Source organism: Pantoea sp. GM01, assembly GCF_000282675.1.
Lineage (GTDB): Bacteria > Pseudomonadota > Gammaproteobacteria > Enterobacterales > Enterobacteriaceae > Pantoea > Pantoea nemavictus.
Genome location: NZ_AKIU01000060.1, coordinates 1 through 55,772, shown reverse-complemented (window position 1 = coordinate 55,772; position 55,772 = coordinate 1). Strand labels below are relative to the sequence as shown.

Here is a 55,772-nt window from a genome sequence, read left to right as displayed (position 1 = left end):
CGCCTGCTTCACACATTCTGAAACTGCCATAGGCTTAGCGGGCGGAACCCCCACGGAGCCAGTGCGCTGCTTAACTGACGAGCATTACGCCATTCATGGCGACCTTAACGTTGACGGCGACGAATTAACTCGATTTGACGCGATTAGCAAAACTCTTACGCAGCTTCTGCAGTTTCGGTGGAATCACCGCCATGCAATAGCCGTTGCGCTGTCCGGCGCCTTCCCAATAATCCTGGTGATAACCTTCCGCCGCATACCACTCTTTCAGCGGCTCGATGGTGGTCACAACCGGATCGCTAAGGCCTTCCTGCGCGCGTGCAATGGCAGCAATCGCTTCAGCTTCCTGCTCAGGATTGGCCGGGAAAATCGCCGAACGATACTGGGTCCCAATATCGTTGCCCTGGCGGTTCAGCTGGGTAGGATCGTGGGTGGCAAAGCTGATGTCCAGCAGATCGCCGTAGCTCACCTGTGCCGGATCGAAACCGACGCGAATCGCTTCTGCATGCCCAGTGGCACCGCTGCACACCTGCTCGTAAGTCGGATTCGGACGTGCGCCGCCGGTATATCCGCTCTCGACTGACTCCACGCCAATCACATCTTTAAACACTGCTTCGGTACACCAGAAACAGCCACCGGCGATCACCGCATATTCGGTTGCCATTGTATTTACTCCTGTCAGGGCGAAAGCTTGAAAGTGGGGGTAAGCCTAGAGTAATTCAAGCAGTTAAATTAACATTTCTGGCTTAAAGTCACCGCGCTTGTCGAGCAGCAAATTGCTCATCACGCTAAAGCGTCCTTCGCCCGTGTAGTGCAGCGTAGGTGGAAACTCCGGCGTTGCGGCGACATGCGCTTTAACGATCTCGAAAATAAAGAAGTTGTAATTATCCACCATTGAATCGTCATACAGCTGGCACTCAAAGCTGGCAAAGCATTCGTCAATTAACGGTGCATTCACCACGCTGGCGGGTTCGGGCGTCAGTGTAAAAGCATCGAACTTATCGAGACGATCGCCGTGGCTGTTGCCGATCGCCACGACGCTATCGACCAGATTGGCTGACGGCACGTTGATCACGCACTGGCCGCTCTGGCGAATCAACTCATGGCTGTGGTTGCCGCCGGCGATCATGCAGCCTACCAGTGACGGCGAGAACTCCAGAATGGTGTGCCAGCCGAGCGTCATGATGTCGCGCTGATCCTCAAATTGCGAACTCAGCAATACCACCGGACCCGGCTCCAGATATTTCCGCGCTTTGCTCACCGGAAAGTCGATTTTATGCATCGGATTTCTCCTGCTGTAGGTAGAAGTCCTCTAAGTGTAGATCCTTTACGGGGCGGGCAAATCACGGCATGGTAGAGCGTCATCTTAGCGGGAGCAAAACGTGAACACGATCCTTAGTCAGAGGTTAAATCTTACCTATCCGATCATTCAGGCACCGATGGCGGGTGTCTCCACGCCGCAGCTGGCGGCGGCGGTGAGTAATAGCGGGGGGCTGGGATCGATTGGCATTGGTGCCTCAACGCCAGAGCAGGCCGAGAAGATGATCCGACAAACGCGTACGCTCACCGCTGGGCCAATCAACGTTAACGTCTTTTGTCATGCCGCCGCGCAGCGTAATCCGCAGCTGGAGCAGGCGTGGATTGCCCGTTTTCAACCACTATTTGATCGCTATGACGCGGCGATACCGACAGCGCTGGCTGAGATTTATCAAACTTTCCTTGAAAACCAGACAATGCTGGAGGTGTTGCTGGAAACCGCGCCGGCTGCGGTGAGCTTCCATTTTGGCCTACCTTCAATAGCGTTTGTACAGCGCTTAAAGCGTCGCGGCATTATCACGCTGGCGACCGCCACCAGCCTGGCGGAGGCGCAGGCGATTGAGGCTGCGGGAGTCGACTTTATTGTCGCGCAGGGCATTGAGGCGGGGGGACATCGCGGGATATTCGATCCGGCGGGTGACGATCATCAGCTCAGCACCTTCACGCTGGTGCAGGCGATACAGCAGGTTTCCCGGGTGCCGGTGATCGCGGCGGGCGGCATTATGAATGGCGCAGGCATTGCGGCGATGCGCAAACTGGGGGTCGCAGGCGTGCAGCTGGGCACGGCGTTTATTCTGTGCCCGGAGTCGGCGGCTAATCAAGCGTATCGCCAGGCGTTAAAAAGCCAACAGGCCATCAGCACGGTGATGACGTCGGCGATTTCCGGGCGACCGGCAAGATGTATCACCAACGATTTTTGTCGCCTGGCGCGCGAGTTTAGCCACGACACCATTCCTCCCTATCCGCTGACCTATGCGCTCGGCAAAGCGCTGGCCGCCGCTGCCGCGGCTAAGGGCGCGCACGGCTTTGGCGCCCAGTGGGCTGGGCAGGGCGCAGCGCTGGCGCGGGAAATGCCGGCAGCAGAGTTGATTACAACGCTGGTGGCGGAGTGGCAGGTGGCATAACGTGCGTCCTGCAATGATGGGACAGCTTGTAGGATTGAGGAGCATGTGATGGCAAACCCCCCTTATTTACATCCCGGAGAACAGGTGGTGCTGTATGACGGCCTATGTAAACTCTGCAACGCGTGGGTGGTGTTTTTGCTTCGTCACGGTATTCCGCGCTCTATACGTTTCGCCGCGGTACAGAGTGAGCAGGGCAAAGCGCTATTACGTTTTGCCGGTTTACCGGATGACAATATCCGCACTATTGTTTTCATTCACGGTAACGATCGCTGGCTGCGCGCGCAGGCTATTTTTCGCATCATGCGTTTTTTGCCGTGGCCATGGCGCGCGCTCTCTCTCTTTAGGTTTATGCCTGACGTTATCAGCAATTATTGTTACGACCGCATTGCTTTAAATCGCTATCGACTATTTGGTCGCCACGACACGCATTACGTGATTAAGTCAGATTATAACGGACGGTTTTTAGACCAGTGAAGCAGGGCGTATTCGCGCCGTATTAATTTTCATAGCGGTACTCTGTCTCCATAATCGTTTTCGCCATCATGGATTTAACCCATTCGGTGGGTTCCCGTTTGCCACTGCGTTTGTGTGAATAGATTTTAACGGTGAACCTTGGCGCCGGAAAAGGCAGCCTGAAGGTGGTGACGTCCACGGCCTTATTGATTTTACCGGCCACGAAGGAGGGAATGGCCATGAGAAGTTCGCTTTCTGCGACAATAAATGGCGCACTCAGCATTGAAGGCGTTCTCATGGTAATGCGACGGTGCTGACCTATTTGAGCAAGATGAAAATCCAGCAGCCCCTGCTTTTCATTCCACGGCGTAACAACCAAATGTCCGGCTGCAAGATAAGACTCTAGATCAAGGCTGGTTCGTCGCGCATTGGCAATCACAATAAATTCATCACTGAACAGATCCATTTCGTCCAGGTCTGGATGGTTAACCTCTCCCGGCTCGCTAAAACTCAACGCTAAATCGATTTCACCGGCCAGTAGTTCAATCAGGGCCGGGTTATGCGGCAGATGGCACAGTTCAAAACTCAGGTTTGGTGCTTGTTCGGTGAGCGCATTCATTAGTCCAGGAAACACACAAAATGCGGTGTAATCGGTTACCGCGATTCTAAAACAGTCATTGCTGGTAAGAGGATCAAAGGGTTTAACCGGACAGAGATGCTTATTTAATCCTGTTAGCGTTTCGGCGATATAGGGCGCGAGCTGACAGGCATAGACGCTAGGACACATTTTGTGTCCTTCCCGATAAAAAAGGGGATCTTTGAAAAACTCGCGCAGTCGAGATAGCGCATGGCTCAGCGCCGAGGTACTGAGGCAAAGCTCGATGGCGGCCAACCTTACCGACCTATGCCTAAAGACTGCGTCGAAAACGGGGAGAAGATTTAAGTCGAGCCGACGCAGGACATGATGCATGAAATTCACCTGGCATTGATTTTATTGCACTTATTTCATCGAACAATACCCATTATGCTGTATGGCATCAATCTGATTCAGTAAGAAAATAATAAATGAACATGACTATTCGACAGGCTAATTCTGCAGACGCAGACGCTATCCACAGCATGATCGCCGAATTGTCGGTTTATGAGCAGGGATTGCAGGCGTCACTCACCACTGCAGAAGAGATCAGACAGGCGCTTTTTAGCCCCGACAGTAAGTTGGAAGCGTTTATCTGTGAGATTGACGGATCTGCTGCCGGTTATGCTGTGATTACCAGTAGCTACTCTGCCTGGCTGGGCCGCCGCGGAATTTATATGGAGGACATCTATTCCTCTCCGATTTACCGTGGTTTGGGTGTGGGCAAGGCACTGTTGCAATATGTCGCGCAGCACGCAGTGAAGCGTCAGTGTAACCGCATTGAATGGAGTGCTTTAGATTGGGACCAGTCAGCAAGAGATTTCTACCTGAGTATTGATGCGCTTCCCCTCAACGAGTGGATCCGTTATCGCCTTGACGGGGCAGCGTTAGAGAAGTTTGCTGCAGCCGATCCGCACTGAGGGTTCCGCCTCAACGTGTTCACCGCGCAATACAAAGACAAAAAAGGCCGCCTGACGGCAGCCCATTTTGGCAACTCCATTTGCGACCATGATTATTTGGTCAGGCGAGCAGTCATATGCACCTGGTTACCGGCATAGGCTTCAGTGATGCTGTAACCCATTCCTACCTGTTTTGCTTTTGCAGCGATCTGCGCTTCAGCACCATCCAGAGTTGAGGCCGTAGCCGTAATAGTCTGGGCAAAACTTGCTGATGACAGCAGTGAAAGGGCGATAATAGCAACGAAAGTTTTGATGGATTTCATGGTCATTTCCTCAGATTTTATATTTGATATGAAGCGTTTTGCCTCGATGGAATGCATAGTAGACCTCTCCAGCTTGAGTGAAAATCCCTATTTCCTGTCTAAATTGATCAAAATAATTGAATGAAAGATATTTTTCTATTTGCCATTCGCCGCTGAAAAAAAGCCAGCATTATTGACAACTAATATGAGACTAACTTTGCCTTTATTCGTCATTGTTGATTGATTAGGTTTACGATAATTTTCTCCTATCGGAAGGGCATCAGCGCCTCTCCTCATTCAACCAGGAGAAAAAAATGATTGAACAACGTTTAGCTGACCAGCGCGGACTGGGCGATCACGGCTGGTTACGATCGCATCATACTTTTTCATTCGCTAACTATTGGGATCCCAAACAGACCGGATTCTCTGATCTGTTGGTCATCAATGATGATCAGGTGGCGCAAGGGCGCGGCTTCGGTGCCCATCCGCATAGCAATATGGAAATCATCTCTTATGTGCTGGATGGCGCGCTGGAGCATAAAGACTCGATGGGCACCGGTTCAGTGATTGTGCCGGGCGATGTACAGCTGATGAGCGCCGGAAGCGGCGTAACACACAGTGAGTTCAACCATTCAAAACAGGCAGGCGTGCATTTCCTGCAAATTTGGGTGGTGCCTGCGGAAAAAGGCGGCGAGCCGCGTTACCAGCAAACCCGCATAACGGAGCAGGAGAAACGGGGCAAATTCAAACTCATCATTTCACCGGATGGGGCAGAAGACTCACTGAAAATCAGACAGGATGTGCGCATCTACGCTGGGCTGTTTGCGGGAGATGAACAGCAGACGATAACGCTAGCAGAAGATCGCTATGCCTATATTCATGTAGCGCGAGGCAGTTTGATGGTTAATGGCGTTCTGTTCCGTGCCGGCGATGGTGCGCGAGTACGCAATGAACCGACGCTGGTGTTCAGCGGAGGAGAAGAGGCGGAGGTGTTATTGTTCGATCTGCGCCCCAATGAAGTTAATCATCCTGTGCGTTAAATAATGACCGGCCAAACTGGCCGGTCTAATGATTAACGTCAATTACAGCGATTGCAGGAAGGCCAGTAAATCGGCATTCAGCTGTTCGGTATGGGTAACCGCAAAGCCGTGCGGCGCGTTGTCATACACTTTCAATTGTGCCCCCCCGATCATTTCAGCAGCGACTTTCCCTGTGGTTTCGAAAGGCACGATTTGATCGTTGCTACCGTGGATGACCAGCGTAGGAACGTCGATTTTTGCCATATCTGGACGGAAATCCGTCTCGGAGAAGGCGGTAACACAATCAATGGTGCCTTTCAGGGAGGCCAGCAGCGCGATATTTAACGTCTGCGTCAACGCCCCTTGTGAAACCGTTTGACCGGCGTTGATACCATAAAATGGCGTTGCGAAATCACTGATGAACTGCGCACGATCTTTTCTCAAGCCCTGACGAATGCCTTCAAACACCGACAGATCCACTCCTGCAGGATAATCGGCGGCTTTGCCGAAAATCGGAGTCACCGCGCCCAGCAGTACTAAGCCATCCACGCGTGCAGTGCCATAATTATTAATATAGCGCGCCACATCGCCGCCACCCATCGAGAAACCGACCAGCGTGACATTTTGCAGATCGAGATGCGTGATCAGGTCATTTATATCAGCCGCAAAGGTATCGTAGTTATATCCTTCCCACGGCTGTTCGGAGCGACCAAAGCCACGGCGATCGAACGCGATAACGCGATAGCCATTCTCCGCCAGGAAGTTTAGCTGACTGTCCCACATATCACCGTCTAGCGGCCAGCCATGGCTGAACAGCACCGGCTTACCTGTACCCCAATCTTTAAAATAGATCTGCGTACCATCCTGAGTCTTTAATGTGCTCATGTTCCTGCCTTATACGATTTTGATGAAAGAGTGCGCCTTATTCAGGCGCCACGAGATAACGCACTGCCGGAAGTTCTGTGCCTTGATGGAATCCCAACACACGATCCTGAATCTTTTGATCGTTGATGGTGTAACGTTCGCGCTGGCGTAGATGTTCCATCCACGAACCGACGACGAAGTTCTCAACAAATATGCCGGGCTGCAGCATGTCTTCATAAAGGGACCAGTTCATCGCGCCGCCACGCCTTCGGACACGGCGCATATCCTGCATACAGACCGCAAAGCCATGTGCATCGCTGCGGTTGATCTGATAGTGATAGCTCACCATCACCGGGCCGCGGTCGTGTCTAATCTCCAGCTCAGGCAAGGGATCGCTAACCGTGCTGAGATCGAGATTCAGATCGGGGTCCTGATCCAGCCGCCAGCGCATCACTGTCAGGCTCGCCAGTAACATGCCCAGGGTGGCCACGGTAAGAGAGAGTGAGATGCTGAAGTGGGAGGCCAGTTGCCCCCAGATGGCGCTGCCTAACGTCATTGAGCCAAAAAACACCGTGAGATAGACCGCCAGCGCCCGGGCTTTAACCCATTTTGCCGCGCTACGCTGTGCACCGAGGTTGAGCGTGGACAGAACTGCAATCCATGCAAAACCGGTGAAGAACTCGAAAGCGTTAAGCAGCCAGATGTGGCGGATGAACGCCAGCGCCAGCATAGTGATAGCAAACATGATGCTCGCCAGCACCATTAAGCGGTCAGGATTGAAGCGTTTACGCATACGCGGTAATAACAGCGCTCCGCAAATCGCCCCTACGCCGATACAACCCAGCATGATGCCGTAGCCGCCTGGCCCGAGGCCCAGCTCCCGCCGTGCCACCAGCGGCAATAACGCCCAACTGGCACTGCCAAAGACAAAGAAGGCGACGGTACGTACCAGCACATTACGCAGCACCGGTGCGGCATGAACATAACGTACGCCTGCTCGCACCGCCGGGAAGAAGTGTTCCGGTGGCAAACGTTGCACGCTGGGCTGCGCTTTCCATACGAACAGCACGATAAACACGCCGAGTACCGAGAGCGCATTGAGCAGAAATACCATCCACGGGCCGGCAAAAGACAGGATGAGGCCGCCTAGCGCCGGGCCAATCGCGCGACTGATATTGATACCAAGCGAGTTAAGCGCAATGGCGGGGCCGAGTTCTTCCTTGCTGACCAAATCCGGCACGATGGCCTGGAACGGCGGAGAGCTCATCGCCGCGCCGGTGCTCAACAGGAACGCGGCAATCAGCAGCACCATCGGTGTCACCAGCCCAGCCCAGGAGAGGAAGGTCAGGCCCGCCGCGGCGATAAACACCCAAATCTGCGAGAAAAGCAGGTATTTACGGCGATCAACAATATCTGCCATCACACCCGATGGCAGGGCAAACAGGAACATCGGCAGGCTACTGGCGGCCTGCACCAGCGCCACGGAAAGCGGGTCGGCACTTAGCGTCAGCATGGTCCAGTTGACGCCCACATCGTTCATCCACGAACCGACATTCGATACCACTGTCGCAATCCATAGCATGCGGAACACCCGCTGGCGCAGCGGCTGCCACGGCGAAACGGCCACCGCAACGGCAGGTACATCCGCATCAGGTGTATCGTGAACATCATTAATCTGCGCCACGTGACACCTCCGCTGATTCTGCGCTGAAGAGGCGCCAGCGTCCGGCGCCGGTCAGTGCAAGCGTGGTAAAGATGATCAGCAACAGCCAGCCAAACTGTCCTTCCGCCACGCTCCAGTCGGGATGGACGAACACCATCGCTACCAGTAATACGCCGATAATCGGCAGACAGGCGAGGCGGGTAAAGACGCCGAGCAGGATAAATAGCGGACAGACCACTTCGGCAAAAATCGCCGGAAGCAAACTCATGTAAGCACCGAGGCCAAAAGGATCCTCAATACGCGTCAGTTCTTCGCTGAAATGAAATATTTTCGGCAGGCCGTGTACGTGAAGCAACAGCAGGCAGGCCGTCAGACGCAGGAAGAACAGCCCCGCATCAATGCGGGGCGGCTGAGAGAGTGAATGTTTCATGGTTTAGAAGGCAAAGCAGCTGCAGCCAAGCGCGCCCCAGAAGGCGTTCTCTTCCGAAACAGGCAGGTTGGCGCCGCGCGCAATCTCATGCGAATGGGTATGCACGCCGCATGGGCCGCTGCAGTGATGGGCTTGCTGCATCATACCAACGCGAGTCGTTGTGGTGGGCGGTGCGCTGCGATAGTGGCCAGGCATCATGACGACGGGCGACCAATCGGGCAGGACCGGAATCGAAGGCGGTGCTTCCGCGCTAAAGGATCCTGCGGCATAGACGATATTCCCGTCCACCACGGTCAGCACCGATTCAATCCCTTTAATCTCCTCTTCCGGCACGCTGAAGTAGTCTTTGCTCAGTACCACCATGTCAGCCAGCTGACCGGATTTGATCTGCCCCTTTTTACCTTGCTCGCTGGAGAACCAGGCGCTTCCCTGCGTCCACAACATCAGCGCGGTGTCACGATCAAGGCGTGCGTTGATGTCGTACATCTGCATACCACCAACGGTTCGGCCAGACACCAGCCAGTAAAGTGCGGTCCATGGGTTATAGCTAGCGACACGGGTAGCATCGGTTCCCAAACCAACCGGCACGCCGGTTTCTAGCATACGCGCGACCGGCGGCGTGTGTCGGGTGGCTTCAATACCGTAACGCTCGGCGAAGTATTCGCCCTGGAAGGCCATGCGATGCTGCACGGCAATGCCTCCGCCTAACTCTTTAATACGATCAAGGTTACGTTGCGTTACGGTTTCGGCGTGGTCGAAGAACCAGTGCAGCCCGTTGAAGGGGATGTCGCGGTTTACTTTTTCAAACACATCCAGCATGCGACTGATGGATTCATCGTAAGTGGCATGCAGACGGAACGGCCAGCGGTGCTCCACCAGGTGACGCACTACGCGCTCCAGTTCATCTTCCATACCTGGCGCCAAATCCGGGCGTGGTTCGAGGAAGTCTTCGAAATCGGCCGCGGAAAATACCAGCATTTCACCGGCGCCGTTATGGCGGAAATAGTCGCTGCCCTGGCCCGGCGTCAGCATATCCGTCCACTTTTCGAAATCTTCCAGCTCATGGCCCGGACGTTGGGTAAACAGGTTGTAGGCGATACGCAGCGTCATCTGCTTTTTCTCATGCAGTTCAGCAATCACTTCGTAATCTTCCGGGTAATTCTGGAAGCCACCGCCGGCATCAATGGCGCTGGTCAGGCCCAGGCGGTTCAGTTCGCGCATAAACTGACGCGTTGAATTCACCTGCTGTTCCAGCGGCAGCTTGGGACCTTTCGCTAAGGTGGAGTAGAGGATCATCGCGTTCGGACGCGCAATCAGCATGCCGGTTGGGTTGCCATTGCTGTCACGCTGGATCTCGCCACCCGGCGGATTCGGCGTGTCTTTGGTGTAACCGACCACTTTTAACGCTGCACGGTTGAGCAGGGCGCGGTCATAGAGATGCAGGATGAATACCGGTGTATCGGGCGCCGCTTCATTGATCTCATCCAGCGTCGGCATACGACGTTCGGCAAATTGGAACTCGGTCCAGCCGCCCACCACACGCACCCACTGGGGAGACGGTGTGCGCAGCGCCTGTTCCCGCAGCATGCGCAGTGCATCAGCAATGGAGGGCACGCCTTCCCAGCGTAATTCGAGGTTGTAATTGAGCCCACCGCGGATTAAATGAAGATGGGAGTCGTTCAGGCCGGGGATGGCGGTATGACCCTTAAGGTCAATCACTTTGGTGCCTTCGCAATGGTGTTGCATCACGTCGGCCAGACTGCCGACTTCAAGAAACTTACCGTCCCGAATGGCGACGGCGTCGGCAACGGGGTTGCCACGGTCGACGGTATGGAATCGACCATTCGTCAATATGATGTCTGCTTTACCTAAAGTAACCATAAAACCTCCTGAATGAGATGCCCGCAATAGCAAGAGTGGCCGCGGACAAAGAGATGTCCTGCCGATTTCGCAGGTTAAGGACGTGAGCGGATTATGTTCAGGAGGGCTGGAAAGCGTCTAGTTATACAAAAGGATAGGTATACCTTCGTATAGTTATACCTATAGATAATAGTTTGCCTGCTCAAAGCTTCTTAGACTGCGTCGAGACATTAACCTCAATGGGATAAAACAACATGACGACGAGCAAACTTGAAGTACTGACACCGCAAAACTGCCAGATCATCTTTATTGACCAGCAGCCACAAATGGCGTTTGGCGTGCAGTCAATTGACCGCCAGGTACTGAAAAACAACGTGGTTGCGCTGGCCAAAGCGGCCAAAGTTTTCAATATTCCTACCGTGCTGACTACCGTTGAGACCGAAAGCTTCTCAGGGAATACCTTCCCGGAGCTGCTGGATGTATTCCCTGGCCAGGATATTCTTGAGCGCACCTCAATGAACTCCTGGGATGATCAGAAAGTCCGTGACGCACTGGCGGCTAACGGTAAAAAGAAAGTTGTGGTTTCAGGTTTGTGGACTGAAGTCTGTAACAACTCTTTCGCGCTGTGCGCCATGCTGGAAGGTGATTATGAAATCTACATGGTGGCTGATGCGTCGGGCGGCACCACGAAAGAGGCCCACGACTATGCGATGCAGCGCATGATTCAGGCCGGTGTCATTCCGGTAACCTGGCAGCAGGTGATGCTGGAGTGGCAGCGCGACTGGGCGCACAAAGACACCTACAACGCGGTAATGGATATTGCCAAAGAGCATTCAGGGGCTTACGGCATTGGTGTGGATTACGCGTACACCATGGTTCATAAAGCGCCTTCACGTCAGAAGAGCGAGCATCGTACTCTGGCTCCGGTCCCTGCACCGATTCGCTAACTGCTCAGGCGGGCAGATCCGTTCTGGATTTGCCTGCCTCTTTTGACAGGAGGAACTGTGCATCCTTTACTCATTTCTCTGGCTGCTGGCGTGTTTATCGGCTTGCTTTATGCGCTGCTCAAGGTGCGCTCCCCGGCGCCGCCCGCCGTGGCATTAGTTGGCTTGCTGGGTATGATCATCGGCAGTTCGCTAGGGGGAAAATTAACGCACCCTGTGGCCTCCGCCGCGCTATACGATAAAAATCGGACTTTAACTGCAGCCGAAAGGCCGTCCCAACGCCTCGTTTTACACCCAAAACAGGAGGGATAATGATGTTGAAAACCTATGCGATTTCGTTATCCGTCGGCATTTTAGTTGGCATTATTTATGCCGTAATGGACGTCAACTCACCTGCGCCACCGGTGATTGCGCTGCTGGGGCTGTTTGGTATGCTGGTGGGCGAGCAGATTGTCCCGCTGTGTCAGCGGCTCATTAACCGTCAGCCGATCACTCTGGCCTGGTTTCGTCATGAATGTGTCCCTAAAATCAGTGGCACACCACCGCCTTCAGGCGACAAAACCTCTTAAAGAGGGATCTCAGGGAATGAATAATCATTAAGGAAAACAGCATGCAGCTGTCGCAGCGCATTGTCGTTGTTGATGATGAACGTTCTGTTCGCAGTGGCCTGACTAATCTGCTTCAGTCTGAAGGTTATGTAACCCAGGCGTTTGAGTCGGCGGAGGCGCTGTTAGCGGATGCGTCGGCGCTGAAGGACGCTGCGCTGTTCATTATTGATGTTGAACTCAAAGGGATGTCGGGCTTTGACTTGTTCAGGGAGCTGGTTCAGCGTCTTGAGAATCCACCCGGCATTATTATCTCCGGCAACGGTGATGAAAATATGCTCTGGTACGCTATCAATCTGGGCGCGATAACCTTTATGCGAAAACCTATAGATATCGACCTGCTGTTTGAACACATTCGATTGGCGTTTATGTCCCAGGCTATGCGCCCATGAGTACGCTGTTCCTGTCATTAAATATGGCAGACGACGCTGGCCTGGTGCTGTCCGACGACATCGTCTTCCGTCATCTCGCCCAGCAAGGGCTGGTGGAATGGCTTGAATGCCGGCACGAGATCTCCGGTGAAACCTTCGTTCTGGCGACGGCAGCAGGCGAAGAAGCGACTTTTCAGGTTACCCAGCTGTTGAAAAATGAGTATGCGCTGCGCGCTTCATTAGCAGAAAGTTGGGCGCTAAAACCGATCAGGCACACGTTATATCAAGGGCGCTACGCCCTGATTTACCCGCCTTTCAGCTACCAAACACTGGCCGATTACCTGCACATGCCCGCAGGAAAAATCCAGAAGTTCATTAGTCATGCGCTGCTTTTGTGCCACGCGGTTAGTAAGTTGCATCAGCAAGGTGTGGTTCATGGTGACATAAAACCCGCCAATTTTTTCTTTACGGACGACGGTGAGGTTGTCCTCGGCGGTTTTGGCCTGGCTTTTATGGAAAACGAAGCTCAGCAGCCGCTGGGCGCACCTATCGCCGGCGGAACGCTGGCCTACATGTCGCCTGAGCATACGTCACGCACGCCGCACCGCGTTAGTCGGGTCAGCGATCTCTACAGCCTGGGCATTGTGCTTTATGAGTTGCTCACCGGCAAACTTCCCTATGGCAGTGCCGATGGCGGCGAAGCGGAGTGGGTACACCATCACATTGCTTCCGAAGCGCTGCCGCCGCACATGCTGCGCAAAGATGTCCCACTGGTACTCTCCTCCATCATTTTACGCCTGCTGACCAAATCGCCAGAGCATCGCTATCAAACGGTTGAGGGAGTATTGGCCGATCTCAGGCGTTGCGAGTCAAATTTGATGCCTGGCGGCAGGGTGGAGTCTTTTGCCTTAGGCTTACAGGACATGCAGACCTCGATACTTTTATCCGACGAGCTGTACAGCGACCACGCCCAGGCCAGCGAGATGTTAGTAGCGTTTGATGAGGTATGCCGTAGCGGTAAACACTGCACGGTAGCCATTTCTGGGTCTCCCGGCTCAGGCAAATCTTCCCTGATGGTCTCGGCGTTAAAAATCCTGCGTGAGAAAAATGCGCTACTGACGGTGACGAAAGCCGACCAGCATTCCCCTATTTTGCCCTATGCCGTATTTACCTCAGCGTTCCGCTCGCTGACGCTGCATTTACTGGGCCTTCCGGCTGAGGAGATGGCGCGCTGGAAAACCCATATTGGGCGGCTACTGGGTGACTATGCCGATTTGGCGGTCAACCTGGTGCCCGAATTGGGCATCCTGCTTAATCAAAAAGCCAGCGTACCAACCGATGCGCACTCGCTGGATGCGCGAAATCGTTTAAATCTGCTGGCCTGTAGCCTGGTCAAAGCGTTTACGGCACCCGGTCGACCGCTGATTTTATTAATTGATGATGTGCACTGGGCCGATCAGGCAACCTTGCAGCTGCTGGAAAATTTGTTACGTTCCAGTGAAGATATTCCCTTGTTACTGGTGATCTCTCACCGCGATTATGCCGCGTTGCCTTGTCCCGAGGTGTCCGCCAGCCTGCAGCGTCTCCGTGCGGCAGCTACCCGCATTGTGGATATCACGCCTGAGCCGCTGTCGCCCAAAAATATTGCCAACTGGCTGGCCGGACTTTTCCACGCGCGCAGCGCAGAGACTGCAGAACTTGCGCAGATTATCCATGAAAAAACCGCAGGTAATCCGCTCGCCACGCGTGAATTTTACCGTCAGGCGGTACGCGATCATCACATTACTCACTTCGCGTCTGATAAATGGACCTACCATCCGCAGGCACTCAAAAACTGCCATTACACCGCCAACGTCGCAGCCTGCGTATTACAACAGCTGCAATTACTCTCTTATCCCGTCCGCCAGCTTTTGGGCCAGCTAGCCTGTTTAGGCAGCGCGGATGATTTGCAGGTTTTGCGCCACATTCTGGGCATTGAGGTTAGCGCGATCCAGGCAACGCTGTTACCCGCAGTTGAAGCCCGGCTGATTGCGTTAACAGAGAGTCGCTATGCCTTTATGCATAACAGCATGCATGAAGCCGCCCTCAATTTGATTACGTCCGAAGTGAAAGACCATTTTCATCACGCTGCCGCTGAGTTCTACATGCGGGCAACCCGCGAGGATAGGTCGCATACGCTACTGTTCAGTGCCGCACATCACATCATAACCCTCAAAAATCATGAACTGCTCACGCCAGATGCTGCTGCCTTCTGCCAGCTGTTACTGCAAGCGGCGCGGCGAGCAAAAATGATGGGTGATTACGTTTCCGCGCTGCGTTTTTTACACTGTGCCCGCGCGCTTAGCGCTGTTTCAGGATTAGAAGAGCGTGGCGAATTTCTATTTGAGCAAGCCGAGTGCGAGTTTTTAAACGGTAATTTATCGGCCGCGCTGGCGTTGAGTTCCGAGATTCTGGCCACGCCAGGCGCTGTAACGGATAAAGCCGATGCGGCCACGCTGATTGCTGAGATTCATATGCGCCAGTCAGATAGCCAGTTAGCACTGGAGACAGCGCTTGCCTGGCTGGCGGTTTTTGGTATCCATCTTGACCGCTATCCCAATAAAGCGGAGTGCGATGCCGCAAGATTGTTATTGAAAGAGGATGTGGGGAAAAATCCCTATACGCGCTTCCGCTCTTTGCCGCGTCTTACCTGCCACAAGACCGAAGCCGTGATGAACCTGATGGCCAGTGCCAGCACGTTCGCGGCCTTTATCAGTCCGCGTCTGCAGTTCATCATCCTGTGTAAACTGCTTCACCTGACAATGGCCAAAGGCATCAGTGGTGCATCAACGTTGGCGCTCTCGTGGTACGGCGTGGTGTGTGGCGATCAGTATGATGAGTACAGCCGCGGATTTGCCAGCGCATTGCTGGCGCGTGAACTGGTGTATAAGCACGACTTTGTCAGCTACAAAGCTCGGACGCTGATGCCACTGGATCAGGTCAGTGTCTGGACCATGCCGCTGAGTTACGCCATTGAGTGCGCTAAAGCGACATTTGATGTGGCGGTGGATATTGGCGATCGCACCTCAGCGTGTCTGGCGCTGCGTCATCTCACCATGAATTGCCTGGCGCGTGGTGACCATCTGGATGGGGTACATACCTCAATAACCCGCGGCATAGCGTATGTGCGCAAAGCACAATATCGCGATGTGGAAGTGATTCTGGGTATGCAGCTGGATTACGTCATGTTCTTGCGTAAGCCTGGAGCAGAGACATTTTCAGGCGATCACTTTATCTCGCCCGTATTAGCGGTGGTGAAACCCGAGAACGCCATTGAACCACTCTTGCTGATGCAGTTCTGGGCTCGGCTGTATAAAGGTATGGCGCATTTTTTCGCCGGTGAATATGCTGCCGCTCATCGCCAGTTTACTGACGCAGCCCCTCTGACCGCGTTCATCCCCGGTCATGTGCATATGCTGGATTTTCATCTGTACAGCGCGCTCTCACTCACTATACCGCTACAGCCGACTGAGTTTGATGTCACGATGCGGCAGCGACTGCAGCGCCATCTGGATAGAATCGTTACCTGGGCATCGGAAAACGCCGGAACTTTTGCCGACAAAGAAGCGCTGTTGCGCGCCGAACTGCTAAGGCTGGCGGGTGAAACCGGGGAGGCAATGGAGCATTATGAAAAGGCCATTGAGCTGTCGCGGAAAGGCCAGTTCCATCATATCAATGGGCTGGCGTGTGAGCTTGCCGGTCGTTTTGCTCATGCTCGCGGCATGACCTTTGCTGCAGATGGCTATATCAAAGGTGCCCACTTAGCATGGGATCGTTGGGGAGCGGGGGCCAAGGTACGTCAGCTTGAAGCACACTATCCTCATCTAACAGCCCTGCATCCACAGACGGCTTTAAACACCGTAACGTTCGAGCAAAGCGCGGCCATCAGCGACTTGCAAAGTATGGTGACCGCCATGCGCGCCTTAACCGAAGAGATAAACCTTGATCGGCTGATCCATATTTTGATGATGATGTTGGTGGAGCGGGCCGGGGCGCAGCACGCTATTTTGATCCGTTTAGTGGACGGCAGTGTGCCTGAAATTCAGGCAAGAGCATCGTCAACGGTGGACGGGGTCAGAGTTAAAATTGTCAATGAGCGACCGGTTGCCACCGATCTGCCGCTGTCGATCCTTTCAGCGGTGATCCGTACCGGACAAGAGATCCGCACCGGAAGACCGGAAGTGTTCAGCCCGTTCAGTCAGGATAATTATCTGGTTGCTTCCGGCGCGGCGGTAATGTGTGTGCCAATGTTCAGGCAGGCGCAAATGGTTGGGGTGCTGTATCTGGAGAATCGACTGATGCCGGATGTGTTCACTGCTGAACACTCGCGCATTGTCTCTATGCTCGGCGCCCAGGCCGCGGTTTCACTTGAAACCGCACGGCTGTATGCCGAACTGTTGGAAGAGAATATCCAGCGGCGGAAAATTGAAAAGCAGCTGCGCGCCAGCCAGACATCATTGATGCTCGGTGAAAAAATCAGTAACACCGGAACCTGGCACTGGCATCTGACACCGGATATCCAACTGATCTCGGATGAATATAAACGCATCATGGGACTGCCAGCCGAACAGCTAAGCACTTCAATGGTGGAGTTTCAGAGCCGGGTGCATCCTGATGATATTCATTGTCTGAAAGAGTTGATTGAAACCAGCGTCCTGAATGGCGTGAGTATGCAGGCAGAGTTCCGCATTATCCGTGATGACGGTGAATGTCGCTACATTAAAGGCATCGGTGAGCCAGTAGAAAATTGGCCGGAGGTCGCCGAATATTTCGGCACGCTTACGGATATCACCGCGCAACGCCATTCAGAAGATGCGGTGAGGATTGCGCAGGCTGAACTTGCGCGCGTCGCGCGCGCGACGACGGTGGGGCAGTTAACCTCATCTATCGCGCATGAAATCAATCAGCCGCTGATGTCGATTGTGGCGAATGCGGGTGCCAGCTTGCGCTGGTTGAAACGCGATCCGGTGCATCTGGCAAAGGCCACTGAAGGTATAGAAGAAATTATTAAAGAAGGTCGCCGGGCAGGTGAGATTATTCGCGGCTTACAATCCCTCACGCGGAATAATGTTTCTGAATATGGTCCGGCAAGAATGCATCTGCTGGCGCGCGATATTTTAACCTTGTCACGCCTGGAGCTTGAGCGTCGATCTGTTTCTCTGGAGTTAGAGATTAAAGCAGAGAGGGATGAGGTTTTTTGCGAGAGTGTACAAATTCAACAGGTGCTGCTTAACCTGGTCATCAATGCTATCGAAGCCATGGCCGATAATTCTGGCGCGCGAATCCTGCGGCTGGCCTCATCAAATCCTACGCCTGGTTTTATTCGTATTGAGGTCGCGGATAATGGTTCTGGCTTATCAGAAGATGTTATCGATAAAATCTTTGATTCTTTCTATACGACTAAAGCGGATGGTATGGGAATGGGGCTGACGATCAGTAACGAAATTATCAAGCGTCATGGTGGCGTGCTAAATGCAGAAAATCGCCAGAGTGGCGGGAGTTTATTCTGGTTTACCCTACCGGTGCATGGGGTAACCTAATTTTTAATGTCGTCCTCCCGCACTATTTTGCGGGAGGCGCGCTACGGCATAATAGTAATGAAATAGCGCGCTTATTCATCTTTTAATAAGTTTAGCTTTTCTGCTGCCCGTACTAGCTCTGAAATGGAACGCACCGACATTTTGTCCATTACTCTGCGCTTATGTACTTTTGCGGTAATTTCACTGATGCCCATCTCGGCGGCCATCTGCTTGTTCAATAAACCGCGAATGAGGAACTGCATCAGTTCCTTTTCACGCGGCGTCAAAGAGTGATAGCGACCGGTCAGCGCTCGTTTTTCCTCTGAGAGAGCCACGCTTTTTTCGGCTAACGCTAGCGCATCAGACACGACTTGCACCAGGTCATCAGGCATCACGGGTTTGGTCAGAAATTCAAACGCCCCCGCCTTCATTGCCCTGACCGTCAGCGGAATAGTGCCGAACCCAGTCAGAAAAATAGTCGGAATAGCGTATCCGCGTTCTGTGAGTTCATGCGAGACATCGAAGCCATCCATACCCGGCATGTTCAGGTCTACGATCAGACAGCTCGGCGTACTGAAGTGAGATTGCTGTAAAAATTGAGCAGGAGAAGTAAATGTTGAGATCAGGTAGCCTTCTGAGCTCAGAAGATTTTTCAGCGCGGTGATGACGGAGGGGTCATCGTCAACAATATAAATCGTTCTATCCATAAAAACTCATTGGGACTCTTACGAGTTCTATTCACTTTGTGCGAAGTAATATACCCGCAAAGTGGCGTGTTAGGAATGGCGAAAAACTTATATTTCAAATCGATTATTCATTGCGCAATTAAACTGGCTGGCCCGTAAAAAACACACGGGGAAATGCCTTTCAGCGCAAAGGAGACGGGTCTGAACACCTTTATTACCTGACTCCTGATTGCGTACTGGAATAAAAAATTTGCTTGGGAAAAGAATTTGAACAATCCTTTAAGCCGTAGGCTAGATTGTAAGTAGAGTTGTGCTGCAGAAAATGATTCAGGTGAGAGGGATGAAAGTCCTCTCACCCGGCAAGTTTTACAGCGCTAATTCCAGGTAATCAAGGCTCATCAATACGCGATACCTTCAGCGTGGTTTGATCGCCACGTCCATAAACCTTTCCGCTGACGCGAACTTTATCGTCGGCCGAATAGGTTTTTTCTTTAAACGTAGACTTTTCTGCCTGAATGGTAATGGTTCCCGTATCATCGCGGAATCGATAATCATCGCCCTTCAACTTTTCAATGATATGACCTTCCAGCGTGACATAACCACCCTGACGGAAATCACGAATACGCGAAATAGGTGTCTGCCCGGTATCTTCAGAGCCCTTGTAGCCGGCATCCTGATTATTTTGCGGGGGGGCCGTCTCTCCCGACTTGAATCCGCCTTCGGCGGCACCCGCGCCCAAACTCAATAACAGCAGCGTTGAAGCTAAAAAAAGATGTTTCATATACTCTCCATGAATTTATTCGCTTATCTGCTGCTAAGTCTGGCACAAATATTTATGCCTGCACGCCAGACAGTTATTTAATCCTTAATCGTTAAGCGTAGCGGTAATGAGCGATCACCTACCTCCGCCATTTTTTCCGGAATGATCTAAACTTAAACTCTAAACCAAGCCGGGAGTTTAAAATGACTGATGCAAAAAAACAGACAGATAAAAAAGACGTGAGTGAGGAAAACCATCCGGCGAAAGATAATCCGGCTGAGCATGGGGAAATACCGAGAACGCGCGATGATAGCGAGGATGATAAAAAGGATCCTTTTCGCGATGAATGAGGTGTTATTTCCGCGAAAGTTAAGCGTTACGTGGAATAAGGAACAGCATCAGTAAAGGCAGGGCCGCGAACAGCAGTAACGCGGTCGGCGCGCCTGCAACGCTATACAGCTGGCCAAACAGCAGTGAACCGATGACCTGACCGGCCGCTAACATGAAAAACAGCATGCCTACGCCCGTGGCGGGAGCTTGCTCTGTTGCCGCGGCACCCCATACCAGTAGCACACCGGACAGCGTCACGTACGCCGCGCCCCCCAACGCCACGGCGGGAAATAGCCAACCTGACGCGTGATGACTGGCCGCCAGCACCAGTAACGGGATGGCCAGGCAGCACTGTGACAGCCGGTAAACCTGCGACATTCCCAGCCATTTTGCCATCGGGCCGGTCAGCGCCCCGACAATACCTGCCGCACCCGCGATGAGCCACAACAGGCTAACAATGTTGTCCTTGACGGCAATGCGCTGCAGCAGTTCTGGACCAAAGCTCCACCAGGCTGCGCTGGCAATCCCACTCGCCAGGGCAATGACGATCAGCCGCTGCAGGGATCGCTGGCGCAGGCTGTGATACCAGGATGGGTGACGAACGGTTTCTTTCTCTGCTGGCAGCTGGCGCCATAGCGGCACCACGCAGCACAGCGCCAGTAGCGCGAAGAGCGCACATGCTGCGCGCCAGCCGCCCGGTAACCAAAAGAGTATTGGTACGGAGAGCATAATGCCCATGCTGGTGCCGGCATTGATCAGCGTATTCATCTGCGGCTGTTGTTCAACGTCAACCCGTTGGCTCACCGCCGCCGCCAGCGCCGGAGAAGCGAGGCCAGCGCTCAGGCCAGCGATAAATAATCCTGCACCAAGCATCCAGGCCGAGCTGGCTAAAGCCAGTATCAGCATGCCGGCTGCCGCGCACAGTGCCGCTACGCTGGCGGGCATTCTTGCACCAGCACGGGCGGTCATCATCGGCGCAAGCATGACCGCCACGCAGTACGCGGCGAAGCTGCAGGCGGCAAGCACGCCGGAGATGCGCGGCGTAAACGGAATAGCGCGCATCACGTCCGGCATCATCAAACCCCAGGCAAAGCGCGCCATTCCGTAGGTGACGGCGATAAGCGCAAAGCCCGTCAGGCCCAATGCGCAGTTTTTCATGTTTTAGCGCTTAACAGCTGCAGCGCCGCTGCTTTGCCGGTTGCACAGGCATCCGCCGCGCCCAACACTAACGCTGAGGTCAACACCCCTTCAAACAGCAGCCAAACGGCATCCGCCAGCGCGCTGTTTTCCGGCGATGATTGCGGATTCACGCAGCGGGCAATGTAGGCACGCATATGATGGCGATACGCCATCGCCTGTTGGGCCAACGCAATATCTTCGGCGGCGTACTCTCCCCATGCCTTGAGGAATAAGCAGCCATTGTTGCCGTACTCAAGCATCCACTCACGCATGACATCGAACATCTGGGCTACCGCATGCGGATGTTCTGGCTGATACAACGCGGCAAAAAAACGCGCCTGACGCGCCTCCAGCACCGCCGCCGTTAGCGCTTCACGCGAGGGGAAATAGCGATAGAGGGTGCGCGTGGAGACCTGCGCCTCGCTGCAGATGCGATCGGTGCTGGTGGCATGAAAGCCGTTGAGATAGAACAGCCGCTCTGCGGCCTGGATGATGTCCTGTTTCTTTTTCATCCTTAAAAAGTAAACCGATCGTTTTACTTTTGCAAGCCGGACAGTTCGCTCCGCTATGATGCTAAGGCGAAAAAAAGCCCGCGCTAAGCGGGCCTGGTAGATATCGCTACCGAATAATCTCGTATTGAACGCGTGCTGTGTGTTGCAGCCACAGAGTGTGGTGCAGACATATTACATTAATATTTCGTTACTGGTCATAGGAGTTAACAATGGTAGCAATCTGGAGGCTTCTGTCGCATTTATCAGGACAGACTACTCTGATAGTTGACCCTAAACGGCTGACTTATCCGCTAGCGTCTCGCTATGCGGTTTTTACATGCTTAACTCTGTGGTGGGGTGAAAACAGAGGACAGAATGCAGTTAAACAGGAAAATGGATACCCGGGCCACCAACGATTCGGGTTTGCTCAAAAGCATTGTGCTGTCCGGTGTGTTGCTGATCGTCACGGTGGTGAGCATGAACATCTGGACCTTGCGCGAAGCCTGGCTGGGAACGGTGCGCCAGGCGCAAGAGTCTGCCATGAATCTGGCTTTGTCTCAGTCGCGTCAGGCTGAAGATACCTTCCTGCAGACGGAACTCTCGCTTCGCCAGATTCAGCGCGATTTGCAATTACAGCTGGCAACCCATATTCAGGGCGCTGACCTGAGTCATACCATGCGCGAGTTGCAACGCCGTTTGCCACAGTTGCACGGGCTGTTTTATTACGATGCGAATGGCAAATGGATTGCCACCTCGGCCGCGCGCGTGCCTGCCGATATCAATAATTCCGATCGCGAATATTTTAGCTATCAGCGTGTTAACCGCCGCAACAGCGTACATATCGGTCCGGTGATCACCAGCCGCAGTACCGGCGATCGGGTGATTCCGGTTTCGCTGCGCGTGAGTGACGCCAGCGGCGGTTTTAAGGGGGTGCTGCTGGCGACCATTAAGGTGGATTATTTCCGCCGTTTTTACAGCTATTACGAACTGGGTAAACGTGACGTACTGGTTTTAATGCTGGCTGACAGCACCGTTCTCTATGCCCGGCCGATGCCGGACAGTTACATCGGTAAAAATCTCTCTGCCAGCCCGCTGTTTCAGGAGATGTTGGCCAGGATGGATCGCGGCAGCGGACAGTGGAAATCGGTGCTCGATGGCCAAGCCCGCATTTTTGGCTTTGCGCGCTCCGACCGCTATCCGATTATTGTCGCTGCCGGTTACAACAGTGACGATCTGTTCAGCACCTGGATTAATGGGCGAGGGCAGGACATTATTCTCAACCTGATTCTGCTGCTCACTATCATTTTGCTCGGCACAGTCCAGCTGCGCCATGCGCGGCGCGTGTTGCGCTATCAGCAGGAGCTGACCAGCCTGCGCGACGAATTGCATCACGCCAACCTCGCGCTGAATCAACTCGCCCATGTCGATGGTTTAACCGGTTTGGCGAATCGCCGTGAATTCGATCGTTTTCTGCAGGAGGCGCTGGCAAATGCCGCGGCCAGCGGTAAGCCACTTTCGCTGATCATGATGGATATCGATTTTTTCAAAGCTTACAACGATACCTACGGGCACATTGCGGGTGATAAGTGTTTAAAAGTGATTGGCGGGGTTTTAGCGTCGGTGGCCCGGCGGCGTTCAGATATGGCGGCGCGCTATGGCGGTGAGGAGTTTGCGCTGATCCTGCCTGATACTTCATTCGATGAGGGCATGACCCTGGCGAAGCGGGTGGTCGAAGCGGTGCGGGTGTTGCATCAGCCTCATATCTCCTCGCCGAAGGGCCAGGTTACGCTCAGCGCCGGCTGTGCCACCACCGCTTCTCCGGCCTCAATCAGCGCAATAAAACTGCTGGAGCATGCCGATCATGCCTTGTATCGGGCGAAGCGCGCAGGGCGTGATGGCGCACAGGGCGTGCAGGTGACGCCATCCGCTTAGGGTATGAGTGACGCACAGCACTAAAGCAGCGCGTTATTCCACAGCAGGCAGCTGATAGTTGATATATTGACGCAGCGCCTCGTGCATTTTGCTATTCATCTCGTCGTCTAAACCGCGCTCCTCATATTCTTTCGCCAGCTGAATAATCACCTCATCATATTTTCCTTTAAAGGTGATGTTATTTACCGCAACTTGCTTAATCATCAGCTCCCGCAAGGCGGCGACTTCTATTTCTAATCTATTGACGTTTTCTTCCAGCTCTTTCACGCGTTCTTCACTCGACATAAGGCCTCCGCGAGTTAATCTATTTTTGTCATTAAAAAAGATGACGATATAAGCTGAATATCGCATTGCCATCTTATTAATTCAAGAGGAGGGGGGAAAGAGCGTCGTTTGCACGTTGTCTATCGGCAATGATGGCGGCGCGTTGATCTGTAGCGGAGAGCGAAATTTGTACAATTAGGGCAGCGAGCCATGTTGTCATCAAGAGAAGATGACTCGCGTTCAGGCTCAGGCAAGGCCAGCCCTTCTCTAAATGTGCCTACAGTTCAATTGCTTCTTGCCCATCTTCGAGAAGTCACTTGATCAATTACCGCGTTCAGTAATACTGTATATAAACACAGTTAAGCGAGATTTAGGCCATGCAACTTATCCGTCCCATCCCACCCGAAAGCAACTACACTGCGACTTTCCCTCTGTTTATCGAGCGGGTACCTTGCGGTTTTCCCAGCCCCGCCCAGGATTACGTAGAGGATCGATTGGACCTAAACAAGTTACTGGTGAAGCATCCTAGTGCGACTTATTTTGTCAAAGTGAGTGGGGATTCAATGTGTGGCGTGGGGATCAGCGATGGTGATCTATTAGTGGTAGATCGTTCACTTACCGCTAAACATGGTGACATCGTTGTTGCATCTGTCGCAGGAGAATTCACCGTAAAGGAGTTACGTACCCGTCCTTTTTTACAACTCATGCCACATAATAGTCATTACGCGCCTATTACGTTCAAAAATGAAGAAGAATTAGCCATATTTGGCATAGTGACCTTCACGTTAAAAGCGCACACATAACCATGTTTGCCTTAGTTGATGTGAATAGCTTTTATACTTCCTGTGAAACAGTTTTTCGTCCTGACTTACAAGGGCAGCCTATTGTTGTGGTTTCTAATAATGACGGATGCATTATTTCCCGCTCAGCAGAGGCTAAATTGCTGGGTATTAAAATGGGTGAGCCCTATTTTAAGATTAAAAATAATAGCTATAGTGCACGCGTCCATGTTTTTAGCTCAAATTATGCCCTGTATGCGGACCTCAGCGAGCGGGTGATGCAAACATTGACGGAGATGGGTCCGTCAATCGAAATATATTCCATTGATGAGGCCTTTGTTAATTTATCTGGCGTTAGCAACTGTATGTCGTTAAAAAGCTTTGGGCATGACATGCGCAACCAGATATTCAAAAATACCGGATTAAAGGTGGGGGTTGGCATTGCACAAACCAAGACATTAGCCAAGCTAGCCAACCATGCCGCAAAAAAATGGCCAGAAGCCGGCGGCGTGATCGATTTATCGAACCTCTCCCGCCAGCGTAAGTTGCTGTCACTCGTACCGGTAGAAGATGTGTGGGGCGTGGGAAAGCGCATCACGACTAAGTTGAATTTGATGGGCATAAACACGGCGCTGGACCTGGCGGAAAGCTCATCATGGGTGATCAGAAAGCATTTCAACGTGGTACTGGAAAGGACGGCACGTGAACTGCGCGGTGAACCCTGTCTTGGGTTAGAGGAGTTTGCGCCAACGAAGCAACAGATCATCTGTAGTCGCTCGTTTGGCTCGCGTATTACGCAATATGCCGATATGCATCAGGCGGTGTGCGCCTATGCGGAGCGCGCTGCAGAAAAGCTGCGCAAAGAGCGGCAATATTGTCGCTTTATCAGTGTTTTTCTGCGGACCAGTCCGCATGCGGACAATGAAATCTACTATGGCAACCAGGCTTCTACCCGGTTGCTGGCACCAACCAATGATACGCGGGATATTGTACAAGCTGCGACAGAAGCGCTGGACCGAATCTGGGTTGATGAGCGTCGTTATATGAAAGCTGGCGTTATGCTGGCTGATTTTTTCAGCACCGGTGTCGCTCAACTGAATTTATTTGATGAGCATAAACCTCGCGCCAACAGCGAAGCCTTAATGGAAGTTATTGATTTAATTAATACAAAAGGCATTGGTAAAGTGTGGTTTGCCGGGCAGGGTATTGAAAAATCATGGGCCATGAAGCGGGAGATGTTATCGCCCGCATATACAACACGCTATTCAGATTTTCCCATCGCTAAATAAGCTGAGAAGAGATAAACACAACGCCAGCCTGGGTGAATTATGATGCCCGACTGCGTGGATGATTTAATTCTAATAGTGATGAAATAGCATTGAGCTCCTTTAGCGTGGAAATACCCAGTTTACTCATTGCGCGCATTTTTTGGGTACTTAAGGTTTTAACGCTACGACGTTCGCGCAGGGCAATTTGTGTCAAGGTAAGTCCAGCCAGAATACCTTGTAATACCATTTTTTCGCGTTGGCTTAACTGTGCTTTTCGCTGCATCAAATCACTCTCCGCCTGCGCGGTGCCAATGCGCCGCTCTCGTATCGGATGCATATTGGATGAGGCTTTTTCCAGGATTGAAGGAAGAGAGCTAAGGATGTTTTCTTTATGCAGCACGATATTCATTTTTTGATGATGTCCACGCCAGACTAATTCTGCAGAGTGCCCTTTGACTAAAACTGAACAGCATAATTCAGGATGGAATACCATAGAGTGTGTCAGGAGTTTGGGTAAGTTAATGCGGTTATCCGTAACACTCGCCGCATCTACCACCAAATGGAGTTTGGCTGGGTGACTAATGCGACACCAGAATCCAATATCTGCAGGGTTGACCACCTCTCTTAAATTGAAATGAGAAAAATGATTATTTAAAAGAGAGTGAATGCCTGAGTTGAGGAAACGATTTTCGCTCCACAATAAAATGGTGTCGCGGGTCAATGTCTTTTTTAAAGGCGTCATCATTTCATTCCAGCGCAGAGGGTAAGTGAAAAATGCGATTAATTTCCGTAGGGAAATATCTATATATTTTAAACACGATTAAAATCCCTTTCCGTAAGACAGGTGTAAGCAATACCTGGATTTATTATCCAGTTTGAATGTTTTTATAAGCGGCAGACTACTTAGGCATTAAACTTCATTGCATGTGTGAATTTTCTTCCTGATTACGTATTCAGATAAATAGGCGGCACAACTATTCAGGCTACCTGATCCGCCGCGATGAAAATATCAATAGCCTGATTAAGCTCTTCAATGATGGTTAACGTCTGGTGGAACTTAACGGATAAGCCTGGATGAGTAGGATCATGCAGGAATGCTTTCTCAAGTTCACGACAATACTGCTCAACGCCGTTGGCACCAATAATCTGGGCCGCACCCGCCATACGATGCAGACTGCGTGCCAGCTCATCCCACAAATGCTGCGAGAACATTTTCTCCGCCTGCTGCATATCCATCACGTTCTCATCGCGCGTAGCACGTAATAGGCTAAACAAGAACTCGCGCTCGCCATGCGCTAGCGCACGGAGCATTTCCAAATCAATCATCTCTTCAAGCCGTGGTTGCCACTCCTCTTCGGATGGAGACTGGCCAGGAATGTGACGTAACACAGCTTCCAGCTGCGGCAGACGCAGCGGCTTGAATAAACAGTCATTCATGCCTGCGGCGAGGCAGCGTAAGCGTTCCTCCTCCTGCGCATTCGCTGTCAGGCCAAGAATAGTGATGGGCGAGGTTTCTTCGGTGCGAATGATGCGAGTCAATGTCAGGCCATCCATCACCGGCATGCTGCAATCCGTGATTACCACGTCAAAGGGCATTTTGCGCCACAGTTCCAGCGCCTGTTCACCGTTAACGGCTTCGATTACCTGATGTCCCTGTCGCGTTAACTGACGTTTAAGTAATAAGCGATTGGCAGGATGATCATCAACGGCCAGAATGCGCAGTGATACCGGAATGTCAGGTTGGGGTGACGGCTCCGCGTTGGGTAACTCGAGATGTTGGCGATGTTTGACAGGCACCTGAATCGTGATGCAACTGCCTCGGCCTAACTGGCTTTGCAGCCGAATAGAGCCATCCATCTTCAACATCAGCTCCTGGCAAATAGCCAGGCCCAGCCCGGTTCCGGTGGTTTTCTTCGCCCCGGCGTCAGTTTGTTCATAAGGACTGAATACGCGCGTCTGGTCCTCTTCGCTGATCCCGATACCCGTATCGGTCACGCGAACTTCCAGGCGAATTTTATCTTCACCTTCGGGCAGGCAACGAATTTCGACATCCACCGAACCTCGCTCGGTAAACTTAATCGCGTTACTGACCAGATTAGAGAGCACCTGACGGAAGCGACCAGGATCAAGCAGGATCTCGTCGGGATGTAACCGGTCTACGCTGCAATGCAGCATTAATCCTTTCTGTCTGGCTAATCCCTCAAACACCCGCATAACCGGCTCGGCGAGTTGACTGAAATCGACCCATTCCGGATGCAGCTCCAGTTTGCCTGACTCGATTTTGGCCATGTCGAGGATGTCGCCAATTAAACCCAACAGTGACTGCGCAGAATCATAGGCGACGCGCACGGCTTCATCATCGGCAGCACGCTTATCTTTGCCTGTCACGGCCAGCTCCAGCAGACCGATAATGGCGCTGATGGGGGTGCGAATCTCATGGCTCATGGTGGCCAGGAAAGTGCTTTTACTCCGGTTGGCTTTCTCGGCGCGTTCGCGCGCGACCGAAAGGGCATCCAGCAGATATTCGTGGCCGGAAATATCCTGCCAGCTACAGATTAAACCGCCAACGTTGCCATGGCGATCGCGGTAGGGGACCGCCTGATGCACGATGGTATGGTTCTGAATATCAACGCGGATGATGTGACGTTGCGAGCTGATTACCGCAGAAAAGGGCGACGAAAGTAATTGCTGCAGCTCCGGATAAATAGGCGCAAGGGGATGTTGAGTATCGGTCAGTGGCAAGGCCAGCAAGGCATCACTGCTGTTGGCAAAGAAGTCACGCCAGGCCTGATTGGAGTCCGTTATTTCTCCGCTTTGATCAACAACATAGACCGGTACCGGTGTACCATTAAACAGCGTTTCATGAAAATTCGCCTGATCCTGCAGCGTCAGTTCAATACGCTTGCGACTCCCGATCTCACGACGAAGATAGTAGATCCACATGAGCGAGCTCAGCACCAGCAGGGCAAAAATGCTCGCCATCCAGTAAAACTGGGTGCGATACAATTGCCATGTGTCCAGCCTGGCATTGGGCGGACTTTGCCACTTTTTCAATATAAAGGAGATCTCACGCGGGGGAATGTCGGCCAGCGCTTTGTTTAAAATGCTGTGCAACTCAGGTTGATTGCGGCTGACGGCAAAGGAGATCAACGAGACTTTCGCGCCAACTCGGCCCAAAATTTTAAGTTCGCCGCGGAAAAAACGGTCAATCATGTAACTGGCGCCAATCAGGTTATGCACTGCACCATCCACTTTGCCTTCATTGACCCATTGCAGCGCAACGCTGGCGTTAGGGGCAGCCACTTGCTGTACGTCGGGATAATGTTGTTTAAGCCACTCCCGAATAGCATTGTCGGGCAGTACGGCGATGCGCATGTCTTTTTTTAATTTATCGCTAACATCGCTGCCGTCGCGTGCCACTAATACAAAGGGCGGTGCAACATAGGTGCGAGAAAACAGTAGCTGATTATCGCGTGCATCACTGTGGCTCATGGCGGCGATGATGTCAGCATTGCCCTGTTTCACCTCATTGAACATATCAACCACCGAATTGGCCTCAATCACGTTGAAGTTGAGGCCAGTACGCAGGCGGATCAGCCGCAGTAAATCGGCAGACACGCCGTAAAAGCTGTTGGCGCTATCCTGCATGGTAAAAGGAGCGTAAAGCGGATTGATAACCACGTTGAGGGTCTGATGTTGCTGTAACCATCGCTGTTCGCGCTGGCTGAGGTTTTTCAGCGATTGAAAATTGCCGAACTCAGAATCGACTTTCCATTGCGAGGCGATTAGCAGTTTTTGTATTTTCGGCACGGCTTGAATAGCGCTATTGAGAATGGCCAGCAGGGGCGCATTGCGATCGTTGACCAGAAATCGTGGGCCATCCGGGGTGGCAGGATAGATATCCGTCACTGACAGGTGATTGCCGTAAATGCGCTCAAGATGCCAGTTGGCACTAACAAGGCTGGCAATTGCATACTGATTTTCACCAAATGCCACCGAGGCTAACGCCGTTTGCATCGAAGGATAGCGGGTGATGATGGCTTGCGGAAAATGGTCGGCAACCCATTGGTTATCGAGATAGCCATCGATCATCGCGATTTTAACCGGGCCTTTGTCCTGTTTATCGGGTGCCAGAACCACCGAAATATCACGGGAAATGAGTGACGGCTGATTATTAATAAAGGGTATTGAGGCGAATTGTTGTTGCGTTGGGCTAAGCTTACTGCCGCTCTCATCCACCATCATATCTATCGCGCCAGAGTGCAGCGCCGACAACGCTTCAGCCCGACTGGGATAATGGCGAACAGCCGCTTTCACCCCGAGTGAGCGGGTAATCAATAAAAGGTAGTCCGCAGAAATCCCTTCCAGCGAGCCTTTCTCCGGCTCATAACTTAATGGCACGTTATCCGGTGCATAAACCGCAATACGCAACTCGCGTTTCTCTCCCAGCCAGCGCCAGGCCTCACCACTGATATTGAAATTAAAGGGTGCCAGAATTTCCCGGCTGTGGAGTCGGGTGGGATACGTGTCATCCGCTTGTACGCAAGTGAGCGGCAACAGGGCGAAAAGGCACAAGATCAATGTGAAGAGGCGAGTCATGATGGCTAACCGATATTATTACGGCGGCAGAATTCATACAGTTCCACCATCGAACCGAGTTCAAGTTTCTGCATCACCCGCGCCTTGTAAGTGCTGACCGTTTTATTGCTGATTTTCATGTGAGGCGCAATATCAATAATTTTCAACCCGCGTGCCAGATAGTTCAGTACCTGCAACTCTTTTGAAGAGAGGCTGGCAAGCATGATTTGTTCGTTGCTGGAAGCCGGACTTGCCGCTTCCCGGCGAGAACGACTGAGTGGAAAGAAGCCATAACCACCCTCTAAAGCGCGAATCGCATTATTCACTTCGCTGAGATCGTTGCGTTTACTGACAAAGCCATCAGCACCGGCGCTGGCGCAGTGCTTGATATAGTGTTCGTCATCCTTTCCGCTCATCACCAAAATACCGCCGGCGAAATCACCTTTACGTAGACGAGTAATTACTTCAATGCCGCTTAGGGAAGGGATATCGATGTCGATGATCATAATGTCGGGATTGAGCTGCCGCGCCATATTCAGCGCATCTAAGCCATCTGCACATTCACCAATCACGCTATGTCCCTCTTCCTGCAACAGCATCCTGATGGCGATTCGGGCAACGGGGTGATCGTCGACAATCATTACGTTTGTCATTAGGTATCCTGATTTAAAAAACGATGAAGAATGAGCATAGCGACACGAACACTAATAATATTTAATGTATTCAAGAAATATCTGAATGGCAATAAATAATATTGTAGGCCGGGGACTACATATTATTCGTCCGTGGCGTACATGGCTATCGTCCTTGCTTGATATATTTGCGGTAGGGGGTTGGGTATTATAATTTCACTCTCACGGCGGTAGAGGGAATTACCACTTGCCGTGATGAATAAATTGAACGCCGGGTAAAAGAACGCAACAGAACATAGGTCGCAAAAAACAAATTTCATTTAATTTCAATTTGTTATGTATTGTGCTTGTAAGTGGCATAAAAAAATTGGCTTGTCTTTATTTTCTGAAGTTTTTTTGTTTTAGGTTTCGATAGTTATCTGGTGGGTTGAGTTAACCCCATTTCGCCAGATGAAAGATTTATCGCACTTTGTTTTTCGCACGCTACGGTGAACGAAAAACAATATAACAACGCCAGGCATACTCCGAGGTGAATTATTAACGGGGCCGGCAAATTTAACTTACTTTACGAGAATCCATTTTATGTTTAACAAAATGCAAAAAAAACTCTGCGCGCTGGCTATTCTGGCGGCGACCTCAACCTCAGTGATGGCCAACTCCGTTGACCTGACGGTAGTGGGTACCATTACGCCAGCGGCCTGCACCCCAACCCTGACCGGTGGCGGCGCCATTGATTACGGCACTATGCGTCCATCGCAGCTGGATCCGGCAGATGGTTACACCGTGTTGACCATGAAAGAGATTGATTTCGCCATTGCCTGTGATGCACCAGCCCGCGTGGCCATTAAAGCCATCAACGGTCGTCCGGGTACCGTTGTCGGTGCGGCGGAAGGCGCAGGCGGCTTCAGCGTAGCACCAACCGGCGTATCACTGTTCGGTGCGGCGGATGCGCCGACCGCCGGTCTGGGGCTGGATGGCACCGACAAAATTGGTGGTTTCAGCCTGCGTATTCCTAACGCTAGCGTAACGCTGGACGGGGCTGCCGCTGCGGATGGCCTGCAGCGTGATGCCGGTGCGGCCACCTGGAACACCGGTAGCAACGGCCTGCTGTTCGGCAACACCGCAGTGCGTGAGATGACCTGGAGTGCAGCCGCCGCCGCAGGTGCACCGGGCACTTTCACCAACATGGCAGGCAAAGTACAGGTTCAGGCCTTCATCAATAAAGCCTCTGAACTGGATCTGAAGAAGCCGATTGCGCTGGATGGCATGGCGACCATCGAAGTGGTTTACCTCTGACATTTTTAAGGCGGCGCGGGCGCGCGCTGCCGTTCAATCGGATTGATCAAGGATTTAAACAATGATGAAGCAAATGACAAAAAACGCCTGTGCGTTAGCGGTATTGGCCGCGACCACACTGGGTTCGATGCCTGCAATGGCAAGCAGTGTGGATGTCGGTGTTAGAGGGAGTATTGCACCGGTTTCATGTGTACCGACGTTAAGCGGAGGGGGAGCGATTAACTACGGCACTATTACAGCCGACTCGCTTGCTGCAGGTGATGAATACACCGTGCTACCACAAAAAGTTTTAACACTGAATATTGCGTGTAGCTCACCGATTAAAGTCGGCATGCAGATTGTTAATGGGCGTTTAAATACCCACCCAACAGGCAACGATCTTGCACATGGCGCTGTCCCTGCACCTCCCGGAGTGAAATTACATAGTGGTTTCGTATCGCTTGCTACTGCAGGACTGGGTCTTGATGGTACCCGCAGAATTGGCGGCTATTCGGTAAATCTATTAAATCCTGTCGCTGATGGCGTTGCAGTCAGAAATGCTCACAGTCTTGAGGGGATTGCTGGCTGGGGCACTTCAACGAACGGTTTAATGTTCTCCCCTCATGAATTTCGTCCATTCACTCGCTCCTGGACGGCTGCTACAGGCACCGTTGAACCCTTGGCTATCGAGAATTTAACCACGGGTCTGCAAGTTCATGCCTTTCTGAATAAAGCTACAGAACTGGACCTGGCAAAACCTGTCCGTCTTGATGGTATGGCAACCCTTGAGTTGATCTACCTCTAACCAGTTATGCCGTGCCTGTCGTTCGGCAGTTGCCCCACGTTCGGTGGGGCCTTTTTATACCCTTTGCCGGTTGCACCGGACTCACCTTAATGCAACCGGCCTTTAATGTGTAAACGGACAAATAAAATGAAATTCACCTCAATGATGAAAAATGGGGCGGCCAGCCTGTTGCTTGTTTCTGGCCTGACATTCGCTTCCGGCATGGTGCCAGAGACCTCGGTGGTTATCGTCGAGCAGTCGGATGGCGAAGGCGCGATTAACGTAAAAAACACCGATAGCTTCCCGGTGTTGCTGCTCACCAACATCATCAATATCGATGATGACAATGAAACCCTGCTCAGCATCACGCCGCCTGCCGCGCGCGTAGAGCCAGGCAAATCTCAGCGCGTGCGCTTTATCCTCACCGATCCCACGCCGCTGAAAGTGGAGCGCCTGAAGCGCGTCACCTTCGAAGGTGTGCCGCCGCAGCAGAAAGACAAAAACGAAGTGCGCATGACGGTACGCCAGAATCTGCCGGTGCTGATTCGCCCCGCAGGCCTCGCCGCCGATGCCGCGCCGTGGAAGCATCTAACGTGGAAGCAGAGCGGCAATAACCTCACCGTCTCCAACCCGTCGCCCTACGTGGTGCGTCTTGGACAAGGGGTGAAAACCCTGCCCGATAATGTCAGCTGGATGCTGCCGCAGTCTTACATTCTGCCGAACCAAACGTTAACGATTAATCCCGTCGATAACAAAACCGCCGGCAGCGCCCAGCAGGTGCGTATCGCGCCCGCCACCACCTGGGGCTTCACCGTCGAAAGCTACGACGCCGCGGTAACCCACTAACAGGCAGGGCCGGGCTGTGCGTATGAAAAGTATGAATCGCTCCACGCTTTCGCTGGCGCTACTGGCCGCGCTTGCCATCATGCCCGAGGCGAAAGCCGAGACGAAAACCGAACGTGATGAGGACGCGGAGTTTGATCTGCAGGTGTTACAGGCACGCGCAGGCGACCCCAACGTGCCGCCAGAATCTCTGGACGTGGTTGCAGAGGAGAATCCTCTGGATGATGCCAACTCGCTGACCAGCGATGCCGCGCCATCTGCGCCATCCAGCAGCCGCAGCGATGAGGTACAGTTTGATATCTCCGCCATGCAGGCGCGCGGTATCGACCCGAAAGTGGCGGACTTTTTCCGCCAGGCACCGCGCTTTATGCCGGGGCAAACCACGGTCGTGCTCACCGTTAACGGCAACGGGCGCGGCAAGTTTAATGCCCGCTTTAACGAGAACGGCCAGCTGTGCGCGGATGCTGATTTCCTCAAAGCGGCGGGGTTGGTGACACCGCGTGGATTCTCCGACCAAGCAGACTGCTTCGATTTGCAGCAGGCATGGCCGCGCAGCAACATTGCGCTGGAGCCCGGCGAGGCGCGCATCGACATTGTAGTGCCACCCGAAGCGGTGGCTGAGTCCGGTGCGATAAGCGGCAACTGGGATCGCGGTGGCTTCGCCGGGATGCTCAACTATGACGCGCAGTACATGACCTCAACCGGCGCGGCCTCCAGCGTTAACTTTGTGCAGATCGGCAGTGAAGCGGGCTTCAACCTCAGCGACTGGATTGTGCGCAGCCGACAGAACTTCTCGCGCTTCAATGGCAAAGACGAGGTTCAGCATCAGGCGGCGTATGCGCAGCGTAGCTTTATTGACAGCCAGAAAGTGCTGCAAGCCGGCCAGGTGAGCTTAGCTAACTCGATGTTTGGCGCAGGACAGGTGCTGGGTTTCCAGTTATTTCCAGAAACAGCGCTGCAGCGTAATCGCGGCGGTGCGGGTTTAGTGGAAGGCATTGCGGACACGCAATCGGTGGTGGAAGTGCGTCAATCGGGCGTGCTGGTCTACAGCACCACGGTACCCGCCGGGCCGTTTCGTTTGCAGGGCTTGTCCCTGCTCAACAGCCGATCCGATCTTGAAGTCACGCTCACCGGCAGCAGCGGTGATAAGCGCCAGTTTACCGTGCCGGCCTCGGCCTTTCTGGTCAACGGCAGCGCGGTAGCGCCGGGCCTGTCATTTGGCGCGGGTAAAATGGATCAGCAGGGCAGCAGTGAATCGCCATTGATTGGTACGGTTGCCAGCGGCTGGGTCCTGAGTCCACACGTTACGCTGAATGCGGGGGTGATGGCGGCGGTGCCGTATCGCGCTGCGGCGCTCGGTTTAGATACGCAACCGTTAGATGCCACCACCTTGTCACTGCAAGTGACCGCAGCGCAGGACGCGCGGCGCGGCAATAACGGCGTATCGCTGAATGGCGTTGCCAGCCGTAAAGTCACCGAACGCGTGTCGCTGAGCGTTAATGCCGCGCAGCAAACCCGCGGCTACCGCGAACTCAGCGACAGCCTGCAAGCGCGCGATCAGGATATTTCAGGCCGCAGTCGTCAACAGCTGGGCGTGGGCGTGAGTTGGGCCAACGAAAGCCTGGGGAACCTGTCACTTTCGGCGGCGCAAAGCGCGACCTTTGATGGCGATCTCACCCATTACCTGCGCGCCGGCTGGAGCCGACAGTTTGGTCACGCCTATTTTGGCGTGAGCCTCGAACATGACACCGGCAACCGGGATCGCGCGGCGGATAATCGCCTCTACGCCACCCTCAGCTTGCCTTTTGGTAGTCGCAGCGTCAGTAGCTACGTAAACAACAGCAGTAGCAGTACACGAGGCGGTATTCGCTATAGCGATCGCAGCAGCCAGGATCGCGGTTATAGCCTCGCCAGCGAGCGCGATTTCAAAAATAAACGCGGCTCGAATAGCGGCAACCTCGACCTGGTGACACCGGTTAGCCAGTTAAGCGGCGGCGTCAGTCATTCATCGGATGGCTACACCAGTTGGTCAGCACGCGCCACGGGCGCAGTGGTGGCTCATGACAAGGGCATTACGCTGTCGTCATATCGCGTCAATGACACCTTCGGCATCGCCAAAGTGGGGGATGAAGCGGGCGTGCGTCTTGAGACGCCAGCCGGGCCAACCTGGACCGACTCACGCGGCTACGCGGTATTGCCCTCACTCAATGGCTATCGTAAATCGCAGATTCAGCTCGATACGCGCAGCCTGGGCAAAAACATCGATATCGCCAATGCGTTGCAGGAGACCGAAAGTGCGCGCGGCGCAGTGAGCTACGTCAATTTCGATGTGGTACGCACCCGACGTGTGCTGGTGGATGTGAAAGACGCGCTGGGCAAACCGTTGCTGCAAGGCAGCAGCGTGTTTGATGCCATCGGCAACTTTATTACCGTGGTGGGCAGCAAGGGCGCGGTGTTTATTCCGGATGCCAGTAACGTCGGCAAACTGGACGTTCAGTCCTCCGGCAAAACGCTCTGCTCATTCAGACTACAACTGCCAGAAAAAGCCGATACCAGCGGGTTATACGAAACCGCCAGCGCCGTCTGCGGTTAACGGAAGAAAATATGAAATTATTAATCAGCAGTTTAATTGTGCTAACCGGCTTCGCGTTAGCCACCCAGGCGCGTGCATCGCTGCACAGCCCGGATATCAGCCACGCTATTCCCTCCATTTTGCCGGTGGACAGCCGCTGTACGTTGAGCCTCGGTGCGCCGGTGATCGATTACGGCACACAATCGCGCTGGCAGATGCAGGATGCCGCAGGCATCAACAGCGTCACGCCGGGCAAACGCCGCCTGACGCTGAACGTCATTTGCCCTTATAGCCAAACCATGCGACTGAAACTCAATGGGGAACGTGCCGCTAACGGCGATTTACGCTATGGCCGCCAGGGCAGTATGACGGTGCGCCTGCTCAGTGCCGATTTGGATGGGCAGGCAGTGGGCGTAGCGCGATTGGTCTCTGGAGAACTGGTTGATGTGCACAACGAATCCATCTTGAAATTGCAGCCAGGCAACAGCATTGGCGCGATGGCGCACGGCACCCTGGCACGCGGCAAAAAGTTTACCGCTTATCTGGAAATTGAACCGGTATTACCGGAAGCCAGCGCACGCGTCACGGCGCGTGAATCCAGCCAATCTTCACTCAGTCTGGAGCTGCTGCACTGATGTTTAAAGCCTGCTCCGTGCAGGCTTGTTATCGTTACCCAAGGAAGAAGATAAAGATGAATAGCCTGACCAAAATCGCCTGCACAGCGTTAGCGCTGACGTCCATTGCTGCGCCGGCAGTGGCAAACAGTGTTGATGTTAATGTGACCGGCCGCCTTGTTCCCGTGGCGTGTACCCCCAGCGTTGTCGGCGGCGGTATCGTTAACTACGGCACGATTAAAGCTGCGGATCTGAATTCGGCGGATGGGTACACCATTTTGTCCGGCCACACGCTAGATTTTTCCATCGCGTGCGATTCCCCAACCCGCATTGCACTGAAAGCCATCAACGGACGCACCGATACGCTGGTCGGGGAAAACGACGGCGAAAATGGCGCGCCAGCACCCCCGGAAGTGCAAATATTTGGCTTGCGCGGTTTAACCTCTGTGGGATTAGGTTTGGACGGCACGCGTCGTATTGGCGGCTATGCACTAAACATGACGAGTCCAATGGTGGATGGCGTGACCGCCACCAGCATTATGCAAAATGGCGCCACCTGGACAGTCGGACTTAATGCGCTGCTCTACGGGGGCGGCGCGTCACCGCGCATCTGGTCGTGGATGGATAATGGTTCACCGACGGTGACGCCTTCAGCACTAGAAAATTTCAATGCCTCACTCCATCTGGTGGCTTTTATCAACAAGCCTTCTGAGTTGGATACCACCAAACCGATTGTCCTGAATGGCTTAACCACACTCGAAGTGATTTACCTTTAACCACGCTTTAAATGGAACTGTTGCGCGAAAGTTTGCATGCCCCGTGGTGCATGCCCTTTGCCATGATTCAAGGAGTAAGAATATGACCCCATTTAACTTGTCAGCACTGTCACGCAGTTGCCTGTTGGCGCTCACGGCGGGTGCAGTACCCGAGGCTCTTGCTGAGTCACGCTGGAAAGTGAGCGATGGCAGTTCGCTTGATGTGGACAGCAGTTATACCAGCACCACGGCGGGGGATTATCCGCTCTATGTTTCCGGGCGTGGCAGCGTACTGCAAACCACTGTCGATGCCCTGAATTTTCGCGCCACGGGCGACGTGTTGCATGCCGCGCAGGCGCTGGCTGAAGGCACGCTGCGCTTGACCAATGCCGCGCTTACCACCAACGGCACGCAGGCTCATGGCGTGAACATTGATGGCGGAACGCTAAACGCGCGCGGCGGCAATATTACGGTATCGGGCAACAACAGCGCGGGGGTTTCACTTAGCGGCGGTGGCAGCAGTGTGCTGGAACAAATGGATATTGCTGCGGATGGCGTGGACAGCAATGGAATAACGGTCACGACCGGCACGTTAACTGCCGCTAACACCACCATTATGGCAACCGGTGCAGGCAGTCGCGGTATCTCTCTGGCACATGCCGTGGCTGGAAGTGCCAGCGCACAACTGGATAACGTCAATATTTTCCTGCGCGGTGCTGGCACGGAAGCCGGCATTATGCTCGGTAATGGCACCCTGAATGGCAATAACGTTAACGTGTCAGCCACGGGCGGTAATCGTGGCATCTCCGTGTACAACACCGGCGGCACGCGTGGCACGTTAACGCTCAATGACAGTAATCTCACCACGCAGCAGGGCGATGGCGTGTATATGCTGTCGGGCGATGTGACGCTGAACAACACGACGGTGAATACCAATAGTGGTTTGGCGGTTAACGTCAATAATGATTCCCATGCCACGATTCGCGGCGGCAGTTTCACGACTCAGGATGCGCGCGCCGATGCGTTATGGATCGCCAGCGCCACCTCCGATGCTGATGTGGCAGCCGCGACCTTCACCACGCTGGGCGATGGTGCGCATGCCTTTAACGCGCAATATGGCAACGCGTTGCTAGCCGACAGCGCATTGCACACCGCAGGCAGCGGAGGCTACGGTTTGTATAGCGAAGCTGAAGTGGATGGGCGCCGTTTGCAGATTAACACCACCGGCACTAGTGGCTTGGGCGTATATGCTGCTCGCGGCGGACAAATCACCCTGGAGGGCGCAGCGATAACAACCGCAGGGCGCAGTGCCGCCGGATTGGTGGCGTATCCCGGGTCGACCATTAATGGCAATGCGCTCGATGTCATCACCACGGGGGAGAGTGCCCATGCGTTGTGGGCGCGCAATGGCACATTGGCAATCAGTAACAGCCTGCTAAGAAGCGAGGGTGTTGATGCGGCGGGGCTATACGTAAACGGCGCGTTAGGGGGCGGATCTAGCAGCGTCACGCTGGATAATGTGTTAATGACCAGCGAGGCCGGCGCAGCGATTAAAACCGCTGGAGCACAACTCGACTTAACACTGCGCAATGGCACACAGATCCGCAGTAGCAATGGCGTACTACTGGATAATCAAGTGGGGAATGTGGCCGATCCTGGCTACAACGGTGACGTGAAACTCAGCGCTGATAACCGTGTGCACCTTTTCGGTGATGTGAATGCTGCCAAAGACAATCAGGTTGATATCGCGTTGACGCGTAATAGCTCACTCACCGGCATCATCAGAGATGCCTCCCATTTGAGCCTCGACAATACTAGTCGATGGATGATGACAGGCAGTTCTGCTTTAGGGGATTTTGTCCATCACGGCTATGTCGATTTCGCCACGCCTAAGACCTTCGCCAGTGGCATGGCACCTTACAGCACACTTTCATTGAGCACGCTTTCGGGCAGCGGCAGCTTTACGATGAACACTGATGTAGCGGCACTGAAAGGGGATTTACTGACGGTAAGCGGTACGGCGAATGGATCGCATCAATTGAATATTCTCAACAGCGGGCGCGATCCTGGCGCCACCCATGATGCCTTGACGGTTGTTACCACCGGTGGAGGTAGCGGGACATTTGCCGTGCCCGGCGGCGTGGTAGATGTCGGAACCTGGCAGTACGAACTGCAGAAGCGGGGTGATGACTGGGTCCTGGCACAGCGTCTGACAGGCACACCGGGACCCACGCCGGGCCCGGGACCCACGCCGGGCCCAGGACCCACGCCGGGCCCAGGGCCAACGCCGGGCCCTGGACCGACGCCCGGATCAGGGGGGGGGGCACCGGTACCCACACCGGGCGCATTGACAACGCTCGCGATGTTCAACGCTACCCCAACAGCATGGTACAGCGAGCTCACAACACTGCGCAGCAGGATGGGATATGTGCGTCAGGGCAAGCAGAGTGGCGGTGCCTGGGCGCGTATGCTTGGCAGCCAGTACAATGTTAATGAGCGTGCCGGTGGAGAGTATAAGCAACACCAGACAGGTATTTCCGTGGGTGTTGATAGTGCTCATCCCCTAAATCAGGGCCAACTGCTAAGCGGCGTGTTCTCAGGGACCAGCCGTAATGCACTGAAATTTGCTAACGGCAGTAGCGGCTCAATGAACAGTTTCTTTATTGGCGGTTATGGCACCTGGCTATTCGATGATGGCTGGTTCGCGGATGTGGTAGGTAAGGCTAACAACTTCACCAATAGCACCGATGTGCAAATGTCGGATGGCCGCCGCGCCACCGGCGGTTACAGCGTACCGGGAATGGGATTATCACTGGAATTGGGACGCAAGATGGCGTTTAAGGAGGGCTGGTTTATTGAGCCTTCAGTCCAGATAGCGTCGCTACTGGTGCAAGGTGAAGAATACAAGCTGAGTAATGGTATGCAGGCTCATAGCGGAAAAACGACTTCTCATCAAGTTGCGCTCAATGGTCTGCTAGGTAAAACCGTCGTGACCGAGCATGGCAAAACGCTGCAACCTTGGGTTCGCGCCTCAGTTATTGAGGAGTTCAGTGACAGCAATTTGGTCTATATCAACGATAATCGCTTTAACAACGATCTTTCTGGCACGCGAATCGAAGTTGGGGCGGGCATATCAGCGCAGGTTGCAAGCAATCTCCATCTCTATACCGAAGCACGCTACAGCAAGAGTGAGAAAATTGAATCGCCGTGGGGAGCCAGTGCCGGTTTGCGCTGGACCTGGTAAAACGGTAAAGCAGAGCTTAGGCTCTGCTTTTTTTCATTAAATCATCATCCCCAGAATCTGCAGCGTGCTCTGCTGCGAGGCGGTGATAAACGGAATATCTTTGATGTGCTGCATGCCGAAGGCTTCATAGAATTTACGCGCGCGGACGTTATCGCCTAATACTTCCAGCCACAAATAGCCTTCACGCTTATCCCGCGCCTCATTGATGATACTCTCGAACATCCATCTGCCGTAGTTTTTGCCGGTCTCTTCGGGATTGAGATACAGCTTATTCAGCAGCGCGCCGCTCATGCCTGAATCGGGTACCGGCGTGTTCCAGGTGACTTTGGCAAAACCAATCGGCTTGTCCGTCTCGGCGATCAGCCAGCTCTCATTCGGGGCCGCGAGGCTGCTGTTGAGCTCCGCCAGGCCATACTCTTTATCGATAAAGGCATCCAGTTCTTCTGCGGAAACCCACATATGTTTAAAATGCGCGCTGTAGGTCATGCGGCCCAGCTGATGCAGCAGCTCTGCATCCTCTGCCTGCGCTTTGCGTATGGTGAACTCCATGCCCGATATCCTTGCTGAATTCTGGTTATTGACCACTGCATCGGCCGCCGCATAGGCAGCTGAAGGGCACTCACCATAGCGTGTTAGTAACAAAAACCCAAGATAACCAGCGATTTCTGTTAACAATTTCGCGCGGCGGCATGGCCGGTCTTTACCCTGGTTAGCAATCTATCGATAATGCACCGGGGTCGTTGCAGGCCGCGCGTGCCAGGGCGAACCGCCGATGATCTATAATTAACACTGAGAACCAAGCGTAAGCCCATATTCTCAGGAGGTAGAGGATGTCAGATTCACAACCAAAAATTATCGGCGAAGCGGCCTATGCGCTGCTGGTGCGCCGTGAGGAAGTTAACGTCTCTTCACTGCTCGCTGAACTCGCACGCATGGCTGAAAAAGCAAAAAACGCCCAGCAACAGCAGCGCATTGCCAGCGCTCAACAGTGGTTGCTGACGCACCGCCAACCAGCAGGCAGCGATAATCGCGCCCATTCAGCGTTACGCGGACTGAGTCGTCAGGAAGGTAGCGTCAGAATGCCGTCAGCGGATGCAGACGATAGCTGATCAAACGTGGCTCATGCGTCGATGCCTTTCGGCGCTGAGCTCACGAATTTGGAAATAAAAGGTTTCCAATTATCCTAATTCGCGCCAGTTAGCACTTTTTGCAACAAATCCTACCGTATAAGTTCAGTAAGCTTTTTGTACAGCTTTAGATTTTCCTGTACAACTTTCCTTAGGTCGGGTGACCTAACATTTTACTTTATTGGGGTCAATTATGCGTCAGAACGGATACACGCCGAGTTCAGTCGAGGCCATTGCCAACTATTTCAGCAAAGCATCTCTGCCATCGCAGCAGGAAACGCTGGGCCAGATCGTGGTTGAAATCTTACGCGAAGGACGTAATCTCAACCGTAAATCACTGTGCACCAAGCTGCTGCGCAGACTCGAATTGGCCGCCAATGCGGAAGAAGAGCATCACTATCATCAGCTGATCGGCTTGTTATTCGAACGCGAAAGCTGAGAGTAGGTTTAACGTCCAGGTTGTACAACTATAAGACTTTACTCTGATAACGCACTGCTTCATGCATGACCTGTGACGGGCTGTACTGCGCTACATTTCTCCGGTAGCGCATCCATTCTGCCGTTGTTCCCGGTCCGGGGCGAAGCGGCGTTCAGAGATTCGTTATGAATAATTCGTTATGAATAGAAGTGAACACCAGAAATTAATCGATGAGATTATCGGGGAAGCGGCATTGGTGCTGTTGCAGCAGGCGGGCCCCGTTAATACTCAGGCGTTGATCGACCAACTCATGCGCATGAAAGAGCAGAGTAGCGATAACGATCGGCGTGAGGCCATTATTGCCGCCATTACCGATGTGCGCACCAGTATTTCGGCTGGCAAGAAACGGCGGGAAGAGCAGCCGGAAAGAGACAACGTTCTGCAGTTGTTTGGCAATAAAGAACAGTCTGGCAGCAATCGCAAACATTGACCGATTGTGGCTCGCGTTTAGTGAAGATAATTTGAATGTATCGCTATCAGTACGGGACTGGAATCATGCCGGAAAATCACGACCTCTATTCTGCGCTGCCTGACACCGAGTTGGCAGAGCATTTTCGCAATGCAGACAGCACGTTAAGAAACGAAGCTGCCGTATTGGACAAGGTTATCCGCCACGTGCTGGCAACGGAAGGACGCGTCAGTAATAAAGCCATTATTCTCTGCCTGATTATGGCGCTGGAAACCGCAGAGGGAAGTGCTGAGGCAGATATCCTGCGCAGAACGCTGGAAATTGTGGTGGGCTATACGCCAGACGACGCCTGACAATTCATCGTGTCCCCCAGCTCATTTGGGGGGCACGTTAGTGCATCAAATCTGCCAGTAATCGCATCGCGGCATCGCAAAGATGTCGGAACTCCTCATCGTTAGTTCCCAACTTCATGACATGCAATGACAACGAAATATCGTGCGCCTTAAATACCCGCTCTTCCCTGATAAATTCCGCTACCGCGATACCAATTAGCGCATACAGATCCGATGTTGGACGGCTTTCATCTCTCACGTCACCTCCGATACTTGTATGTATATACAGTGTGACATGGCGAATAATCTGACGATATGTTTTTCGTGCGGTCGGCTTTATCCGCTGTAAATAAGCGAAGCGCAAAAGTGTCGATAGGTATTGATAAAGGTGAAGGTGAGTCGGCGATATTTAGCGCCAGCCGTTTACTCTTTTTCCGCACTCACCAGCATGCGTTTCGACCTGCCTAAATTAATTCTATGCAGCCACGTACGCAGCTGTTTAAGTTGCGCCTGCGGGGAAATATCATCGGCAACGCTGCAAATATAGAGCTGGCTCTGGGTGTGATTATTTGTGCCAGTGGCGTAGATTTCGCTTTTATTATCACGCTGTTGTAGCGTTATTTCCGTGAAGTGCAGATCTTTCCACAGATGTAGAATGGCTTCGAACTTTTTAAAGTCCATAGAGGTGTCCTGATTATTTTATCGTGTTATGGCGTATTGCTGGCCTAATGCAACATACAGTCATCAAGGCATTAAGCCAGCATCTTTGGACGTGGTGATGGGTAAGTGTTTAATGCTCGCTGTCATCGCATGACAGCGAATTCATTTAGGGATAGTCGCTTTTTGCCACGGACTTGCGAGTCCATTTGCGTTTATTCCCGCTTTGCTTACCCATCGCTAATGCGCTGGCGCTGGCGGGATCAAACAGCGACAAACTTTCAATCTGATGCACCATAATCACTTTACGAAACTCCAGGGCGCTTTTTGGCGTGGAGGAGAAATCAATATTGTGATTGTGGTACCACTGGCTGTAATTATGCTCAATCGCCAAATTCAGCGTGCGTGCATCGCGGTAGCCGCTCAACATCGGAATCAGCACGATATTGGCGGTGTTGGCATATTCAAATGTCGCTGCATGGATCATACCGATATAAATACGCTTAGATTTCAGCGTCACCCAGGCTAATTCGCCTTCCTCCATGCACTGCAGTAACAACTGCTCAATGCCATTCGAGCGCGAAAGACGCTGATAAAGTTCCTTACGGCCACCAGCGTTAAGCCGGGCGCTGACTGCCCAGTTGGAGCGATACATGCAGAATAGAATGGCAAAGGCCAGCATCATCACTACCGGCGCCTGGATACCTAAAAAACTCCAGGTCATGAAATCGACGTTCCAGTGCACGTTCTCTGCGGAGGTCAGCGCAAACGCATTGTTCACACCCGATGCAATAAGCAAAATTAACCAGATGATGGCGGTGGTTAGCACGCCTTGCAGCACAAAAATACAGCCATATAAGGCAATAAGAAAATAGACATCCCAGCCAAAAGAGCGTTTGATTTTTAAACGACTCGACATGTCGCGGCTGGTATACCAATAGCCACACACCATCATCACCATAAATATCGCCGTGCCCATTTAAATATCCTTTAATGTGCTGACATGATGGGCAAAATCGCGCTGTACTTCAGGACTCAATGGATTAACCGAAGCGTTACCATCTTCGTCAATAATAATTCTGTCACCTTCCTGAATCGACTCCTGAATGTCCTGACGGGTCATCACTTGCAGTAATGCCTCCGGGCTGCCGAACAGAGAAGCTAAAAAACCAAACATATTGGGTGGGTCCTTTTTTATTTATACCAACGTAAACTATGGCACATCCCTGCAATATTCAGCCGCGTAACTGAAGCTGGCAGTCACTTTCCGGATTAATCTGCCGTGAATATGCGCACGCGGCAGAAATATTTTCCATGCGTTATTTTTAGAGGGTGCGGGGCGCCATTTATGGCGACCCACAGGTTCCAGCGTGGCGCATTACTGATTGGTCAACGGATGTTTACTGCCCGGTTCCGCGCCGGTAATCGGATTGACGTCGGGGTGTGAAGCGGTGCGCGCCGCCAGCGTGGCTAGATCGCTCTGCTGCTGCGCGGGCAAGGTAACGCTGGCGAGTCCATCGCCACCATCAACGGCCGGTTGCGGATCGGCAACGTAATCAAAGTTTTCATCCGAGTTCCAGCTGCCGCGAATATCGTCGCCCTCAGACATATTGTAATAAGTGTGCGCATACTTCTCGATCGGCGGCAGTTTGCCCGGCGGGAAATTATTGCGGATGGAGTAGAGCGCTTTTTCAAACGACAGCTGGTGCGCCACTTCACGCGTCATCAGGAATCCCAGCGCATCCTTAACGCCAACGTCATCGGTAAGGTTGATAAGGCGCTCGTACAAAATTTTGGCGCGCGCTTCAGCGGCAACGTTTGAACGTAGATCCGCCGTCACTTCGCCGATGGTGTCGATATAGGCCGCGGTCCAGGGCACGCCAGCCGAGTTGGTCAGTGCCGGACCACCGCCATACAGAATCGAGGTGAGATGGCTGTCATTACCCGCGCCGGTAATGGAACGATAGAGATCGCCTTGCTCTTCGCTGCCTTCTGCCAGCGCCCCTTTCGCACCTTTATTTAACATGCCAACCAGCGAGCCGATAATTTCCAGATGGCTCAACTCCTCGGTAGCGATATCCATCAACATCTCACGACGACCCGCGTCGTCATCACTTAACCCCTGGGTGAAATAACGCATCGCTGCGGCCAGTTCACCCTGTGGGCCGCCAAACTGTTCCAGTAATAAATTGGCCAGGCCGGGATTGGGTTGATTAACGCGGACGGTAAATTGCAACTGTTTTACGTGTCGAAACATAGCTCACCTCAAAAAAAGGAAAATACCAACAGAGAGAATGGATTTTGAATGTTTAAATTAATGACGATATGAAATGGAGGAGGGAAGGCGGGTAATGGACCTTTAACTCATCTACAGCGTGTCACATAATTAATACTACTCCGACCAGCCGTTCCTGCAAGCGCACCGGGTGGGCTTAATTTATTATCTGCCGTTAAAATGAATAATATTTCGCAAGGCGAACTTCTGGCATAAATTAAATAAAGGGAGAGGCGTTGTTTTAATACAATATTTGACGGGTCACCATGGATGGCGACCCGATTTATGCCTGATTAATATAATTGGCGATAAAGTGACGTGATCGTCTCAATGCTGCACTCGCGCGGATTTCCGGCGGTACACACATCAGCATAAGCCGCGGCAGCTAATGCCGGCGCGTCCTGCGCCTGCATGCCGATGTCACGTAGCCGCAGCGGAATATCAATATCGCGGTTCAGCGAGCTGACCGCCTCAATGGCGAGTGCGCGCGCCTCGGTTAATGAACAGGTATAGGCGCCGCTAACGCCCAGCGCATGCGCAATATCGCGGTATTTCTCACCGGTGTGTTCAGCATTGAAAGCCATAATGTGTGGCAGCAAGACGGCATTGGCGATGCCGTGCGCGGTGCCATAAAAGGCACCTAGCGGATGCGCCATGCCGTGCACCAGGCCCAATCCGACATTCGAGAAGCCCATGCCGGCGATATATTGACCCAGCGCCATATCCGCCACGCCAGCCGGTACACCTATTACCGAATCTCGCAGCGACCGGCCAATAATCTCTATCGCTTTGAGGTGGAACATGTCGGTCATCTCCCATGCACCGCGCGTGATATAGCCTTCAATGGCGTGGGTGAGCGCATCAACGCCGGTCGCCGCTTTCAGGTTGGCGGGCATGCTGGCCATCATGTCAGGATCGATAATGGCGATAACGGGAATATCATGCGGATCGTAGCAGACGAACTTACGCTTCTTCTCCTCATCGGTGATGACGTAATTGATGGTCACTTCGGCAGCCGTACCCGCGGTGGTAGGCACCGCAATAATCGGTACAGAGGGGCGGCGCGTGGCGGCACCGCCCTCCAGCATGCGCACGTCGCTAAACTCGGGATTGGCAATCATCATGCCGATGGCTTTGCAAGTATCCTGCGGGGAACCCCCGCCGACGGCGATCAGATAATCGGCGCCTGCACGACGAAAAGCCGCAACGCCGGCATGCACCACCTCTACCGTAGGATTGGGAATAACGTCGTCATAGAGGGCGAAACTGAGGTCGTGCTGCGTAAGCAGATCGGTGAGGCGCGTGGCGACAGAAAACTTGATCAGGTCTTTGTCCGTCACCACTAATGCTTTGGTGAAACCGCGTTTGTTAATCTCATCGACCAGAGAATGGATGGCGCCGGAACCAAAGTAGGCGGTTTCGTTGAGGATCATTCTGTTAATCATGTTAATTACCTTCACGTAGATGCCAGATTTAAGTTTTTTCGATTAAATTCATCAAGATAAGATGTTTTAACCGTACCTAGATCTACGGGGTAACAGACATACAGATATTGCGTTTCCTCAAGTAAAGCGTGGTTTCCTGCTGGCTGGAATTGAGGAGGCAGACTTCCCCATCATGCGGGGAAGTCTGCCAATGCATTCATCAGAAGAGATAGCGTACGCCCAGCGTGAACTGGTTCTCGATCAGATGCGCTTTCATCTGCTCATCTTTCAAGCCACGGGCATTGACGAAGTTGTTATAGCCGCTCTCAATTTTACCCATATCCACATAGCGATAACCGACATCAACGCTAACGCGCTCAATCGGCGCATAGCTGACGCCCGCACCAATGCTGTAAGTCAGGTTATTTTGCGTGCTGGAAGCATACTCACGCGTAACCACGCCCTGCCAGCCGCCCGCCTGAATACGGCTGAAGCCAAGGCCAGCGGTACCGTACAGCGAGAAGTTGTAGCCGAGTTCATAATCGCGATACAGGTTGAACATCAGGCGCTGCACGTTGGTTTGCAGATGGTTATAGCTGGTGGCAAAAGTGGATGAACCGCTGGTGAACTCCGCGCCCTGACCAAAGGTGTATTCGCCCTCGGTGCGCCAGCCATTACCCCATTGATAACCGAGTGCCAAGGCGGCGTTAGCCTGGTGCGCGGTCTCATTACCCGCGACAAACTGACCTACGCCAGGACGGGCGCTGGTGTTCATCTCTTTGGCATTGATCTGGCTTTGCAGATATTTGGCTGATCCGTAATAGCCTTCGTCAGCATTTGCCGCAACCGCTGCACCTGCGATCATCATTAAAGGCAGTGCACCGCATAACATTTTCAGTTTCATTTGCATCCATTCTCTTCGTCAGTGGAAAGGGGGAACGTGGCTGTTCCGTGTGACGAATCATATGCAACACATTGAGGGGAAAAAATGCGGTTGAATACGCAGGAGAATAGGTAGAACTACGCAGCGAGCACGCCGGCGCACCGGCGCGCAACCCTCACGACCCTAAACGCATGCTCTCGGCGCGTTTAGCGGTGTCATAGACATATTGCAGCATCGGTTCGAGATCGGTATCGGGCCCGGAACTGATGATCTTGCCGCGCAGCCACTCGATCTCGCTGGTGATATCCGGCGGGAATATGGTGTTGTTCTGCGCGTTGCGCAGCCATTTGAGCAGAAAGTTGTTTTTACCGCGCACGCCGCCAGACTTTTTGTTTTTGGCGTTGATTTTCAGCGCGATCAGAATGCAGTAATAGAAGTGCACGCGTTGGCTGTAACTCTGCGGGATCATCTACGCTCACCCACCACAACAGTATGAAAATGTGAAGTCGATCGGTTTTCCATCTTGCGGATTCCTGCCTGAAGCGATCTAAAAGCGCTGATTTATGCTCTCAAGAGCCGTATCTCCACGCTGTAGCCGCGCGGTAAACGCACCATATGCTAATCCGCGTGGCGGATGCAAGTCGGCTTAATCTGGGAAATTTCGCGCAGCCTGGGCTGATTTTTGCCTGCCACTGGTGCAGGAAAAATAAGCGAAGCGTATGAAAAAGCGCGGAGGCAATCTTTTTGCTGCATAGCGGCTAAAACGGCCACTTATCCTATAGCGAAGCCGCGCGTATCTGGCAATATCGTGATCTACGTCTACACTTAAAGCTGACGATGTTCGCTGTCAGGTTGCCATGTGAGTCTAAATCATGTTTGTTTGTGGAGAGTTTGCTATCGAAATTCCGTGTTATCGTCAAAATCTCCTCGCACACAATTCTGCGGTTTTTTCCGCTTCCATGATTCAGCCTGCCTCCGAACATCCTGTAATTTTAAAACCTACAACACAGGAGGAGAGTCGTGACCCCCGCGGTTAATCAGAACAGCACGTTGCCGTCGCTAAGCGGCGGACTTTATGCCTTCTTTTTTGATGTCGACGGCACGTTGGCAGCGATTCAGTCGCAGCCCGAGTCGGTTTCAATCCCCGCCTCGGTACGCCAGCTCCTGCAACAAATTTCTAATCTTAGCCACGGCGCACTGGCACTGGTGTCTGGCCGTCCAATCGTGCAACTCGATGCCTTAGTCGCGCCGCTTGAAGCGCCCGCGGCGGGCGTGCATGGCGCTGAACGTCGCGACGCCACCGGTCGCGTGCATCGCCACAGCCTGCCGGGCGATATTGCGCAAACGCTGCAAATTGAACTGCAGCAGACGCTGGATCAGTGGCCCAACACGTTGCTGGAAGTGAAAGGCATGGCGTTTGCGCTGCACTATCGCAATGCGCCGCAGTATGAGAATGCCATCATGCAGCTGGCGGAAGACGCCGTCGCACGTTTCCCTGATCTGGCGCTGCAGCCCGGCAAGTGCGTGGTGGAGCTGAAGCCGCAGGGCATTGATAAAGGGGCCGCCGTGCGTGAATTTATGCAGGAAGCACCCTTTGCCGGACGCATTCCGGTATTTGTGGGAGACGACCTGACAGACGAAAAAGGATTTCTGGCGGTCAACGCCATGCAGGGGATTTCTGTCAAAGTCGGTGAAGGTGCCAGCCATGCACGCTATCGCCTGAACAGCGTTGAGGCCGTATGGCACTGGCTTGAACAACTATTATTACAACTAGAACATGACAATGTTGGTAAGGAGTTTAGGTTATGAGTCGTTTAGTCGTCGTATCTAACCGTATCGCGATTCCCGATGGTAGCAAGGCCAGCGCAGGCGGACTTGCTGTCGGTATTTTGGATGCACTGCGAGATACCGGAGGATTATGGTTTGGCTGGAACGGAGAGATCAGCGAATTCTCGGGTGAAGATGAGGATGAAGAGCTCACTCAGCTGGAAAAAGACGGAATTACCTACGCCTCGCTGCCGCTCAATCAAAACGATTACGATCAGTATTATCTGCAGTTTTCGAATACCGTGATTTGGCCCGCTTTCCACTATCGTCTCGATCTGGTGCAGTACCAGCGCGAAGCGTGGGATGGCTATTGCCGCGTGAATACGCTGTTGGCCCAGCGTCTTAAACCGCTGCTGAAGCCCGATGATGTATTGTGGATCCACGATTATCATCTGCTGCCGTTTGCTGCCGAGTTGCGCAAATTGGGCATCAACAACCGTATCGGCTTCTTCCTGCATATTCCGTTCCCGACGCCAGAAATCTTCAATGCGTTACCGCCTCATCAGGAGCTGCTGGAGATGCTGTGCGACTATGATCTGCTGGGCTTCCAGACAGAATCCGATCGCGTGGCCTTCCTCGATAGCTTAAGCCAGCTGACGCAGCTGCAGAATAAAGGTGAGAAAAAGCATCGCGCCTTTGGCAACACCTTTATGACCGAGGTGTATCCGATTGGTATTGAGCCTGACACCATTAAAGAGATGGCAGAAGGGCCGCTGCCGCCGAAAATGGCCGCAATGAAGCGCGACCTCGGCGATCTGCAGAACATCATCGCCTGCGAGCGCCTGGATTACTCGAAAGGTTTGCCGGAGCGTTTCCTCGCCTTTGAAGCCCTGCTGGAGAATTTCCCGCAGCATCGCGGCAAAATTCGCTACTCGCAGATTGCACCCACCTCGCGTGGCGATGTGCAGGCCTATCAGGACATCCGTCATCAGCTGGAAACGGAAGCGGGGCGCATTAACGGCAAATACGGCACCCTGGGCTGGACGCCGCTCTACTATCTGAATCAGCACTTTGACCGCCGCCTGTTAATGAAGATCTTCCGCCTCACCAACGTTGGCCTGATTACGCCACTGCGCGATGGCATGAACCTGGTAGCGAAAGAGTATGTGGCGGCGCAGGACCCGGATAATCCTGGCGTACTGGTGCTGTCGCGCTTTGCCGGTGCCGCGAATGAACTGACCTCGGCGCTGATCGTCAATCCCTACGATCGGGATGAAGTGGCTGCCGCGCTGGATCGCGCCTTAACCATGCCGCGCACGGAACGTATTTCGCGTTATAACGACATGATGGCGGTGTTGCGCAAGCAGGATATTTCACATTGGCGTGAAAGCTTCCTGAAAGATTTAAATACGTTGCCGGTACGCAGCGAGGATCACGGTACGGAAAATAAAGTCGCTACCTTTCCGAAATTAGCTTAAATAATAGGGTGCGCATTAATGCGCACCTTACAAACTTACCGTAGGGTCGCCATTTATGGCGACCACCTCGCACTTAACTTCCTGACCTAACGCCACCTTTCGCGACTTCACTCCCGCTGCGTTGCACAGCGTTTTCACGCACCACTCTAACTTCACGAAATCGATTTCATTTCGTTAAGCGCTAATCGGCTGACTCATCAGTAAAAATCGCACATTTTGGTTAAAAAGCGCGCACCCAACCCAGAGATCACGCTTTTTTTATCGCTGACCCTAAAGATTCCCGGTGGCACGCCGATAGTTAGCGCGTAGCAAACCGTAAAATGGCCCATTCATTCATTTCTCTAATGTAACGCTCTGTTACATACCCTGCCGTGCGCTAAACACTCCCTACAATCTACTGACAGTTCCCAGGCGCTCTGCGTCCAGTCTTCACGCTTCGCTAGCGTCTCGCTTTAATCCTCCTCAGCAATATTCCCTGTAAGTGATTAATTTAGAAGCGAATAATTTCAGCTGTATTCAGAGTATTATGCTGCTTATGTCTCATTATATAGCGCGTTATAGCCCGATAATCGCAACGGAACAGATAACTGATCGCGTGGTAATGGCAATCTGCCACAGAGGCTAAAATCCGCCGCAAATCAGCAAAATATTAACGAAATAATCCGATTTAGTACAAAAAACGCACAACAGAAAAGCGATGCTGAAGGTTTGCGAAAAAAATTTGCCTTAAAAGTGTGACGTAGATCACACTTTATCTAAAATTTCGCGCCACTCACGTTGTATGTCGAAATCAGACGATATAGATTTGCGTTGTTTTCGGATTAGTCTTAAAAACTGTAAGCAGACGTCACGGAAGATGGTTACAACTCAAGCAAAGAATGGCCTGGAGTTTTGATTACTACTGATCAGTGTCCTGACGGGAAGTGAAACAGTTAGGTACGCGTTGGCTCAAGCCTGATTATTTTTTGCCATCTTTAGATTTACCAACCAGCAGCCCGAACCATAGAACAATTTAATTCTGTGGCCGTATATGTGTCGCGTCTATCAGGATGGAAAAAAATGGGTACATCAGAATTACTAAAACATATATATGACATCAATCTGTCATATTTGCTTCTTGCTCAGCGTTTAATTAACCAGGAAAAAGCTTCAGCAATGTTTCGTTTAGGCATCGATGAATCGATGGCCGATGCATTGTCGCAATTAACCTTACCGGAGATGGTAAAATTAGCGGAAACCAATCAACTGGTTTGCCAGTTTCGTTTTACCGACCACAACCATATTAATCGCCTGACGCAAGAGTCACGTGTGGATGACTTGCAGCAAATCCATACCGGCATTTTATTATCCAGCCGCTTACTGCGGAATGCGTCGAAAGATGACATCTCTGCGAAGAAGAGGGCTGTTTAATGGCCGAAAAAAGTATTGTTCAGGAAGCGCGCGATATTCAGCTGGCAATGGAGCTGATTACGTTGGGCGCACGACTGCAAATGCTGGAAAGTGAAACCCAGCTGAGCCGTGGTCGCCTGATTAAACTGTATAAAGAGTTGCGCGGTGCACCACCACCGAAAGGCATGCTGCCATTCTCCACTGATTGGTTCATGACCTGGGAACAAAATATTCACTCCTCAATGTTCTGTAACGCCTGGCAGTTTCTGCTGAAAACCGGGTTGAGCAATGGCGTTGAAGCGGTGATCAAAGCTTACCGTTTGTATCTTGAGCAGTGTCCGCAATCGGACGAGGGCCCGCTGTTGGCGCTAACGCGTGCATGGACCCTGGTGCGATTCGTTGAAAGTGGCATGCTGGAATTGTCTGACTGCAAGTGCTGCGGTGGCAGCTTTATTAACCACGCGCATCAGCCAGTGGGCAGCTTTGTTTGCAGCCTGTGCCAGCCGCCATCACGTGCCGTAAAAAGACGTAAACTTTCTGCAGATTCTGCCGATACCTTTCCACAACTGCTGGATGAACAGGTTAAACGCGCCGTTTAAGTTTGTTCGCATCGTGGAAAACATCCAGCAGCGGTTAATACCGCTGCTTTTTTTTTGCCTGCGATAAACGAATAACACCTGCGGCTCTCTGGCTTAACTTCCATCAACACGTTACGGACGTAAGGATTTTTTGTGCTGATAATTCTGGGTTATATCGTGGTCGTCGGCTCCGTGTTGGGCGGCTACGCGATGGTCGGCGGACATTTAGGCGCGCTATATCAGCCGGCGGAGCTGATCATTATCGGCGGTGCCGGTATCGGTGCCTTTTTAGTCGGCAATAATGGCAAATCGATCAAGAAGACATTAAAAGCGTTGCCATTGTTAATGCGCGGCTCGAAATATAACAAAGCTGTATACATGGATTTAATGGCGCTGCTCTATCGCCTGATGGCGAAATCCCGTCAGCAAGGCATGCTGTCATTAGAACGTGATATTGAAGACCCAAGTCAGAGTGAAATTTTCGCTAACTATCCGCGTATTTTGTCCGATAAACAGTTGGTCGATTTTATTACCGACTATTTACGTTTAATGGTCAGCGGAAATATGAACGCCTTCGAAATTGAAGCCCTGATGGACGAAGAGATTGAAACCTACGAGCACGAGTGCGAAGTACCAGCGCAAAGTATATCGGCCGTGGGTGATGGCTTACCGGCTTTCGGCATCGTTGCCGCGGTAATGGGCGTGGTGCACGCACTGGCGTCGGCCGATCGTCCGGCCGCAGAGTTAGGTGCGCTAGTTGCCCACGCCATGGTCGGTACCTTCCTCGGGATTTTGCTGGCCTACGGCTTTATTTCGCCGCTGGCCTCGGTACTGCGACAGAAATGTGCCGAAACCACCAAGATGATGCAGTGCGTAAAGGTGACATTGCTCTCCAGCCTGAACGGCTACGCGCCGCAAATCGCGGTGGAGTTTGGACGTAAAACGCTCTATTCCGCTGAACGTCCGTCGTTCTCCGAGCTGGAAGAGCACGTGCGTAACGCCAAAAACCCGGCGAAACAAACTTCGGATGAGAATTCATGAAAGCTGGCAATCGCCCCATTGTGCTGGTTAAAAAGCGCAAACATAAAGGTCACCATGGCAGCCACGGTTCGTGGAAGATTGCCTATGCCGACTTTATGACGGCGATGATGGCGTTTTTTATGGTGATGTGGCTGCTCTCCATTTCCAGCCCGAAAGAGTTAGTACAAATTGCCGAATACTTCAAAACGCCGCTCAAAGTGGCGTTAACCGGCGGTCAGCGCAGCAGCGACAGTGAAAGTCCGATCCCGGGCGGCGGCGACGATCCGACGCAGCAGAAGGGCGAAGTGAAGAAAATTGTCGATATGGATGCGCAGAAGAAAAAGCTAGAGGAGATTCGCCTGAATCGCCTGCGTGAAAAGCTCGATCAGCTGATTGAAGCCGATCCGCGTCTGAAAGCGCTGCGTCCGCACCTGATTATCAACATGGTGGAAGAGGGGCTGCGCATTCAGATTATCGATAGCCAGAACCGTCCGATGTTTAAAACCGGCAGCGCAGACGTTGAGCCCTATATGCGCGACATTCTGCGCACCATTGCGCCAGTGCTGAATGATATTCCGAACAAAATTAGCCTGGCAGGCCACACCGACGATATCCAGTATGGCAATGGCGATCGCGGCTACAGCAACTGGGAGTTGTCGGCCGATCGTGCCAACGCCTCACGCCGTGAGCTGATGATCGGTGGGCTGGACGGCAGCAAAATGCTGCGTGTGGTCGGTATGGCCGACACCATGAAGCTGAAAAACCGTGGTGCTAATGATGCAGTCAACCGCCGCATTAGCCTGCTGGTGTTGAATCACGACACCGAAGCGGCGATTGAAAAAGAGAATGCCGAGAGCGATGCCGTACAGGTCAGCGACCCGGCGCAAATTATTCCCGACATTACCGCACCCGCCGTACCGGCTGGGGGG

55 protein-coding genes are annotated in these 55,772 nt (G+C 52.8%); 30 read left to right on the top strand and 25 right to left on the bottom strand.

Annotated features, from left to right (window positions below; all coding sequences use genetic code 11):
* Nucleotides 1-124 precede the first annotated feature (124 nt).
* Together msrA and PMI17_RS17890 are read right to left on the bottom strand one after the other, a co-directional pair.
* Entirely contained in the window at nucleotides 125-661 is a 537-nt protein-coding gene (msrA, locus tag PMI17_RS17895) for a peptide-methionine (S)-S-oxide reductase MsrA (RefSeq protein WP_007891162.1), read from the bottom strand.
* 63 nt (nucleotides 662-724) lie between these two features.
* Nucleotides 725-1,279, bottom strand: coding sequence for a flavin reductase family protein (locus PMI17_RS17890; protein ID WP_007891160.1), 555 nt, complete (start codon nucleotides 1,277-1,279; stop codon nucleotides 725-727).
* A gap of 100 nt (nucleotides 1,280-1,379) precedes the next feature.
* Between PMI17_RS17890 and PMI17_RS17885 the strand changes: the two genes are divergently transcribed.
* Nucleotides 1,380-2,438, top strand: a complete 1,059-nt coding sequence (locus tag PMI17_RS17885) for a nitronate monooxygenase family protein (protein ID WP_007891158.1) — start codon at nucleotides 1,380-1,382, stop codon at nucleotides 2,436-2,438.
* Between the two features lie 48 nt (nucleotides 2,439-2,486).
* Entirely contained in the window at nucleotides 2,487-2,912 is a 426-nt protein-coding gene (locus PMI17_RS17880) for a DUF393 domain-containing protein (protein ID WP_007891157.1), read from the top strand.
* A gap of 22 nt (nucleotides 2,913-2,934) precedes the next feature.
* Here the strand turns inward: PMI17_RS17880 and PMI17_RS17875 are convergent, their stop codons facing one another.
* On the bottom strand, nucleotides 2,935-3,861 hold the full coding sequence (locus tag PMI17_RS17875) for a LysR family transcriptional regulator (protein ID WP_036621699.1): 927 nt from the start codon (nucleotides 3,859-3,861) through the stop codon (nucleotides 2,935-2,937).
* A 95-nt stretch (nucleotides 3,862-3,956) separates the two neighbouring features.
* Between PMI17_RS17875 and PMI17_RS17870 the strand changes: the two genes are divergently transcribed.
* A complete protein-coding gene (locus PMI17_RS17870; protein ID WP_007891155.1) occupies nucleotides 3,957-4,445 on the top strand; it encodes a GNAT family N-acetyltransferase in 489 nt (162 codons plus the stop codon).
* 92 nt (nucleotides 4,446-4,537) lie between these two features.
* Here the strand turns inward: PMI17_RS17870 and PMI17_RS17865 are convergent, their stop codons facing one another.
* Nucleotides 4,538-4,747 (bottom strand): DUF1471 domain-containing protein, encoded by a 210-nt coding sequence (locus tag PMI17_RS17865; protein WP_036621697.1) that lies wholly within the window; start codon nucleotides 4,745-4,747, stop codon nucleotides 4,538-4,540.
* 293 nt (nucleotides 4,748-5,040) lie between these two features.
* Between PMI17_RS17865 and PMI17_RS17860 the strand changes: the two genes are divergently transcribed.
* Nucleotides 5,041-5,766 carry a pirin family protein gene (locus tag PMI17_RS17860; protein WP_007891148.1) on the top strand — a complete coding sequence of 242 codons (726 nt, stop codon included), beginning with the start codon at nucleotides 5,041-5,043 and terminating at the stop codon, nucleotides 5,764-5,766.
* Nucleotides 5,767-5,808: 42 nt separating this feature from the next.
* Here the strand turns inward: PMI17_RS17860 and PMI17_RS17855 are convergent, their stop codons facing one another.
* The 4 genes from PMI17_RS17855 to PMI17_RS17840 are packed head-to-tail and all read right to left on the bottom strand — an operon-like array spanning nucleotide 5,809 to nucleotide 10,583.
* Nucleotides 5,809-6,630: an alpha/beta fold hydrolase gene (locus PMI17_RS17855; protein ID WP_007891147.1), complete on the bottom strand. Its 822-nt coding sequence runs from the start codon at nucleotides 6,628-6,630 to the stop codon at nucleotides 5,809-5,811.
* 37 nt (nucleotides 6,631-6,667) lie between these two features.
* The gene (locus PMI17_RS17850) at nucleotides 6,668-8,293 is read right to left on the bottom strand and encodes an MFS transporter (RefSeq protein ID WP_007891146.1); all 1,626 of its coding nucleotides are present in this window, start codon (nucleotides 8,291-8,293) and stop codon (nucleotides 6,668-6,670) included.
* Nucleotides 8,280-8,702 (bottom strand): DoxX family protein, encoded by a 423-nt coding sequence (locus tag PMI17_RS17845; RefSeq protein ID WP_007891145.1) that lies wholly within the window; start codon nucleotides 8,700-8,702, stop codon nucleotides 8,280-8,282. Before PMI17_RS17845 ends, PMI17_RS17850 begins: the two co-directional genes overlap by 14 nt.
* Nucleotides 8,703-8,705: 3 nt before the next feature.
* Entirely contained in the window at nucleotides 8,706-10,583 is a 1,878-nt protein-coding gene (locus PMI17_RS17840) for an amidohydrolase (RefSeq protein WP_007891144.1), read from the bottom strand.
* A gap of 233 nt (nucleotides 10,584-10,816) precedes the next feature.
* Between PMI17_RS17840 and PMI17_RS17835 the strand changes: the two genes are divergently transcribed.
* Genes PMI17_RS17835 through PMI17_RS17815 form a run of 5 tightly spaced genes read left to right on the top strand, consistent with a single transcriptional unit; the run spans nucleotide 10,817 to nucleotide 18,061 of the window.
* Nucleotides 10,817-11,509: a hydrolase gene (locus PMI17_RS17835; protein ID WP_007891143.1), complete on the top strand. Its 693-nt coding sequence runs from the start codon at nucleotides 10,817-10,819 to the stop codon at nucleotides 11,507-11,509.
* A 57-nt stretch (nucleotides 11,510-11,566) separates the two neighbouring features.
* Nucleotides 11,567-11,818 carry a DUF1427 family protein gene (locus PMI17_RS17830; protein ID WP_007891142.1) on the top strand — a complete coding sequence of 84 codons (252 nt, stop codon included), beginning with the start codon at nucleotides 11,567-11,569 and terminating at the stop codon, nucleotides 11,816-11,818.
* Between the two features lie 2 nt (nucleotides 11,819-11,820).
* Entirely contained in the window at nucleotides 11,821-12,075 is a 255-nt protein-coding gene (locus tag PMI17_RS17825; protein ID WP_036621728.1) for a XapX domain-containing protein, read from the top strand.
* A gap of 41 nt (nucleotides 12,076-12,116) precedes the next feature.
* Nucleotides 12,117-12,503 (top strand): response regulator, encoded by a 387-nt coding sequence (locus PMI17_RS17820; protein WP_007891139.1) that lies wholly within the window; start codon nucleotides 12,117-12,119, stop codon nucleotides 12,501-12,503.
* Nucleotides 12,500-18,061: an AAA family ATPase gene (locus PMI17_RS17815; protein WP_007891136.1), complete on the top strand. Its 5,562-nt coding sequence runs from the start codon at nucleotides 12,500-12,502 to the stop codon at nucleotides 18,059-18,061. Before PMI17_RS17820 ends, PMI17_RS17815 begins: the two co-directional genes overlap by 4 nt.
* 71 nt (nucleotides 18,062-18,132) lie before the next feature.
* Here PMI17_RS17815 and PMI17_RS17810 read toward each other — a convergent pair whose 3' ends face one another.
* Both PMI17_RS17810 and PMI17_RS17805 read right to left on the bottom strand, forming a co-directional pair.
* A complete protein-coding gene (locus PMI17_RS17810; RefSeq protein ID WP_007891134.1) occupies nucleotides 18,133-18,747 on the bottom strand; it encodes a response regulator transcription factor in 615 nt (204 codons plus the stop codon).
* 367 nt (nucleotides 18,748-19,114) lie between these two features.
* Nucleotides 19,115-19,507 (bottom strand): YgiW/YdeI family stress tolerance OB fold protein, encoded by a 393-nt coding sequence (locus PMI17_RS17805; protein WP_007891132.1) that lies wholly within the window; start codon nucleotides 19,505-19,507, stop codon nucleotides 19,115-19,117.
* 182 nt (nucleotides 19,508-19,689) lie between these two features.
* On the opposite strand from PMI17_RS17805, the gene PMI17_RS25545 reads away from it, so the two are divergent.
* Complete coding sequence (locus PMI17_RS25545) at nucleotides 19,690-19,836, top strand: hypothetical protein (RefSeq protein ID WP_007891130.1); 147 nt, start codon at nucleotides 19,690-19,692, stop codon at nucleotides 19,834-19,836.
* Nucleotides 19,837-19,855: 19 nt separating this feature from the next.
* On the opposite strand, the gene PMI17_RS17800 is transcribed toward PMI17_RS25545, so the two are convergent.
* Together PMI17_RS17800 and PMI17_RS17795 are read right to left on the bottom strand one after the other, a co-directional pair.
* On the bottom strand, nucleotides 19,856-20,974 hold the full coding sequence (locus PMI17_RS17800) for an MFS transporter (protein ID WP_007891127.1): 1,119 nt from the start codon (nucleotides 20,972-20,974) through the stop codon (nucleotides 19,856-19,858).
* Entirely contained in the window at nucleotides 20,971-21,507 is a 537-nt protein-coding gene (locus PMI17_RS17795; protein ID WP_007891126.1) for a TetR/AcrR family transcriptional regulator, read from the bottom strand. Before PMI17_RS17795 ends, PMI17_RS17800 begins: the two co-directional genes overlap by 4 nt.
* Before the next feature lie 354 nt (nucleotides 21,508-21,861).
* Here PMI17_RS17795 and PMI17_RS17790 point away from each other — a divergent pair, with 354 nt between their 5' ends.
* Complete coding sequence (locus PMI17_RS17790; protein ID WP_007891125.1) at nucleotides 21,862-23,418, top strand: sensor domain-containing diguanylate cyclase; 1,557 nt, start codon at nucleotides 21,862-21,864, stop codon at nucleotides 23,416-23,418.
* A gap of 33 nt (nucleotides 23,419-23,451) precedes the next feature.
* On the opposite strand, the gene PMI17_RS17785 is transcribed toward PMI17_RS17790, so the two are convergent.
* Entirely contained in the window at nucleotides 23,452-23,703 is a 252-nt protein-coding gene (locus PMI17_RS17785; RefSeq protein ID WP_007891122.1) for a hypothetical protein, read from the bottom strand.
* 356 nt (nucleotides 23,704-24,059) lie between these two features.
* Between PMI17_RS17785 and umuD the strand changes: the two genes are divergently transcribed.
* Nucleotides 24,060-24,485: a translesion error-prone DNA polymerase V autoproteolytic subunit gene (gene umuD / locus PMI17_RS17780; protein WP_007891121.1), complete on the top strand. Its 426-nt coding sequence runs from the start codon at nucleotides 24,060-24,062 to the stop codon at nucleotides 24,483-24,485.
* A 2-nt stretch (nucleotides 24,486-24,487) separates the two neighbouring features.
* On the top strand, nucleotides 24,488-25,750 hold the full coding sequence (umuC, locus tag PMI17_RS17775) for a translesion error-prone DNA polymerase V subunit UmuC (protein ID WP_007891120.1): 1,263 nt from the start codon (nucleotides 24,488-24,490) through the stop codon (nucleotides 25,748-25,750).
* Nucleotides 25,751-25,787: 37 nt separating this feature from the next.
* On the opposite strand, the gene PMI17_RS25175 is transcribed toward umuC, so the two are convergent.
* From PMI17_RS25175 to PMI17_RS17760, 3 genes are all read right to left on the bottom strand, one after another.
* A complete protein-coding gene (locus PMI17_RS25175) occupies nucleotides 25,788-26,474 on the bottom strand; it encodes a helix-turn-helix transcriptional regulator (RefSeq protein WP_007891119.1) in 687 nt (228 codons plus the stop codon).
* A gap of 233 nt (nucleotides 26,475-26,707) precedes the next feature.
* On the bottom strand, nucleotides 26,708-30,328 hold the full coding sequence (locus PMI17_RS17765; RefSeq protein WP_007891116.1) for a transporter substrate-binding domain-containing protein: 3,621 nt from the start codon (nucleotides 30,326-30,328) through the stop codon (nucleotides 26,708-26,710).
* Nucleotides 30,329-30,333: 5 nt separating this feature from the next.
* Nucleotides 30,334-30,960, bottom strand: a complete 627-nt coding sequence (locus tag PMI17_RS17760) for a response regulator (RefSeq protein WP_007891114.1) — start codon at nucleotides 30,958-30,960, stop codon at nucleotides 30,334-30,336.
* 561 nt (nucleotides 30,961-31,521) lie between these two features.
* Between PMI17_RS17760 and PMI17_RS17755 the strand changes: the two genes are divergently transcribed.
* The 7 genes from PMI17_RS17755 to PMI17_RS17725 all read left to right on the top strand — a co-directional run bounded on the left by PMI17_RS17755 (nucleotide 31,522) and on the right by PMI17_RS17725 (nucleotide 41,026).
* Entirely contained in the window at nucleotides 31,522-32,235 is a 714-nt protein-coding gene (locus PMI17_RS17755) for a DUF1120 domain-containing protein (RefSeq protein ID WP_007891112.1), read from the top strand.
* A gap of 61 nt (nucleotides 32,236-32,296) precedes the next feature.
* The gene (locus PMI17_RS17750) at nucleotides 32,297-33,019 is read left to right on the top strand and encodes a DUF1120 domain-containing protein (RefSeq protein ID WP_007891109.1); all 723 of its coding nucleotides are present in this window, start codon (nucleotides 32,297-32,299) and stop codon (nucleotides 33,017-33,019) included.
* A 126-nt stretch (nucleotides 33,020-33,145) separates the two neighbouring features.
* Nucleotides 33,146-33,844, top strand: coding sequence for a fimbria/pilus chaperone family protein (locus tag PMI17_RS17745; RefSeq protein ID WP_007891105.1), 699 nt, complete (start codon nucleotides 33,146-33,148; stop codon nucleotides 33,842-33,844).
* Nucleotides 33,845-33,866: 22 nt separating this feature from the next.
* The gene (locus PMI17_RS17740) at nucleotides 33,867-36,434 is read left to right on the top strand and encodes a fimbria/pilus outer membrane usher protein (protein WP_007891102.1); all 2,568 of its coding nucleotides are present in this window, start codon (nucleotides 33,867-33,869) and stop codon (nucleotides 36,432-36,434) included.
* 11 nt (nucleotides 36,435-36,445) lie between these two features.
* Nucleotides 36,446-37,048, top strand: a complete 603-nt coding sequence (locus PMI17_RS17735) for a hypothetical protein (RefSeq protein WP_007891100.1) — start codon at nucleotides 36,446-36,448, stop codon at nucleotides 37,046-37,048.
* Nucleotides 37,049-37,104: 56 nt separating this feature from the next.
* Nucleotides 37,105-37,803: a DUF1120 domain-containing protein gene (locus PMI17_RS17730; protein ID WP_007891098.1), complete on the top strand. Its 699-nt coding sequence runs from the start codon at nucleotides 37,105-37,107 to the stop codon at nucleotides 37,801-37,803.
* Nucleotides 37,804-37,885: 82 nt separating this feature from the next.
* Entirely contained in the window at nucleotides 37,886-41,026 is a 3,141-nt protein-coding gene (locus PMI17_RS17725) for an autotransporter outer membrane beta-barrel domain-containing protein (RefSeq protein ID WP_007891096.1), read from the top strand.
* Between the two features lie 36 nt (nucleotides 41,027-41,062).
* Here PMI17_RS17725 and PMI17_RS17720 read toward each other — a convergent pair whose 3' ends face one another.
* Complete coding sequence (locus PMI17_RS17720; protein ID WP_007891095.1) at nucleotides 41,063-41,575, bottom strand: GNAT family N-acetyltransferase; 513 nt, start codon at nucleotides 41,573-41,575, stop codon at nucleotides 41,063-41,065.
* A gap of 281 nt (nucleotides 41,576-41,856) precedes the next feature.
* Between PMI17_RS17720 and PMI17_RS17715 the strand changes: the two genes are divergently transcribed.
* The 4 genes from PMI17_RS17715 (at nucleotide 41,857) to PMI17_RS17700 (ending at nucleotide 43,393) form a co-directional block, all read left to right on the top strand.
* Nucleotides 41,857-42,135, top strand: a complete 279-nt coding sequence (locus tag PMI17_RS17715) for a hypothetical protein (protein ID WP_007891093.1) — start codon at nucleotides 41,857-41,859, stop codon at nucleotides 42,133-42,135.
* 211 nt (nucleotides 42,136-42,346) lie between these two features.
* Nucleotides 42,347-42,592 (top strand): regulatory protein YcgZ, encoded by a 246-nt coding sequence (gene ycgZ, locus PMI17_RS17710; protein WP_007891089.1) that lies wholly within the window; start codon nucleotides 42,347-42,349, stop codon nucleotides 42,590-42,592.
* A 178-nt stretch (nucleotides 42,593-42,770) separates the two neighbouring features.
* Complete coding sequence (locus tag PMI17_RS17705) at nucleotides 42,771-43,061, top strand: hypothetical protein (protein WP_007891085.1); 291 nt, start codon at nucleotides 42,771-42,773, stop codon at nucleotides 43,059-43,061.
* A gap of 65 nt (nucleotides 43,062-43,126) precedes the next feature.
* The gene (locus PMI17_RS17700; RefSeq protein ID WP_007891082.1) at nucleotides 43,127-43,393 is read left to right on the top strand and encodes a biofilm development regulator YmgB/AriR family protein; all 267 of its coding nucleotides are present in this window, start codon (nucleotides 43,127-43,129) and stop codon (nucleotides 43,391-43,393) included.
* A 37-nt stretch (nucleotides 43,394-43,430) separates the two neighbouring features.
* On the opposite strand, the gene PMI17_RS25405 is transcribed toward PMI17_RS17700, so the two are convergent.
* The 8 genes from PMI17_RS25405 to PMI17_RS17665 all read right to left on the bottom strand — a co-directional run bounded on the left by PMI17_RS25405 (nucleotide 43,431) and on the right by PMI17_RS17665 (nucleotide 49,080).
* Nucleotides 43,431-43,631 carry a hypothetical protein gene (locus PMI17_RS25405; RefSeq protein WP_007891079.1) on the bottom strand — a complete coding sequence of 67 codons (201 nt, stop codon included), beginning with the start codon at nucleotides 43,629-43,631 and terminating at the stop codon, nucleotides 43,431-43,433.
* A 164-nt stretch (nucleotides 43,632-43,795) separates the two neighbouring features.
* Complete coding sequence (locus PMI17_RS17695) at nucleotides 43,796-44,053, bottom strand: hypothetical protein (protein ID WP_007891077.1); 258 nt, start codon at nucleotides 44,051-44,053, stop codon at nucleotides 43,796-43,798.
* A 145-nt stretch (nucleotides 44,054-44,198) separates the two neighbouring features.
* Nucleotides 44,199-45,008, bottom strand: coding sequence for a hypothetical protein (locus tag PMI17_RS17690; protein WP_007891075.1), 810 nt, complete (start codon nucleotides 45,006-45,008; stop codon nucleotides 44,199-44,201).
* A complete protein-coding gene (locus tag PMI17_RS17685) occupies nucleotides 45,009-45,206 on the bottom strand; it encodes a hypothetical protein (protein WP_007891073.1) in 198 nt (65 codons plus the stop codon).
* A 201-nt stretch (nucleotides 45,207-45,407) separates the two neighbouring features.
* On the bottom strand, nucleotides 45,408-46,286 hold the full coding sequence (locus PMI17_RS17680; protein ID WP_007891070.1) for a manganese catalase family protein: 879 nt from the start codon (nucleotides 46,284-46,286) through the stop codon (nucleotides 45,408-45,410).
* Between the two features lie 311 nt (nucleotides 46,287-46,597).
* Nucleotides 46,598-47,749 carry a lactaldehyde reductase gene (fucO, locus tag PMI17_RS17675; protein WP_007891068.1) on the bottom strand — a complete coding sequence of 384 codons (1,152 nt, stop codon included), beginning with the start codon at nucleotides 47,747-47,749 and terminating at the stop codon, nucleotides 46,598-46,600.
* 199 nt (nucleotides 47,750-47,948) lie between these two features.
* Nucleotides 47,949-48,632, bottom strand: coding sequence for an outer membrane protein (locus tag PMI17_RS17670; RefSeq protein WP_036621691.1), 684 nt, complete (start codon nucleotides 48,630-48,632; stop codon nucleotides 47,949-47,951).
* Between the two features lie 154 nt (nucleotides 48,633-48,786).
* A complete protein-coding gene (locus PMI17_RS17665) occupies nucleotides 48,787-49,080 on the bottom strand; it encodes a hypothetical protein (RefSeq protein ID WP_007891064.1) in 294 nt (97 codons plus the stop codon).
* Between the two features lie 551 nt (nucleotides 49,081-49,631).
* Here PMI17_RS17665 and otsB point away from each other — a divergent pair.
* The 6 genes from otsB to motB form a co-directional block, all read left to right on the top strand.
* Nucleotides 49,632-50,420: a trehalose-phosphatase gene (gene otsB, locus PMI17_RS17660; protein ID WP_007891060.1), complete on the top strand. Its 789-nt coding sequence runs from the start codon at nucleotides 49,632-49,634 to the stop codon at nucleotides 50,418-50,420.
* A complete protein-coding gene (otsA, locus tag PMI17_RS17655; protein ID WP_007891056.1) occupies nucleotides 50,417-51,856 on the top strand; it encodes an alpha,alpha-trehalose-phosphate synthase in 1,440 nt (479 codons plus the stop codon). Before otsB ends, otsA begins: the two co-directional genes overlap by 4 nt.
* Before the next feature lie 1,059 nt (nucleotides 51,857-52,915).
* Nucleotides 52,916-53,266 carry a flagellar transcriptional regulator FlhD gene (flhD, locus tag PMI17_RS17650; protein WP_007891053.1) on the top strand — a complete coding sequence of 117 codons (351 nt, stop codon included), beginning with the start codon at nucleotides 52,916-52,918 and terminating at the stop codon, nucleotides 53,264-53,266.
* Nucleotides 53,266-53,844, top strand: coding sequence for a flagellar transcriptional regulator FlhC (flhC, locus tag PMI17_RS17645; protein WP_007891050.1), 579 nt, complete (start codon nucleotides 53,266-53,268; stop codon nucleotides 53,842-53,844). The genes flhD and flhC overlap by 1 nt, the downstream gene beginning before the upstream one ends.
* Before the next feature lie 132 nt (nucleotides 53,845-53,976).
* Complete coding sequence (gene motA, locus PMI17_RS17640; protein ID WP_007891047.1) at nucleotides 53,977-54,864, top strand: flagellar motor stator protein MotA; 888 nt, start codon at nucleotides 53,977-53,979, stop codon at nucleotides 54,862-54,864.
* Nucleotides 54,861-55,772 (top strand): flagellar motor protein MotB (gene motB, locus PMI17_RS17635; protein WP_007891046.1); only part of this gene is annotated, 912 nt, incomplete at its 3' end. The genes motA and motB, both read left to right, overlap by 4 nt.

Coding starts and splice junctions, on each gene's coding strand:
- msrA (WP_007891162.1), bottom strand. CDS start 661: ATGGCAACCGAATATGCGGTGATCGCCGGTGGCTGTTTCTGGTGTACC.
- PMI17_RS17890 (WP_007891160.1), bottom strand. CDS start 1,279: ATGCATAAAATCGACTTTCCGGTGAGCAAAGCGCGGAAATATCTGGAG.
- PMI17_RS17880 (WP_007891157.1), top strand. CDS start 2,487: ATGGCAAACCCCCCTTATTTACATCCCGGAGAACAGGTGGTGCTGTAT.
- PMI17_RS17875 (WP_036621699.1), bottom strand. CDS start 3,861: ATGCATCATGTCCTGCGTCGGCTCGACTTAAATCTTCTCCCCGTTTTC.
- PMI17_RS17870 (WP_007891155.1), top strand. CDS start 3,957: ATGAACATGACTATTCGACAGGCTAATTCTGCAGACGCAGACGCTATC.
- PMI17_RS17865 (WP_036621697.1), bottom strand. CDS start 4,747: ATGAAATCCATCAAAACTTTCGTTGCTATTATCGCCCTTTCACTGCTG.
- PMI17_RS17860 (WP_007891148.1), top strand. CDS start 5,041: ATGATTGAACAACGTTTAGCTGACCAGCGCGGACTGGGCGATCACGGC.
- PMI17_RS17855 (WP_007891147.1), bottom strand. CDS start 6,630: ATGAGCACATTAAAGACTCAGGATGGTACGCAGATCTATTTTAAAGAT.
- PMI17_RS17845 (WP_007891145.1), bottom strand. CDS start 8,702: ATGAAACATTCACTCTCTCAGCCGCCCCGCATTGATGCGGGGCTGTTC.
- PMI17_RS17840 (WP_007891144.1), bottom strand. CDS start 10,583: ATGGTTACTTTAGGTAAAGCAGACATCATATTGACGAATGGTCGATTC.
- PMI17_RS17835 (WP_007891143.1), top strand. CDS start 10,817: ATGACGACGAGCAAACTTGAAGTACTGACACCGCAAAACTGCCAGATC.
- PMI17_RS17825 (WP_036621728.1), top strand. CDS start 11,821: ATGTTGAAAACCTATGCGATTTCGTTATCCGTCGGCATTTTAGTTGGC.
- PMI17_RS17820 (WP_007891139.1), top strand. CDS start 12,117: ATGCAGCTGTCGCAGCGCATTGTCGTTGTTGATGATGAACGTTCTGTT.
- PMI17_RS17815 (WP_007891136.1), top strand. CDS start 12,500: ATGAGTACGCTGTTCCTGTCATTAAATATGGCAGACGACGCTGGCCTG.
- PMI17_RS17810 (WP_007891134.1), bottom strand. CDS start 18,747: ATGGATAGAACGATTTATATTGTTGACGATGACCCCTCCGTCATCACC.
- PMI17_RS17805 (WP_007891132.1), bottom strand. CDS start 19,507: ATGAAACATCTTTTTTTAGCTTCAACGCTGCTGTTATTGAGTTTGGGC.
- PMI17_RS25545 (WP_007891130.1), top strand. CDS start 19,690: ATGACTGATGCAAAAAAACAGACAGATAAAAAAGACGTGAGTGAGGAA.
- PMI17_RS17800 (WP_007891127.1), bottom strand. CDS start 20,974: ATGAAAAACTGCGCATTGGGCCTGACGGGCTTTGCGCTTATCGCCGTC.
- PMI17_RS17795 (WP_007891126.1), bottom strand. CDS start 21,507: ATGAAAAAGAAACAGGACATCATCCAGGCCGCAGAGCGGCTGTTCTAT.
- PMI17_RS17790 (WP_007891125.1), top strand. CDS start 21,862: ATGCAGTTAAACAGGAAAATGGATACCCGGGCCACCAACGATTCGGGT.
- PMI17_RS17785 (WP_007891122.1), bottom strand. CDS start 23,703: ATGTCGAGTGAAGAACGCGTGAAAGAGCTGGAAGAAAACGTCAATAGA.
- umuD (WP_007891121.1), top strand. CDS start 24,060: ATGCAACTTATCCGTCCCATCCCACCCGAAAGCAACTACACTGCGACT.
- umuC (WP_007891120.1), top strand. CDS start 24,488: ATGTTTGCCTTAGTTGATGTGAATAGCTTTTATACTTCCTGTGAAACA.
- PMI17_RS25175 (WP_007891119.1), bottom strand. CDS start 26,474: ATGATGACGCCTTTAAAAAAGACATTGACCCGCGACACCATTTTATTG.
- PMI17_RS17765 (WP_007891116.1), bottom strand. CDS start 30,328: ATGACTCGCCTCTTCACATTGATCTTGTGCCTTTTCGCCCTGTTGCCG.
- PMI17_RS17760 (WP_007891114.1), bottom strand. CDS start 30,960: ATGACAAACGTAATGATTGTCGACGATCACCCCGTTGCCCGAATCGCC.
- PMI17_RS17755 (WP_007891112.1), top strand. CDS start 31,522: ATGTTTAACAAAATGCAAAAAAAACTCTGCGCGCTGGCTATTCTGGCG.
- PMI17_RS17750 (WP_007891109.1), top strand. CDS start 32,297: ATGATGAAGCAAATGACAAAAAACGCCTGTGCGTTAGCGGTATTGGCC.
- PMI17_RS17745 (WP_007891105.1), top strand. CDS start 33,146: ATGAAATTCACCTCAATGATGAAAAATGGGGCGGCCAGCCTGTTGCTT.
- PMI17_RS17740 (WP_007891102.1), top strand. CDS start 33,867: ATGAAAAGTATGAATCGCTCCACGCTTTCGCTGGCGCTACTGGCCGCG.
- PMI17_RS17735 (WP_007891100.1), top strand. CDS start 36,446: ATGAAATTATTAATCAGCAGTTTAATTGTGCTAACCGGCTTCGCGTTA.
- PMI17_RS17730 (WP_007891098.1), top strand. CDS start 37,105: ATGAATAGCCTGACCAAAATCGCCTGCACAGCGTTAGCGCTGACGTCC.
- PMI17_RS17725 (WP_007891096.1), top strand. CDS start 37,886: ATGACCCCATTTAACTTGTCAGCACTGTCACGCAGTTGCCTGTTGGCG.
- PMI17_RS17720 (WP_007891095.1), bottom strand. CDS start 41,575: ATGGAGTTCACCATACGCAAAGCGCAGGCAGAGGATGCAGAGCTGCTG.
- PMI17_RS17715 (WP_007891093.1), top strand. CDS start 41,857: ATGTCAGATTCACAACCAAAAATTATCGGCGAAGCGGCCTATGCGCTG.
- ycgZ (WP_007891089.1), top strand. CDS start 42,347: ATGCGTCAGAACGGATACACGCCGAGTTCAGTCGAGGCCATTGCCAAC.
- PMI17_RS17705 (WP_007891085.1), top strand. CDS start 42,771: ATGAATAGAAGTGAACACCAGAAATTAATCGATGAGATTATCGGGGAA.
- PMI17_RS17700 (WP_007891082.1), top strand. CDS start 43,127: ATGCCGGAAAATCACGACCTCTATTCTGCGCTGCCTGACACCGAGTTG.
- PMI17_RS17695 (WP_007891077.1), bottom strand. CDS start 44,053: ATGGACTTTAAAAAGTTCGAAGCCATTCTACATCTGTGGAAAGATCTG.
- PMI17_RS17690 (WP_007891075.1), bottom strand. CDS start 45,008: ATGGGCACGGCGATATTTATGGTGATGATGGTGTGTGGCTATTGGTAT.
- PMI17_RS17685 (WP_007891073.1), bottom strand. CDS start 45,206: ATGTTTGGTTTTTTAGCTTCTCTGTTCGGCAGCCCGGAGGCATTACTG.
- PMI17_RS17680 (WP_007891070.1), bottom strand. CDS start 46,286: ATGTTTCGACACGTAAAACAGTTGCAATTTACCGTCCGCGTTAATCAA.
- fucO (WP_007891068.1), bottom strand. CDS start 47,749: ATGATTAACAGAATGATCCTCAACGAAACCGCCTACTTTGGTTCCGGC.
- PMI17_RS17670 (WP_036621691.1), bottom strand. CDS start 48,632: ATGAAACTGAAAATGTTATGCGGTGCACTGCCTTTAATGATGATCGCA.
- PMI17_RS17665 (WP_007891064.1), bottom strand. CDS start 49,080: ATGATCCCGCAGAGTTACAGCCAACGCGTGCACTTCTATTACTGCATT.
- otsA (WP_007891056.1), top strand. CDS start 50,417: ATGAGTCGTTTAGTCGTCGTATCTAACCGTATCGCGATTCCCGATGGT.
- flhD (WP_007891053.1), top strand. CDS start 52,916: ATGGGTACATCAGAATTACTAAAACATATATATGACATCAATCTGTCA.
- flhC (WP_007891050.1), top strand. CDS start 53,266: ATGGCCGAAAAAAGTATTGTTCAGGAAGCGCGCGATATTCAGCTGGCA.